General features: G+C 69.2%; 56 protein-coding genes (1 of these 56 cut by a window edge). 13 read left to right on the top strand and 43 right to left on the bottom strand.

Annotation, left to right across the window (positions count from 1 at the left end):
- The 8 genes from NQ152_RS07130 to NQ152_RS17250 form a co-directional block, all read left to right on the top strand.
- A protein-coding gene (locus NQ152_RS07130) for a wax ester/triacylglycerol synthase family O-acyltransferase (RefSeq protein WP_257523496.1) crosses the window boundary here: on the top strand, window positions 1-1,188 show its 3' portion. It extends 153 nt beyond the left edge of the window; 1,188 of the gene's 1,341 nt are visible here — the last part of the coding sequence; the start codon falls outside the window, past its left edge; the stop codon is at window positions 1,186-1,188.
- Entirely contained in the window at window positions 1,185-2,171 is a 987-nt protein-coding gene (locus NQ152_RS07125; RefSeq protein ID WP_257523495.1) for a glycosyltransferase family 2 protein, read from the top strand. Before NQ152_RS07130 ends, NQ152_RS07125 begins: the two co-directional genes overlap by 4 nt.
- Before the next feature lie 119 nt (window positions 2,172-2,290).
- Complete coding sequence (locus NQ152_RS07120) at window positions 2,291-3,106, top strand: response regulator transcription factor (protein ID WP_257523494.1); 816 nt, start codon at window positions 2,291-2,293, stop codon at window positions 3,104-3,106.
- 152 nt (window positions 3,107-3,258) lie between these two features.
- Complete coding sequence (locus NQ152_RS07115; RefSeq protein ID WP_308209117.1) at window positions 3,259-3,717, top strand: response regulator; 459 nt, start codon at window positions 3,259-3,261, stop codon at window positions 3,715-3,717.
- Between the two features lie 2 nt (window positions 3,718-3,719).
- Entirely contained in the window at window positions 3,720-5,345 is a 1,626-nt protein-coding gene (locus NQ152_RS07110; protein ID WP_257523493.1) for a PAS domain-containing sensor histidine kinase, read from the top strand.
- A complete protein-coding gene (locus NQ152_RS07105; protein WP_257523492.1) occupies window positions 5,342-6,466 on the top strand; it encodes a hypothetical protein in 1,125 nt (374 codons plus the stop codon). The genes NQ152_RS07110 and NQ152_RS07105 overlap by 4 nt, the downstream gene beginning before the upstream one ends.
- Before the next feature lie 44 nt (window positions 6,467-6,510).
- Entirely contained in the window at window positions 6,511-8,304 is a 1,794-nt protein-coding gene (locus NQ152_RS07100; RefSeq protein ID WP_257523491.1) for a DUF4012 domain-containing protein, read from the top strand.
- Window positions 8,305-8,421: 117 nt separating this feature from the next.
- On the top strand, window positions 8,422-9,237 hold the full coding sequence (locus NQ152_RS17250) for a response regulator transcription factor (RefSeq protein ID WP_257501524.1): 816 nt from the start codon (window positions 8,422-8,424) through the stop codon (window positions 9,235-9,237).
- 19 nt (window positions 9,238-9,256) lie between these two features.
- Here NQ152_RS17250 and NQ152_RS07090 read toward each other — a convergent pair whose 3' ends face one another.
- Both NQ152_RS07090 and NQ152_RS07085 read right to left on the bottom strand, forming a co-directional pair.
- Entirely contained in the window at window positions 9,257-10,816 is a 1,560-nt protein-coding gene (locus NQ152_RS07090; protein WP_257523490.1) for a chitinase, read from the bottom strand.
- The gene (locus tag NQ152_RS07085; protein WP_308209116.1) at window positions 10,813-13,131 is read right to left on the bottom strand and encodes a glycosyltransferase family 2 protein; all 2,319 of its coding nucleotides are present in this window, start codon (window positions 13,129-13,131) and stop codon (window positions 10,813-10,815) included. The genes NQ152_RS07090 and NQ152_RS07085 overlap by 4 nt, the downstream gene beginning before the upstream one ends.
- A gap of 256 nt (window positions 13,132-13,387) precedes the next feature.
- On the opposite strand from NQ152_RS07085, the gene NQ152_RS07080 reads away from it, so the two are divergent.
- The 3 genes from NQ152_RS07080 (at window position 13,388) to NQ152_RS07070 (ending at window position 16,940) form a co-directional block, all read left to right on the top strand.
- The gene (locus tag NQ152_RS07080) at window positions 13,388-15,040 is read left to right on the top strand and encodes a sensor histidine kinase (RefSeq protein ID WP_257523489.1); all 1,653 of its coding nucleotides are present in this window, start codon (window positions 13,388-13,390) and stop codon (window positions 15,038-15,040) included.
- Window positions 15,037-16,206 carry a hypothetical protein gene (locus tag NQ152_RS07075; RefSeq protein ID WP_257523488.1) on the top strand — a complete coding sequence of 390 codons (1,170 nt, stop codon included), beginning with the start codon at window positions 15,037-15,039 and terminating at the stop codon, window positions 16,204-16,206. The genes NQ152_RS07080 and NQ152_RS07075 overlap by 4 nt, the downstream gene beginning before the upstream one ends.
- A 182-nt stretch (window positions 16,207-16,388) precedes the next feature.
- Window positions 16,389-16,940: a cell wall protein gene (locus NQ152_RS07070; RefSeq protein ID WP_257501520.1), complete on the top strand. Its 552-nt coding sequence runs from the start codon at window positions 16,389-16,391 to the stop codon at window positions 16,938-16,940.
- A 96-nt stretch (window positions 16,941-17,036) separates the two neighbouring features.
- On the opposite strand, the gene NQ152_RS07065 is transcribed toward NQ152_RS07070, so the two are convergent.
- Complete coding sequence (locus NQ152_RS07065) at window positions 17,037-17,729, bottom strand: endonuclease/exonuclease/phosphatase family protein (RefSeq protein ID WP_257501519.1); 693 nt, start codon at window positions 17,727-17,729, stop codon at window positions 17,037-17,039.
- 718 nt (window positions 17,730-18,447) lie between these two features.
- Between NQ152_RS07065 and NQ152_RS07060 the strand changes: the two genes are divergently transcribed.
- The gene (locus tag NQ152_RS07060) at window positions 18,448-18,759 is read left to right on the top strand and encodes a hypothetical protein (RefSeq protein ID WP_257523487.1); all 312 of its coding nucleotides are present in this window, start codon (window positions 18,448-18,450) and stop codon (window positions 18,757-18,759) included.
- Here NQ152_RS07060 and NQ152_RS07055 read toward each other — a convergent pair.
- The 3 genes from NQ152_RS07055 to NQ152_RS07045 form a co-directional block, all read right to left on the bottom strand.
- Window positions 18,740-19,579 (bottom strand): universal stress protein, encoded by an 840-nt coding sequence (locus tag NQ152_RS07055; RefSeq protein WP_257523486.1) that lies wholly within the window; start codon window positions 19,577-19,579, stop codon window positions 18,740-18,742. The genes NQ152_RS07060 and NQ152_RS07055 overlap by 20 nt on opposite strands.
- A gap of 176 nt (window positions 19,580-19,755) precedes the next feature.
- On the bottom strand, window positions 19,756-20,787 hold the full coding sequence (locus NQ152_RS07050; RefSeq protein ID WP_257523485.1) for a tRNA pseudouridine(38-40) synthase TruA: 1,032 nt from the start codon (window positions 20,785-20,787) through the stop codon (window positions 19,756-19,758).
- A gap of 325 nt (window positions 20,788-21,112) precedes the next feature.
- Window positions 21,113-21,949 (bottom strand): VanZ family protein, encoded by an 837-nt coding sequence (locus NQ152_RS07045; RefSeq protein ID WP_257523484.1) that lies wholly within the window; start codon window positions 21,947-21,949, stop codon window positions 21,113-21,115.
- Window positions 21,950-22,279: 330 nt separating this feature from the next.
- Here NQ152_RS07045 and NQ152_RS07040 point away from each other — a divergent pair, with 330 nt between their 5' ends.
- Window positions 22,280-24,247, top strand: coding sequence for an acyltransferase family protein (locus NQ152_RS07040; protein WP_257523483.1), 1,968 nt, complete (start codon window positions 22,280-22,282; stop codon window positions 24,245-24,247).
- 60 nt (window positions 24,248-24,307) lie between these two features.
- Here NQ152_RS07040 and NQ152_RS07035 read toward each other — a convergent pair whose 3' ends face one another.
- From NQ152_RS07035 to fusA, 37 genes are all read right to left on the bottom strand, one after another.
- Window positions 24,308-25,336 carry a GNAT family N-acetyltransferase gene (locus NQ152_RS07035; protein ID WP_257523482.1) on the bottom strand — a complete coding sequence of 343 codons (1,029 nt, stop codon included), beginning with the start codon at window positions 25,334-25,336 and terminating at the stop codon, window positions 24,308-24,310.
- Window positions 25,337-25,524: 188 nt separating this feature from the next.
- Window positions 25,525-26,409 (bottom strand): endonuclease domain-containing protein, encoded by an 885-nt coding sequence (locus NQ152_RS17245; protein ID WP_257523481.1) that lies wholly within the window; start codon window positions 26,407-26,409, stop codon window positions 25,525-25,527.
- A gap of 382 nt (window positions 26,410-26,791) precedes the next feature.
- Window positions 26,792-27,355, bottom strand: coding sequence for a 50S ribosomal protein L17 (gene rplQ / locus NQ152_RS07025; protein WP_257523480.1), 564 nt, complete (start codon window positions 27,353-27,355; stop codon window positions 26,792-26,794).
- 40 nt (window positions 27,356-27,395) lie between these two features.
- Complete coding sequence (locus NQ152_RS07020) at window positions 27,396-28,385, bottom strand: DNA-directed RNA polymerase subunit alpha (RefSeq protein WP_257501510.1); 990 nt, start codon at window positions 28,383-28,385, stop codon at window positions 27,396-27,398.
- 182 nt (window positions 28,386-28,567) lie between these two features.
- Window positions 28,568-28,966: a 30S ribosomal protein S11 gene (gene rpsK / locus NQ152_RS07015; RefSeq protein ID WP_257501509.1), complete on the bottom strand. Its 399-nt coding sequence runs from the start codon at window positions 28,964-28,966 to the stop codon at window positions 28,568-28,570.
- 37 nt (window positions 28,967-29,003) lie between these two features.
- The gene (gene rpsM, locus NQ152_RS07010) at window positions 29,004-29,378 is read right to left on the bottom strand and encodes a 30S ribosomal protein S13 (protein WP_257523479.1); all 375 of its coding nucleotides are present in this window, start codon (window positions 29,376-29,378) and stop codon (window positions 29,004-29,006) included.
- 264 nt (window positions 29,379-29,642) lie between these two features.
- Window positions 29,643-29,759 (bottom strand): 50S ribosomal protein L36, encoded by a 117-nt coding sequence (gene rpmJ / locus NQ152_RS07005; protein ID WP_056224002.1) that lies wholly within the window; start codon window positions 29,757-29,759, stop codon window positions 29,643-29,645.
- A gap of 79 nt (window positions 29,760-29,838) precedes the next feature.
- On the bottom strand, window positions 29,839-30,060 hold the full coding sequence (gene infA / locus NQ152_RS07000; RefSeq protein WP_017201569.1) for a translation initiation factor IF-1: 222 nt from the start codon (window positions 30,058-30,060) through the stop codon (window positions 29,839-29,841).
- A gap of 148 nt (window positions 30,061-30,208) precedes the next feature.
- Complete coding sequence (locus NQ152_RS06995) at window positions 30,209-30,901, bottom strand: DsbA family protein (RefSeq protein ID WP_257501507.1); 693 nt, start codon at window positions 30,899-30,901, stop codon at window positions 30,209-30,211.
- An 8-nt stretch (window positions 30,902-30,909) separates the two neighbouring features.
- On the bottom strand, window positions 30,910-31,743 hold the full coding sequence (gene map / locus NQ152_RS06990; protein ID WP_257501673.1) for a type I methionyl aminopeptidase: 834 nt from the start codon (window positions 31,741-31,743) through the stop codon (window positions 30,910-30,912).
- 24 nt (window positions 31,744-31,767) lie between these two features.
- Window positions 31,768-32,394 carry an adenylate kinase gene (locus NQ152_RS06985; RefSeq protein WP_257501506.1) on the bottom strand — a complete coding sequence of 209 codons (627 nt, stop codon included), beginning with the start codon at window positions 32,392-32,394 and terminating at the stop codon, window positions 31,768-31,770.
- Window positions 32,391-33,713, bottom strand: coding sequence for a preprotein translocase subunit SecY (secY, locus tag NQ152_RS06980; protein ID WP_257501505.1), 1,323 nt, complete (start codon window positions 33,711-33,713; stop codon window positions 32,391-32,393). The genes NQ152_RS06985 and secY overlap by 4 nt, the downstream gene beginning before the upstream one ends.
- 142 nt (window positions 33,714-33,855) lie before the next feature.
- A complete protein-coding gene (gene rplO / locus NQ152_RS06975) occupies window positions 33,856-34,521 on the bottom strand; it encodes a 50S ribosomal protein L15 (RefSeq protein ID WP_257523478.1) in 666 nt (221 codons plus the stop codon).
- Window positions 34,521-34,706 carry a 50S ribosomal protein L30 gene (rpmD, locus tag NQ152_RS06970; RefSeq protein ID WP_039402995.1) on the bottom strand — a complete coding sequence of 62 codons (186 nt, stop codon included), beginning with the start codon at window positions 34,704-34,706 and terminating at the stop codon, window positions 34,521-34,523. Before rpmD ends, rplO begins: the two co-directional genes overlap by 1 nt.
- Window positions 34,706-35,425 carry a 30S ribosomal protein S5 gene (rpsE, locus tag NQ152_RS06965; RefSeq protein WP_374113573.1) on the bottom strand — a complete coding sequence of 240 codons (720 nt, stop codon included), beginning with the start codon at window positions 35,423-35,425 and terminating at the stop codon, window positions 34,706-34,708. The genes rpmD and rpsE overlap by 1 nt, the downstream gene beginning before the upstream one ends.
- The gene (gene rplR / locus NQ152_RS06960; RefSeq protein WP_257501501.1) at window positions 35,422-35,781 is read right to left on the bottom strand and encodes a 50S ribosomal protein L18; all 360 of its coding nucleotides are present in this window, start codon (window positions 35,779-35,781) and stop codon (window positions 35,422-35,424) included. Before rplR ends, rpsE begins: the two co-directional genes overlap by 4 nt.
- Before the next feature lie 2 nt (window positions 35,782-35,783).
- Window positions 35,784-36,320 (bottom strand): 50S ribosomal protein L6, encoded by a 537-nt coding sequence (gene rplF, locus NQ152_RS06955; protein WP_257501500.1) that lies wholly within the window; start codon window positions 36,318-36,320, stop codon window positions 35,784-35,786.
- Window positions 36,321-36,326: 6 nt separating this feature from the next.
- A complete protein-coding gene (gene rpsH / locus NQ152_RS06950; protein WP_257501499.1) occupies window positions 36,327-36,725 on the bottom strand; it encodes a 30S ribosomal protein S8 in 399 nt (132 codons plus the stop codon).
- 124 nt (window positions 36,726-36,849) lie between these two features.
- A complete protein-coding gene (rplE, locus tag NQ152_RS06945) occupies window positions 36,850-37,440 on the bottom strand; it encodes a 50S ribosomal protein L5 (protein WP_257501498.1) in 591 nt (196 codons plus the stop codon).
- The gene (gene rplX / locus NQ152_RS06940) at window positions 37,440-37,799 is read right to left on the bottom strand and encodes a 50S ribosomal protein L24 (RefSeq protein ID WP_257501497.1); all 360 of its coding nucleotides are present in this window, start codon (window positions 37,797-37,799) and stop codon (window positions 37,440-37,442) included. The genes rplE and rplX overlap by 1 nt, the downstream gene beginning before the upstream one ends.
- A gap of 2 nt (window positions 37,800-37,801) precedes the next feature.
- Complete coding sequence (rplN, locus tag NQ152_RS06935; RefSeq protein ID WP_257501496.1) at window positions 37,802-38,170, bottom strand: 50S ribosomal protein L14; 369 nt, start codon at window positions 38,168-38,170, stop codon at window positions 37,802-37,804.
- Between the two features lie 33 nt (window positions 38,171-38,203).
- A complete protein-coding gene (gene rpsQ, locus NQ152_RS06930; protein ID WP_257501503.1) occupies window positions 38,204-38,521 on the bottom strand; it encodes a 30S ribosomal protein S17 in 318 nt (105 codons plus the stop codon).
- Between the two features lie 83 nt (window positions 38,522-38,604).
- Window positions 38,605-38,919: a 50S ribosomal protein L29 gene (gene rpmC, locus NQ152_RS06925; protein ID WP_257501495.1), complete on the bottom strand. Its 315-nt coding sequence runs from the start codon at window positions 38,917-38,919 to the stop codon at window positions 38,605-38,607.
- Window positions 38,919-39,338: a 50S ribosomal protein L16 gene (rplP, locus tag NQ152_RS06920; protein ID WP_257501494.1), complete on the bottom strand. Its 420-nt coding sequence runs from the start codon at window positions 39,336-39,338 to the stop codon at window positions 38,919-38,921. Before rplP ends, rpmC begins: the two co-directional genes overlap by 1 nt.
- On the bottom strand, window positions 39,338-40,099 hold the full coding sequence (gene rpsC / locus NQ152_RS06915) for a 30S ribosomal protein S3 (protein ID WP_257501493.1): 762 nt from the start codon (window positions 40,097-40,099) through the stop codon (window positions 39,338-39,340). Before rpsC ends, rplP begins: the two co-directional genes overlap by 1 nt.
- Window positions 40,099-40,500 (bottom strand): 50S ribosomal protein L22, encoded by a 402-nt coding sequence (rplV, locus tag NQ152_RS06910; RefSeq protein ID WP_257501492.1) that lies wholly within the window; start codon window positions 40,498-40,500, stop codon window positions 40,099-40,101. Before rplV ends, rpsC begins: the two co-directional genes overlap by 1 nt.
- A 20-nt stretch (window positions 40,501-40,520) precedes the next feature.
- Complete coding sequence (rpsS, locus tag NQ152_RS06905) at window positions 40,521-40,802, bottom strand: 30S ribosomal protein S19 (RefSeq protein WP_257501491.1); 282 nt, start codon at window positions 40,800-40,802, stop codon at window positions 40,521-40,523.
- Window positions 40,803-40,814: 12 nt separating this feature from the next.
- Entirely contained in the window at window positions 40,815-41,654 is an 840-nt protein-coding gene (gene rplB / locus NQ152_RS06900; protein ID WP_257501490.1) for a 50S ribosomal protein L2, read from the bottom strand.
- 25 nt (window positions 41,655-41,679) lie between these two features.
- Window positions 41,680-41,991, bottom strand: a complete 312-nt coding sequence (gene rplW / locus NQ152_RS06895) for a 50S ribosomal protein L23 (protein WP_257501489.1) — start codon at window positions 41,989-41,991, stop codon at window positions 41,680-41,682.
- Window positions 41,988-42,650 (bottom strand): 50S ribosomal protein L4, encoded by a 663-nt coding sequence (gene rplD / locus NQ152_RS06890; RefSeq protein ID WP_257523477.1) that lies wholly within the window; start codon window positions 42,648-42,650, stop codon window positions 41,988-41,990. Before rplD ends, rplW begins: the two co-directional genes overlap by 4 nt.
- A 4-nt stretch (window positions 42,651-42,654) precedes the next feature.
- The gene (gene rplC / locus NQ152_RS06885) at window positions 42,655-43,311 is read right to left on the bottom strand and encodes a 50S ribosomal protein L3 (RefSeq protein WP_257501487.1); all 657 of its coding nucleotides are present in this window, start codon (window positions 43,309-43,311) and stop codon (window positions 42,655-42,657) included.
- An 8-nt stretch (window positions 43,312-43,319) separates the two neighbouring features.
- Window positions 43,320-43,628 (bottom strand): 30S ribosomal protein S10, encoded by a 309-nt coding sequence (gene rpsJ, locus NQ152_RS06880; RefSeq protein ID WP_116648288.1) that lies wholly within the window; start codon window positions 43,626-43,628, stop codon window positions 43,320-43,322.
- 557 nt (window positions 43,629-44,185) lie between these two features.
- On the bottom strand, window positions 44,186-45,127 hold the full coding sequence (locus NQ152_RS06875) for a hypothetical protein (RefSeq protein ID WP_257523476.1): 942 nt from the start codon (window positions 45,125-45,127) through the stop codon (window positions 44,186-44,188).
- A gap of 250 nt (window positions 45,128-45,377) precedes the next feature.
- Window positions 45,378-45,596, bottom strand: a complete 219-nt coding sequence (locus NQ152_RS06870) for an Rv0909 family putative TA system antitoxin (protein ID WP_257523475.1) — start codon at window positions 45,594-45,596, stop codon at window positions 45,378-45,380.
- A 57-nt stretch (window positions 45,597-45,653) separates the two neighbouring features.
- Window positions 45,654-53,528 carry a SpaA isopeptide-forming pilin-related protein gene (locus NQ152_RS06865; protein WP_257523474.1) on the bottom strand — a complete coding sequence of 2,625 codons (7,875 nt, stop codon included), beginning with the start codon at window positions 53,526-53,528 and terminating at the stop codon, window positions 45,654-45,656.
- A 286-nt stretch (window positions 53,529-53,814) separates the two neighbouring features.
- Entirely contained in the window at window positions 53,815-55,008 is a 1,194-nt protein-coding gene (gene tuf / locus NQ152_RS06860; RefSeq protein WP_257501483.1) for an elongation factor Tu, read from the bottom strand.
- A 206-nt stretch (window positions 55,009-55,214) separates the two neighbouring features.
- Window positions 55,215-57,329, bottom strand: coding sequence for an elongation factor G (gene fusA / locus NQ152_RS06855; RefSeq protein ID WP_257501482.1), 2,115 nt, complete (start codon window positions 57,327-57,329; stop codon window positions 55,215-55,217).
- Window positions 57,330-57,454: the final 125 nt, after the last annotated feature.

The raw sequence follows: 57,454 nt of genomic DNA, 5'->3' as shown, positions 1-57,454 counted from the left end.
ATCATCGACGGCGCCCCGCTGCGGCGCGAGGACGGCACGCTGGACCGCGCGAAGATCCTCGCCTACATCGACGCCACCATGGCCAGTCACGCCGACTTCCGCATCCGGCTGCAGCGCTCCGCGCTCGGGCTCACGCCGCCGGCCTGGGTTCCGGACGAGGACTTCGACCTGGCCCGCCACGTGCTCTTCACCGAGGACACCGCCGACGCGGCGACCGCCGACCTGCGCCGGCTGTCCGGCGCGTACGACGGGCTGATGTCGCTGACGCACCCGCTCTGGCGCACGCGCGTCACCGAGCTCAGCGACGGCACCGTCGCCCTCGGCACCGTCATGCACCACGCCAGCCTGGACGGGCTCTCGGGCATGAAGACCTTCTCGGCGATCTGCCAGAAGACCGCCGACCAGCCCCTGCCTACCCCCGTCGACCCGTGGTCGGGAGTGCGCGCCGCGACGGCGTGGGAGCTGCCGCTGCTGGCACTGCGGCAGTGGTGGCAGCGCCAGCCGTCGGCCGCCGCCGCCTGGCGGTCCTACCGGTCCAAGCCGTTCCTGCGGCGGGTGCGGCGCGTCGCGGCGCGCGTCCTGCTGCCGGTGCGCTTCGGCAGAGGCGGTGAGGCCGCGCGCGCGCGCCTGCTCCCCCCGATCCACTCCGCCTATCGCCGGATGGATGCCGGTCTCGTCGGTCGCCGAGCCCGCGAGCTGGGCGGCAGCCTGAGCGACCTGCAGGTCGCCGCGATCATCGGCGCGTGGCGCGGTCCGCAGCGCATCGTCCGGCTCCGCTTCCCGGTCTCGTACCACTCCACGGATGCGCCGAACGTGCGCAATCACGTGCGCGACATGGAGGTCGCCGGCGATGCGGATGCCCCGCTCACCGAGACGATCGTGCGGGTGAACGAGCAGGTCGCCGCGCGCGAGAGCGCGTTGGACGGAGCACCGGTGGAGGGCTATCCGATCGGATACAGCACCCTGCTGCCGTGGGTCTCGCGCCCGCGGTACTTCTGCGGCGGAGAGGTCCGCGCGCTGATCCCCTTCCCCGCCAGCCTCGGCACCGACCAGCTCGCCGCCGCCGGCATCATGTACAACGGCTCGCTGTTCATCGGTGCCAACATGCCGGCCGCGCACGACGTGGAGGCCACCGTGGGGCGGATGTTCGAGCTGATGACCGGCGCGCCCGACCCCGGTCGTCCGTGACCGCCCCGCCGGGCGCGCCCACGATCTCCGTCGTCATCCCCTCCTATCAGCGCCTGGAGCGGATCCCCGCGCTGGTCAGCGCCTACCTCGAGCAGGGCGCCGACCAGGTCGTGGTCGTGCTGGACGGACCGCACCCGCAGTGGGTGGAGCACCTGTCCGCGACCGCAGCAGACGAACGGGTCCTGGTCACGGAGCTGCCACAGAACGTCGGTCTCGCGCTGGCGCGGATCGCGGGCCTGCGGGTCGCCACCGGCGAGATCGTCCTGGCGGTCGATGACGATGTGGTGCCGCTCGAGGGCTTCGTCACCCGGCACCGGGAGTTCCACGGCTCCGGCGGCGACCGCGTGCTGATGGGCTACATGCCGGTCGCGGTGCCGCCGCGTCGCGGACGCGATGACGCGCCGACATTCGTCTACGCGCGGGACTACGAGAAGCAGGCCGCCGCGTGGCGCAGCGGAGACTCCGCCACGATCCTCGGCTCGCTGTGGGGCGGCACCCTGAGCATCCCACGTGGTCTCTACGCGCGTGCCGAGGAGCTGAAGCCGTCGGTGCGCATCGAATACAACGAGGACCTCGATCTCGGCCTGCGCCTGCAGCGACTCGGGGCGACGGCATCCTTCGATCAGCATGCACAGGCGGCGCACCATCATCAGCGCGGGTGGGAGTCCTACCTGCGCGAGTGCACACTGCGCGGCGCGGCGATCGCCGACCTGGAGGCACGGTGGGGAACCCGCCCGGCGCAGCTGACTCCGATGATCGTGATCCCGCCCGGGTACAGCCGTCCGCTCGGCTGGGTGCAGCGGCGGATCGCCGGCCGCGACCGGGCCGGTCTGCTGGAGCACGCCCTCACCCTCGCCTACCGCGCCGCCGGCGCGGCCGGGCGCTGGAGCATCCAGGACGGGATCACGCGGATGGTGCGCCGCGCGCTCGCGATGCGCGGCTACCGGCTCGCGGGTGAGCAGCGCGACGCCGAGGGTCGCTGAAGGACAGCGCCCGCGGGGCGCCGCATCATATCCGCGCGTCGGCAAAAGGGTCGGAACCGCTCATCGGGACGTAGGCTGACGCTGAGGAAAAGTCCATCCAGGTGCGGAGGGGTACGGCCATGAGCGCTTCGCCCGCCGCGTCGAGCCCGCACGGCGATGACGCCGCGGGCATGCTGCACTCGCGGACCGCGAAGACGGCCGTCGTCATCGAGGACGATCCCATCGTCCGGGAGCTCCTGCTCGAGGTGTTCGAGTCCGCGGGTTTCGCCGCCATCGGCACCGACAACGGGGGCGACGGCGTCGCACTCGTGGCGGAGCACCGTCCCCAGGTCACCACCGTCGATGTCAGCATGCCCGGAATCGACGGGTTCGAGACGGTCCGACGGGTACGGGCTCTCAGCGACACGTTCATCCTGCTCGTCACGGCCAGCACCGACGAGTCCGACGTCGTCCTCGGCCTGAGCATCGGCGCGGACGACTACGTCACCAAGCCCTTCCGGCCGCGGGAATTCCGCGCGCGGGTGGAGGCGATGCTGCGCCGGCCCCGCCTGGTGGATCGCAGCGAGCAGACCGCGTCGTCTGTCAGCGCGGCAGAACTGCTCGCGCACGTCCTGAACCATCGCGATCTGTCCCTGGACACCAGCACGCGCGTGGTCTGCCGCGGAGACCGCGAACTCCTGCTGACGCGCACCGAGTTCGATCTGCTGCAGACGCTGCTGGAATCCGAGCGCCGGCCGCGCTCGAAGGAGGATCTCGCGCGCGTCGCCCGAGGCGACCACCACGGCGCGGAGTACGTCACCGACCTTGACAAGCGCGCCATCGAGGTGCACATCACGAACCTGCGTCGCAAGCTGGGCGACTCGGTCACGCAGCCCAACTACATCGAGACCGTGCGCGGGATCGGCTACCGCCTCACCGAGCCCGCGCAGGTGTGACGCTTCGGATCGGTCGCGTCGCCGTCGGGGCGCGCTGACTTCGGCTCCTCCCTCGGTTGTATGCCATGATGCTGAACAAGCCGATCTCCGGGTCATCCGGTCTGCAGCATGTGGACCGGGGCGCGGCAGTGAACACTTGGCGGAGGACGCTTGTGGTTGACCAGATCGCGACACCCGCCACCGCGGTCGTCATCGAAGACGACCCGCAGGTGCAGACGCTGCTCGTCGAAGTACTCGAGTCGGCCGGCTTCACCGTCGTGGCCGTCGACAACGGCGAAGACGGCGTGCTCGCCGTGCGCACGCATCACCCCATGATCACGACGGTCGATGTCAATCTCCCGGGGATCGACGGCTTCGAGACCGTGCGGCGCATCCGCGATCACAGCGACACCTTCGTGATGATCGCCTCGGCGCTCGCCGACGAAGCGGACGCGGTGCTGGGACTGTCCGCCGGCGCGGACGACTACATCACCAAACCCTTCCGGGTGCGCGAGCTGCGCGCCCGGATCGAAGCGGTCATGCGTCGGGCGCGCAGCACTCAGGCCGGCTCCGGCGGCCTGGCCGGTGTCGACAACCGGACCACGGCCGAGTCCCCGCAGCAGGCGAGCTGAGCGTGCGGGCGCCCGGACTCCCGCGCTCCGACGCCCGCACGAGATCGATCTGGCTGTGGCAGGTCGCCCTCGCCGCCAGCGTCGTCCTGGTCACCATCGTCGTCGTGGCGGTGCCGTCGATCATGTTCGCCGACACCGCCTACTGGGCGGGGGTGCTGCTGATCGTCGCCACCACGATCGCCGCGCTCTTCACGCCGTGGACCCGGATCGGCACGCGATGGGTCGTGCTGGTCCCGTTCATGGACATCGTCGGCATCGGCCTCTTGGCGCTGAACTCCGAGCTGCGCCTGGGCTACCTCTGGGTGTTCCCGATCGCGTGGATCGCGACCTTCTACCGGCTGAAATGGCTGATCGGCGCACTGGCGGCAGTGACCGCGCTGCTGATCCTGGACAGCGTGGCCACCGCCGGAGGCCCGCTCAACACTCTGCGCCTGGTCATCGTGCTGCTGTGCCTGTCGTTCATCGGGATGACCTTCCACGTCGCCGCGCAGCAGACCGGGGCCTTCCGCCGCCTGCTGAGTCGACAGGCATCCCGGCTGGGACTTGCGCTGGAGCGGGTGGAGATGCAGCGGCAACGCGCCACCGAGACCCTCGACGGGCTGGACATCGCGGTCGCCCGGATCAGCGACCACGGCGAGATGGTCGCCGCCAACCGCGCCTACGCCGAGTTGTACGGCCTCGACCCCGACGACCTCACTCGGCCGGGCAGAGCGGTCGAATACACCACGCTGCGCGGCGAGCCGCTCGACGCCGAGTCGCGACCGCTCGCGCGTGCGGCGCGCGGGGAGCGGATCGACGAGGAACGGGTGTGGCTGTTCGACGTGGAGGGACGCTGGCGTGCGCTGGATGTCAGCACGCGCGCCCTCTCCGGCGCGAACGACGAGGGCCCCAGCACCCTGCTCGTGCTGCGCGACATGACCGCGCTGCTCGAAGCCAAGCGAGAGCGGGAGAGTCTCGCCTTGACCGTCTCGCACGAGCTGCGCAATCCGATCACTGCGGTGCTCGGCCACACCGACCTGCTGCTGGAGCGCACCGACCTTCCGGCCGACGCCAGACGCAACCTCGCCGAGATCGAAGCGGCGAGCGAGCGGGTCCTGCGACTGGCCTCGACGGTGCTGCAGAAGCGGCCCGGCGCCCAGGAACGCGCAGATGCGCACGCGGAGTTCGACGCGGCGGCGGTGGTCGAAGCCTCCGTGACCTCGTTCCGGCCCACAGCGACCGCGCGCGGGGTCGAGCTGAGCGCACCGGACACGAACCCCCTGCCCCTCGTCGGCGACGCGTTCCGCCTGCGGCAGGCGATCGACAATGTCGTCGGCAATGCCGTCAAATACACGCCGGCATCCGGAACCGTACTGGTGCGCACCTCCCGCAGCGCGGACGCGGTCCGCATCGAAGTCGCCGACACCGGCGTCGGCATGTCTCGGGAGGATGTGGACACCATGTTCGAGCCCTACCACCGGTCGGCGACCGCCCGGGCCAGCAGCGTCCCCGGCACCGGCCTCGGCATGGGCATCGCCCGGCAGATCGTCGAAGCGCACAGCGGCACGATCTCCGTGCAGAGCGGCCTGGGCCGAGGGACGACGGTGGCGATCAGCATCCCGCTGCCGGGCAGGGCGGCGGAGCTGTGATCGGCATCACGCACGTCGCGCTGACGACCCTGTGCACACTGCTGATGGTCGGACTGGGCTTCCTGGCGCGCCCGGGCAAAGCCACGGCGCTGTGGTCGACCGCCTTCATCGCGGCGATGCTCACCGCCTACGGCACCGTCATCGCCGCCGAGCTGGGCTCCGAAATGCTCGGGCTCGCCGCGTTCGGGATGATGCTGTCGGCACCCGCGTTCATCTGGGCGGGGCTGCGCGCCGATCGCGGCGTCGGCTCCCGGTGGTGGACCGGCGTTCTGGTCGCCGTCTGCTCCACGCTCGCGCTCGGCATCAGCGCCGGGCAGCCGAGCTACCCGGCCGTGTTCTGCATCGCCTACGCGGCGGCTGCCGTGTTCGCCGCCCTGACGATCACCGAGCTCCTGCGTCGACCCGAGAAGGGGCGCGGGGTGACCGTGCCACTCCTGGTCATGTCGGTGGTCTACCTCGTGGTCGCCGCCCTGCGTCTGGCATCGATCACCGTGGCCCCCGGACTCGGCGACCTTGCGATCCTGCGCGAGGCCAACCTGCTCGGCATGCTCGTCTACCTCGTCTGCGCCATCGTCACACTCCTCTTCCTGGCGCGCGAGGACAGCATCCATTCCCAGACCGGCGTCTGGTTCACTTCCGCGGGATTCTCCGACATCGCAGCGCAGCGACTCCAGCGCGCCGAACGCGCCCGGGAGGGCGAGTGGGTGCTCGTGGAAGCACGTCTGGACGATGCGGAAGACCTGCGTACCGCTGCCGGGACCACGACCTTCCGCGAGTTCGCGCGGTGGTTCGAAGAGCGGGTGCGCTCATCCTTCCCGGCCGACGCGGACGTGGCGGCCCTCGCCGACGACCGGGTGGTGGTCCTGATCGCACGCCCGACCGAGACCGTGCGACAGCTCATCCGGCGACTGCTCGAGGCGCGGGATGCCGCGGACATCGCGCAGGACCTCGCCGTGAACCTGTCCGCGAGCGTCGGGTGGGCGACGGTGAGCGACTTCGGCTACGACCTCGAGGTCTTGCAGCACGCCGCGAGCACTGCCGCCCAGCGCGCCGTCGCCACGGGAGGCGATCGCGCCGAGCGAGCCGTCCCGGCAGCCGCCGCCCTCGACGCTCCGGGCTAGCGGCCGTCGCGGGCGCGCCGCGAGCGCCGCCTAGGCTGTATCGGGTGACCGCCTCCCCCACACCCCGCCTCCCGCGCGCCGCTCGCCTGGGGGTGCCGATCGCGCTCGGCGTGCTGCTGGTGGCAGCGGTGGTCATGATGGGCTGGGTCGGCGTGCGGGGCGCACTGGCATACGGCCACCTCACCGACGCGCAGGGCACCGCCCGCGCGATCACCGCGCAGGCCGGTGACCCCACCGCCGCCGCCGCGCAGATCCCGGTGCTGGCCGAGGACACCGCGGCCGCGCATGCGCTCACCTCCGACCCGGTGTGGCGGATCGCCGAAGGGCTGCCGTGGCTCGGACCGCAGCTGCGCGCGGTCTCGACTGTTGCGGCATCCGTCGACGACGTCGCCCAGAACGCCCTGACCCCCCTCACCGAGGTCGCCGGCACGTTCTCGGTCGACGCGCTCCGCCCCGCCGGCGGCGCCGTGGACCTGTCCAGTTTCGTGGCGATCCAGGACGCCGCGCAGACGGCGAACGACGGGCTCACGCGCGCCGCGGCATCCGTCGAGGAGATCGACCGCACACCGCTCGTCGCACCGCTGCGCGAGGCCGTCGACGAGGTCGCGGATCTGTTCGCCCGGACCCGTGTCGCCACCGACGCGGTCACCCGCGCAGCGACCCTCCTGCCGCCGATGCTGGGCGCGGACGGAGCGCGCAACTACCTCGTGGTGTTCCAGAACAACGCGGAATGGCGCTCGCTCGGCGGAATCGTCGGGGCGATGGCGATGGTGCACACCGACGGCGGTGCCATGAGTCTGGCCGCGCAAGGCTCATCCGGCGACTTCCCCCGCTACCCCGAAACCGTCCTGCCCCTGGGCGATGAGGTGACCGCGATCTACGGCGCGCTGCCCGGACGGTTCATCCAGAACGTCACCCAGGTGCCGGAGTTCTCGATCACCGCGCAGCTTGCGCGCGAGATGTGGGCGCGCGAGTTCGGCACTCAGGTCGACGGGGTGATCTCGCTCGACCCGGTCGCGCTGTCCTACCTGCTGACCGCCACCGGGCCGGTGACACTGCCCACCGGCGATGTGCTCACCACGGACAACGCGGTGCCGCTGCTGCTGAACGAGGTCTACCAGCGCTACCCGCGCCCCGCCGACCAGGACGCGTTCTTCGCGGCCGCCGCGGCGAGCGTCTTCGACGCGCTCGCGCAGGGCAGTGCCGACCCGGCGGCGCTCGTCGGTGCGCTGGCGCAGGCCGGCGACGAGCGGCGGCTGCTGCTGTGGAGCGCGCACGAGGAGGAGCAGCGACTGATCGGCGACACCACCCTCGCCGGCGGCCTGCCCACCACCGACCGCGAGGCCAGCCGCTTCGGCATGTTCCTCAACGACGGCACCGGCTCGAAGATGGACTACTACGTCACGGCCGACACGCAGCTGGCCTGGGACTCGTGCACCATCGGCGGCGGTGATCTCGCCACCGGCGAGGCCACCCTGTCTGTCACCGTCACCAACAACGCGCCCGCGGATGCCGCCACCTCCCTGCCCGCGTACATCACCGGTGGGGGTGGGTTCGGGGTCCCCCCCGGCATCGCCCGGACCATCGGCTACCTGTACCTGCCCACCGGTTTCGACCTGATCGAGTCGACCATCACCGGCGACGGCGGGTTCGGCGGCGGGTTCCACGACGGCCGCCGGGTGCTGAGGTTCGCCGTCGACCTGGCTCCGGGACAGACCGCGACCGCCACCGCGACGGTGCGCTCGGCCGAGCCGGGGGCGCCGGTCCTCGAGCTGATCTCCACGCCGCGTGTGCAGGCGCAGGGCGGAGACGTTGCCGCCCGGTGCGGGGATGCCTAGACTACCGAGAAGGGCATCGTCGCTGCGTCTCGCGAGCTGCGGGTGCCCCTTTTTCAGGTTGCCTGCGCCGCTCGCCGACCCCGCCCACCTCACTGACCCGTTCGAAGCGAGAACACTGTGACTGAAGAGCGCCAACAGACCGCGGTCATCATCGAGGACGATCCCGAGATCCGCGAGCTGGTCGTCGAGGTCTTCGAATCGGCCGGACTGCGCACCATCGCCGTGGACAACGGCATCGACGGCGTCGAGGCGGTGCGAACGCATGACCCCTCGGTGACGACGCTCGATATCAACATGAACGGAATCGACGGCCTGGAGACGGCGCGCCGCATCCGCAGCATCAGCACCACCTTCATCATCATGCTCTCCGGCCTGGGCGAAGAGACCGACATCGTCCTGGGCCTGGGCGCCGGCGCCGACGAGTACGTCGTGAAGCCATTCCGGCCGCGCGAACTGCGCGCGCGGATCGAGGCCGCCCTGCGCCGGCCCCGGATCGAGAGCGCCGCGCTGCGCCCACCGGCACCCGACGCGCACCTGAACCCGCCGCAGTCGGTCACGCCCGAGCCGTTGTCGCAGTCCCCCGCCACGAGCTCGTTCCCGGGCGAGGCCGACCTCTGGGTCGCCCACCGCGACCTCCGACTGAACGCCGCCACCCGCACCGCGCTCATCGCCGACGCCGAGGTCGAGCTGACCCGGACGGAGTTCGATCTGCTCGTCACCCTGATCGAATCGAAGCGGCGGGTGCGCAGCAAGTCCGATCTGACCCTCGTGCTGCGCGGCGAAGAGGCTGCCACGTCCTACTACGTCGGAGAAGCGGACAAGCGGGCGGTCGAAGCGCACATGGCCAATCTCCGCCGCAAGCTCGGCGACAACGCCGCCGACCCTCGCTACATCGAGACGGTGCGCGGCGTCGGGTACCGGCTGACGCCGTAATCGGCCCTCCCCGGCCCGGTCACGGAATCACCTCGGTCTCGGCCTCGGCCTCCACCAGCTCCCAGGGGGAGCGGTCGTGGTCGGTGATCCCCAGCGACGGGTCCTCGCCCTGCGTCCACCACTTCGCGACGAACGCCGTGCCCTTGTAGAGCACGCGGTCCCCGGCGACGTAGATCCCCGTCGCGGACCACTCCGGGTACGTGCCCGGTGCGGCGGTGGGCAGCGAGAACGGCTCGTCGTCGCGCAGCACCGGGCCCACCAGCGTCCACGCGGTCGCAGTGCCGTCCAAGGTGGGATCATCCGGTTCGGCACCGCCCCTGGTCCACCACTTCGCGGCGTAGACGTTGCCGTGCCACACGACGCGCACGGCGGTGGAGTAGGCGAGGTTCTTGGACCAGACCGGGTACGGGCTGGTGTCCGGATCGTCCTTGACGACCGGGGCCGGCCGCTGCGTCTGAGCCGGGGTGGATGTCGGACGCCCGTCGAACCCGGCCGACAGCAGCGCGGCGAAGGTGCGGTCGCCTTGATCCACACCGCTGCACGAATCCGAGACGATCTCGGTGTTCGGGTAGTTCGCGCCACAGGTGCGGTCGCGGTTCACCGACCACATCGACATGCGGTCGAGGGAGTTCTCGGCGGCGAAGTCGTTCAGCTCCTCCGCGTCGTCGAGCGTGAAGACCTCCCCCGCGACATCGTTCTGTCCGATCATGGGCGTGGCCCCCAGCACCGACCACGCACCCGCGCGGGGCAGGCTGATCTCATGCCGGCGATAGAGCGCGCTGAGCTGCGTGTGGGTGGCCTTCAGAGCCGAGATCGCGGCATCCGCCATCGAGGCTCCCTCCAGATCGATGCCGTAGTCCATGGTCATGACGTTGACCCCGCCGAGCTCGACACCCGCCGTGAGCATCTGGTCCACCGATGCCAGCCCGGCGTCGGTGAGGCCGTGCGTGGCGACGGGCAGCGTGAGCCAGACGATGAGATCCTCGCCCTTCTTGCGGCGCTTCTCCTGCAGCTGGGCCACGGCCTCGGCACGCCGGACGCCGGCCACCGTGTCGGCCAGGTTCTCGCCCTCCACGTCCAGATCGATCATCTCGATGTCGTAGCGGTCGATGACCGCCTCGTAGGCGTCGGCCAGGTCGTCGACGGTGCGACACGCGCCGGCGAGCTCGGTGTTCAAGGCGCCCCCGAAGGACACCGCCACCTCGGCGTCCTTCTGGCGCATGCGCGCGACGCGACGGTCCAGATCCAGGGCCGTGGCGGCCTCTTCCAGCCCGTAGTAGGTGCCCCACGACGGCACGCACGAGTCCTCGGCCTCGGCCACGATGAAGGCGAGCACCACGTTCGAGGGCGCACCGGATGCCGACGTGGGCATCTCGGAGACCGGTGCCGCCGTCACGTCGAAGTAGCCGCCGAACCAGCGCGGCGCGGCCTTCACCGTCGATTCCGCGCTGGCCTGTCCGTTGGCGAACATCGGGACGGCGATGCCGGCGCCCACGACGGCCAGCACCGCGATCACCGCTGCGCTGACGCGCCACGGCGACAGTCTCTGACCCGCGTGACGACCTGTTGACCGCGTCATACCCGTACCTTCGTCTTCTTCGGCGTGGTTGATTCGCGACCGGGCGGCGTCGCGCCCGGCGCCGCGTGTCCTTCGTGCAGTGCGGTGCGCCAGTCCAGGACCGCGTCGTCGTCGCCGGAGGCGTCCGCGCGACTGCGGTCGGCGTCGATCCACATCCAATCGGTGATCCCGATCCAGACGTCCACGATCGAGTTCCGTATGCCGATGTACGCCAGGATCGCCCAGGAGGCCAGCACCGCGTTGATCGTCGAGAACGCCAGCGTCCCCCACGCGCCGTCGAGGAAGCTGCGCCACGCGACCAGGACCGAGAAGCCGACGATCACGTAGGGCGCGACGACGTACAGCAGCTGCGTCGCGGTGCGCTCCTTCACCTTCGGCGTGCGCGCGAACGGGATCTTCATACCCGTCAGGCCCTGCTGGATCGACTTGAAGACGCCGGCCAGGTTGACCGGCAGCATGATCAGGTTGAACCCGTAGATGCGCAGCACGTCGGTGCGCTTGTAACCGGTGTAGTGCAGGTCGCTGGCCATCGCGAGGAAATACGGCAGCGCACCCACCAGCACCAGCGGGCTCACGAGCCGGCTGTCGTACGGATAGGCGAGCAGGAAGAGCAGCCCGAAGCTGGCCCAGGCGATCGAGGCCATGTAGTTGACGCGCAGCATGACCTCGCCCAGCGCCAGCGGCTTGAGCATCTGGCGGCGCTCGCGCATCTGCTTCCACAGCTTGGGGAGGATGAGCAGGCCGCCGTTCGCCCACCGGCGCCGCTGCACGACGAGCGAGCCGAAGTCGGGGGGCGTGGCGCTGTAGCTGAGCCGCTCGGGGTAGTTGATCAGAGTCCAGCCGTGCTCACCGAGATCGACACTGGACTCGGTGTCCTCGATGACGGTGCGGTCCTGCACGTATCGGCGGACCTCGAACCCGTCGACCATGTCGATCTCGAGGATGTCATCGAGCGCTTCCATGCGGATGACCGCGTTCGCGCCGACCCAGAAGGTCGCGTTGTGCGCGGTCATGCCCTGATGCAGGATGTGCTGCACGTCGGTGGTGGCGCCCGCGAGCCGCTCGATGCGCGTCGGCGCCTCGCGGAACGACGAGTACGGGGTCTGCGTCACGGCCACGCGGGCGTTCTGCGGCTGCTCGAGGAAGTGCACGAGGCGCAGGCAGTAGTCGCGCAGCAGCACCGAGTCGGCATCCAGGGTCAGGACGAACTCCGAGTACGGCACGTCCAGATCCGCCGGCTGGGCACCGGTGACGGGGCGCAGCAGCAGCCCGTCCGGCGTCTGCTCCTCGTGGAAGCGCCCGCCGAGAAGGCCGATGTAGGAGTTCAGGTTCATCGCCTTGTTCGCCTCGTGCGACAGCGACACGTATCGCTTGCGCTCGAACCAGGCGACCTCGACGGTGAAGATCCAGACCAACCGGCGGAACAGCTCGTGCACGCGGGCGGGCGGGATCATCTCGGACGCGTCGATCGCCGCGCCCACCGCGGTCGCGGTCGTCTCCAGGTCATCGGCCAGGCCGAGCAGCACCTGCTCGACGAAGAAGTCGTCGACGTGGTCTTCGCGCGGCTGCGCGGCGGCCATCTCGCGAAGCCACTCCACCGCCCACAGGTACTCCTCGAACAGGCGCACCATCGAGTGCTCGGTCAGACCCTCGGCGAGCAGCGACTCGTGTTCGCAGGCGATCAGGGCGAGGCTGAATCGCTCCGCCGGCGCGTCCATCGCCGCCATGATCTCCGCTGCGATCCCGCGGGTCTCGTTCAGCCGGTCGAGGTCGGCGGGGTCGCTCGGGTTGGGGTTGTCGTCGACCAGCAGCACGACACGCAGCGAGGGGTACTCCTGCAGGGCCGCGGACCAGAGCGTCTTGCGGACGATCGCGGGCTCTTCGGCATAGGACGGCACCAGTACGGTCAGCGTCTCGTGCGGGCTGGAGAAATGCCGGTCCAGCTCGGCGCGCGGCGCGCGCCGGTGCTCGCGGAACCGCTGGTAGGCGCCCTGGCGGGCGACCAGATACATCAGCGCCGAGAAGGTCAGGAACGTGACGACCAGAAGATACGACACCGCCTCGATGACCCGCCACGCCGTGTCGAACGCCCCGGCCATCAGGAGCGTGACGACGACGGTGAGGACGTAGAGCGCCCAGACGGCGATCGTCACCCAGATCGCGACACGGCCCCAGATCAGCTTCGCGTTGGACGGGCGGTCGTGGACGGCCGGCAGGGACGCCTGGGAACGCTCGGTTCCCCATTGCCTCTTGCGCCGCATGGACGGAGCCTCGCGCTCGGCTGCCTGCACCTCGATCATGGCGATCGGACTCACTTCCCCCGCTGAAACTGACCCGGCAGACCGTCTCGGCCGCTCGTTACCGACACTAGGGCGCCGCGGTCCCGCATCCGTATCGGCAGGGCGGATCTTCATGCGTTCGCAGAAATATTGAGGTGGGATGCCGAGATCTTCAGCCAACCTTGCGCCCGCCCGCCCGCGCGCGCGTTCGCCGACGTCGTGATGCGGTATCACGTGCGACTCCGCGATGCCAGCCACCACTCCCGGGACCGCCCCGGATAGACTCGCGAATGTGACCACCGGGGGTAGACGTCGGGCGCTCCCGATGGGGGCGCCCGACGTCCGCACGCGCTCGATCTGGATGACGCAGTTGGTCCTGGCCGCCAGTGTCGTCGTGATCGGTCTGCTCGTCCTCGCCCTGCAGCCGCAGCTGTTCGCGGTGTGGACGTTCACCGCCGGCCTCACCGCGATCATCCTGTTCACGCTGGCCACATTGATCGTGCCCTGGTCTCGCCTGCCGAAGGTCGCTGTGCTGACCATCCCCTTCTTGGACGCGCTCGCGATCGGATTCATCGGCATCACCACCGAACAGGCATTCAGCTTTCTGTGGGTGTTCCCGGTGATGTGGGTGTCGATGAACTTCCGCGCCGAGACGATCGGGGCGATGCTCGGCGTGATCGGCGCCATCCTGCTGATCGACGCGACGGCGCCATGGGGAACCGGACCGACGCTGACGATCTTCATCGTCATGCTGTCGCTGACCTTCATCGGCATCACCACCCACCTGGCGATCCGCCGGACGCGCTCACTGCGGCGGCTGCTGATCCGCCAGGCCGGGCGCCTGAACGCGACGGCCGACCGCCGCAAGGACCAGGAGCGCAGCGCCCGCGAGATCCTGAACGGCGTCGACACCGGGATCGCACGGATCTCAAAGGCCGGTGCCGTGCTCGCCGTGAACGACTCCTACACCCGGCTGTACGCGCTCGATCCGCTGGACCCCAGTCTTCCGGCGCGGTCGGTCGAGTACACCGGCCTTCGCGAGATGCCCATCCCCGCGATGGACCGTCCGTTCGCGCGGGCCGCGCGGGGTGAGACCTTCTCCGACGTCCGCGTCTGGCTGTTCACCCCGAAGGGCGAATGGCACGCGCTGTCGGTCAGCACCAAGCGAGTGCAGGCTTCCGCGCGCGAGGAGCCCAGCCACCTCCTCGTCGTCAACGACATCACGGACATCACCCATGCCGAACGCGAGCGCGCGAGGCTGGCGGCGATCGCGTCGCACGAGCTCAAGCATCCGCTGACCGTCCTGATCGGAAACGCCGAACTCGCCCTCGAGAGCGATGACCTGACCCCCAAGACGCGACGGCGCATCGAAACCATGCTGGGGGCGAGCAATCGGATGGTGGAGATGACGGCGAGCATGCTCACCTCTTCGCGGACCACAGGCAATTACACCCACGACGAGATCGACCTGTCCGAGATCGTCGCCGACTCCGTCGCCTCGTTCAGCCCGACCGCACGCGCACACAACGTCACGATCGACACTCCGGTCGCCAACCAGCTGCTCATCGTCGGCGATGCCTTCCGGCTTCGGCAGGTCATCGACAACCTGCTCAGCAACGCGATCAAGTACACGCCCTCGGGCGGACGCATCCAGATCCGGACCCGGCGCGACGGGACGACCGCCGAGTTCGTCGTGGCCGACACCGGCATCGGGGTGTCCGCGGAGGAGCTGCCGAAGCTGTTCGACCCGTACTACCGGGCGCCGGCCGCGAAGGAGACGGCGACCGGAACCGGCCTGGGGCTGGGCATCACCCACGAGATCGTCACCTCGCACAACGGGACGCTCTCGATCGAGAGCGAGACCGGCGTCGGCACGACCGTGACGGTGCGGCTGCCCACCTCCGCGGCGATCGCGTCCCGAGCCGGCGCAGGGGAGACAGCGTGATCGACATCGACGCCGCATCGGGGTGGTCCTTCCAGCTCGCGCACGCCGCGCTCGCCACACTGGCGACGCTGCTCACCGTCGGCGTCGCGTTCCTGAGCAGACCGGGCAAGGCGACGCTGTACTGGTCGTGCGCCTTCACTCTCGCCATGGTCGCCACCTTCGGTGTGGCCGCAAGCGAGGCCAACGGCTCCGAGCTCATCCGGCGCATCTGCCTGGGCGCGCTGATGGGGGGCTCGGCACTGCTGTGGTCGGGCTTCCGCGCCTATTGGGCGGTGCGCCCGTTCGTCTGGGTGGGACCCGTCGTCGGCGTGCTGTCGGCGATCGCACTCGTCGCCACCGGCGACGGCGGGGGATTCAGCATCGCCTACCGCGTGGTGTTCCTGGTCGCGTCGGCCTTCGCGATCCTGCTGTTCGTGGATTGGCTGCGCTTCGGCGATCGCGGCAACCGCCTGCTGCAGCCCCTCATGGTGATCTCGGTCGCGTTCGGTGTGGTGGGGATCGGGAACGCGGTCGCCGGCCTGATCTATCCGCCGACCACCGGGGACGATCTCATCGTCGTGCGCTCGATCTCATCGATCGGCCTGCTTCTGTACGTGGCATCCGCGCTCGTGGCCATCCTCGGCCTGTCATGGCGAGAGAGAAGCCTGCGCAGCCCGGCCGCCGCACCGTGTGACTGGGAGGCGTTCGAGCTCGGGGCGAGCGACCGCCTCGCCAGCGCGCAGCGCACCGCTGAACAGTGCTCGATCGTGTACCTGCGGATGGACGACGCCGCTGAAATCCGGCAGGCGGCAGGCACCGTGGCGCAGCTGGAGAGTGCGAAAAGCCTCACCCGGCTGATCCGGTCCGCATTTCCGCCCGACTGCAGCGTGTGCCCGGACGCGACCGGCACCTTCGTGCTGATCCCCCACCCGGACGCCGCCGTGCGCGCACTCCTGAGTTCGTGCCTCGAGCAGGTCGGTCAGCTCGAAGTACCCGGCCAGCTGCCCGTTCACCCCTCGGCGAGTGCGGGATGGGCGGCGACCTCCACGCTCGGGTACGACCTGAATACGCTGATCCTGATGAGCCGCGAGGCGGCGATCCTGGCCAGCCAGAACGGCGGCGACCGCTGGGAGCGGATGAGTGCGGCCGTGGTCCGGCGGCTGCTCATGGGCGAGGGCGTCGCGTAGCTTCGGCGCTCTGCGATGGTCCGGCTACCGGATCGACGCGCGGTCAGCGACCACGATGCTTGCCGATACCTGCGCCGGCCCCTAGTCTGGAGAGACTGGCACCGCAGCTTCTGCTGCCGGTGCCTCCGTCTTGATGCCGACCTCCGCACTCGATGCCGCCCCCCGCACCGCGAGAGAGATCCATGAAGCACCCCGTTCGCACCCTCCTGACGGCCTCGGCCTTCGCAGCCTTGGTTGCTCTGGCGCTGCCCTCCGCGGCATCCGCCAATGCGATCTACCCTCCGTCGGGGTCGTGCACCGTCTCGCCCGCCACGGCTTCTGCCGGTGAGACGCTGCGGTTCCAGTGCGCGGCCGAGACGTTCTCGCCGGACGAGCCGGTCACGATCACGGTCACGGGTGAGAACGGCTCGGGAGCCTCGATCGGCATGATCAAGTTCGCCATCAGCACCGCCAGCGGTACCGCGCGGTCCACGGAGATCGGCTCGCTTCCCGCGGTGCCGATCACGCTGCCCTCGAACGCGAGCGGTACGTACATCATCGCCGCCGTCTCGCCGACCTCCGCCGGCAGCACCGCCGCCGCGACAGTCAGCAACGCCAGCGGCGGACTGCCCACCACCGGCATGGACAGCGCGTCGCTGACCGGTCTGTGGATCGGCGGAGGCGCGCTCGTGCTCGCCGGCGCCGCCCTGGGTGTGACGGCGATGGTGCGCCGCTCGCGCAACAACGCGGACTGAGCGACCTCGCGTCGGGTTGCTGCCGGTCCGGGTGCTGCGCCGCGGTCGGGGTCAGGCGGCGTTCGCCGTCGGGTCCGGCGGCGTTCGCGGTCCGGGTCAGGCGGCGTTCGCCGCGGACTGGCTGGTGATGTGCGCGGTCACCAGGATCGGCAGGTGGTCGCTGAGGCCCTGCGGCAGTGTCCGGACGCGGTCGATCGTGAACCCGACGGAGGTTGCGAAGTCATAGTGTCCGCGGAAGAACCGGTAGCGGGTGTACGTGCGCGCGTCGCTGAGGTTCAGCTCGTACCCGTGCTCGCGGATCTTCTGCCCCAGGTTCTCCTTGAACACCGGATAGTTGTAGTCCCCCACCATCAGCACTGGAATGCCCTCGCCCAACTGCTGCAGCTCGGTCAGCGCGGTGCGGATCTGGTGGCGACGGAGTGAGTTCAGCGCGGTGAGCGGCGCGGCGTGGAAGGATCCGACGATCACGTCGCGGTTCTGGTCGATGTCGTGCAGCCGGACGCCCAGCATCCGCTCTTCTGCGGGCTTGAGAACGCGGTCGTGCATGGACTTCTTCAGAGCCATGGAGCGGACATCCACGAGGCGGAACGTGTTCTCGCGATAGTAGACGGCCAGGCCGAGGCGGTTGCGCGAGGTGGCGTTGGCCAGGCGGAGCCCGCCGATCGTGTCGGGCATGCTGGTGGTGTCGCACTCCTGGAGGCAGAGCACGTCCGCGCTGTGACGGGAGACGAGTGCCGCGAGCTCGCCCGCGGCGCGATGCTTGCGCAAGTTGTAGGAGATCACCTTCATAGCGATCCCAGCCTATGACGCCCCGCTTTCCCGGGCATGCACCCTTGACAATGACATGCCGAGTTCCCAGCCCTCGCCCGGATTCGCCGTCGCTGGCCCCGCCCCGCCGAGAGTGCACGTCGCCGCCCGCGGGGGTGCGCGTTGTTGCCCGCGAGAGTGCACGTCGCTGCCCGTGAGAGTGCACGTCACCACTGCCCAGAGTGCGCGTTGCTGCCCGCGAGAGTGCGTGTCCCCGGCGCTCGCGGTGCGGCTTCCGGCCCCCAAGAGTGCACGCCTGCAGCAGGTGCGCCTCCGTGTGCAACCCGGTCGGGCGCTCTGCGTCCCCCAACACGTACCCTCGGCAGCAGGGGGAAGCACCCTCCGCAACGACGACATGCACTCGCGCGGGCGGCGACATGCACTCTCGGCAGCAGGGACATGCACTCTCGGCAGCGGGGACATGCACTCTCGCGGGCGGGGACATGCACCCTCGGCGGCGGGGATGGGCCTGCGATGTACGAAAACCTGCGCGCGGCCACTCCTGCATGGGGACAGGACCGAGGACGGGGACACCGCATGACCACGAGAATGATGCACCCGAAGCGCGCCGCGCGCGTGCGCCTGCGGCGGCTCGATACCGCCAGCACCGCCAGCCCGGCATCCCCCCGACGACTCCGGGGGCTCCCTCGCCGAGGCGGTCCGGATCGCCCGTCAGGCGCGGATCGCGGCCGAGCGCGCGTTGCGCCGAAGCGAGATCGAACGCGATCGCGCCGGACGCGCGCTCGAGCTGACCCTCCCGCCGCGGATCGATGAGACCGAACGTACCCGGCTGCGCGCCGTCCACTCGGATGCCGCCGCCGCCGTCCGCGGGGCACGGGCAGCGGTCGATCGGGCGCGCGCCGTCGAGGATGCCGCGACCGCGATCCGCGACAACGCCGACGACGACGGGAGCCGGCTGAGCCAGGACCTCGCACGGAGTCTGCTGCGGTTCCTCGAGTCCCGGCGCGCCGCCGACTCGACCTCCGCCCCGCTCAGCGCACGATCGACGTGATCGTCGCCAGCCGAGCCAGCACCTCTTCGCTGATCGAACCGAGCAGGAGGCGCGCGACGGCGCCACGACCGTGCGAGCCCAGCACCGCGAGTCGCGCGGATCCGGCCATTCGGTTCAGGATCTCGGACGGGTACCCTTCCTCGACGTGCTTGACGATCTCCAGATCCGGATAGTCCTGCCGCAGTCCGGCAACCGACAGCGCGAGCGCCTCCTCGGCCAGCGACTGCATGTTGCGCAGATACTCCTCGGGATACACCCCCGGGTTGTGCGGAGTGACGACCGGCGTCCACACGGTGACGACGGTGAGCGGCTCGCGCATCCGGTCGGCCTCAGCCGCGGCGAAGGCGATCGCCCGCTCCGACACATCCGACCCGTCCGCGCCGACCAGCACACCCGACCGCCCGGACACGTCCAGATCCGGAACCACGACCACCGGGCAGCGCGCCCCGGACACGATCCGCACACCATGGGCACCGCGCGCGGGCCCGGGGTCCGGACCGCGGTAGTCGCTGCCGATCACCAGAAGGGCGGCATCCGCTGCGGCATCGATCAGACGCTTGACCGGGTTGCCCCGCTCGACCCGCACGGTCGCGACGACGCCGCGCTCCTCGATCCGCCGCACCTCGTCCTCGAGGCGCTGACGGCTCGTTTCCATGGCCTCCTCGATAACCGCGCGCTCTCCCACCGCGCCGACCGCACCGCCGACCACGGAAATGAGCTCGACGCTCTGCCGCCGATCGGCCGCCCGCTGCACGGCCCAGTCCAGGGCGCGGCGCGACACCGGCGCATCGGTGATTCCTACGACAATCCTGTTGGTCACGTTGTCCCCCTCTTCCTCCAACCTACGCCGGAAGGGCGCGCCGGCGGGCGGGGGCGACCGGCTCGGCGCGCTTCGGAGGACGATCGGATGCCGCGGCCGCGCTCGCCGGCCACCTCCGCCCGCCGGACCGGCCCCGGCTCACTGCCGCTGCGAAACAGGCCGGCAAACGCTCGCGTTCACTCGAGGTCGCGCCGGGCTCGAGTCTGCTCGGCACGCCGGGCGAGGAGTTCATCGGAGGGGTAGCCGACCTCGGTGAGGGTCAGTCCGCGCGCGGCGATCACGGTGAAGTCGCTCGTGCGCAGGCCTTCGTCTCGGATGTCCCGCACGTCATCGACATCCAGCCGGCCCTGACCCACCGCCACACACGCGCCGACGAGCGCGCGGACCATGCTGTGGCAGAACGCGTCCGCTTTCACGTTCGCGACCAGGACGCCCTCGGCATCCCGTCGCCAGTCGAACTCGAGCAGGGTTCGGATGGTCGTGGCCATCTCGCGGGGTTTGCAGTACGCCGCGAAGTCGTGCAGGCCGATCAGCGATCGCGCCGCGGCATCCATCGCCTGCTCGTCCAGCGCCGCCCGCACGGTGGTGGTGCGGTGACGCTCGAGGGGGTCGTAGCCCGTGACGGTGTCGGAGATCCGATAGGAGTAGCGCCGCCACACCGCCGAGAAACGGGCGTCGAAGCCTTCGGGCGCGACGGATGAGTGATGCACCGCGACGTCGGAGTACGACCCGACGACGCCGCGCACGCGCGCCGCGAGTCGGGCGGCCGCCGCGGCGAGGCCCGGATCGGGCGCGGAAGCGGGGACGGTCAGATCGGACGGCAGGGTGGCAGCGGTCGGATCGGGCGCGGAAGCGGGGACCGTCAGGTCGGGCGGCAGGGTGGCAGCGGTCGGATCGGGCGCGGAAGCGGGGACGGTGGCATCGGGAGCTGCGGTGGGCGCCCCGGGATGGCGGTCGGCCGCCCCGGCGACGCCGACTCGGCTCCGCCGCAGCCGCGCCACCTGGTTCGCGGCGAGGTCGACGTGGGCGACCTGTCCCGTGGCGTGGACTCCGGCATCGGTCCGACCCGCGACGACGAGCGACGCGGTGCCGCCGAGGATGCGCTCCAGCGCGCCCTCGACCGTCCCCTGCACCGTGCGGAGATCGGGCTGGCGCGCCCAGCCGCGAAAGTGCGTCCCGTCGTAGGCGATGTCGAGACGGATGCGCACCCGCTCAGTGTAGTTGCGGCCCGCGGTGGGTCCCTGCGGCGCTGTGCGGGGGCGCAGGCCGTCCGCGGGGGCGCATGCCCTCTTTCCCGCGCCGATCCCCAGAGCCCGGCACTCGTGTCCCGGTAGGCAGAGCTCCCTCGCCCGTGTCCCGATAAGGCAGAGCTCCCTCGCCCGTGTCCCGCTAAGGCAGTGCCCCTCACCCGTGTCCCGAAAGTTGTTGCCCAGCGGCCTTCCAAGCAACAACCAGTGGGACACGAAACGGGAGGGAGGGCATGGGAGGGAGGGCCGGAGTCGGGGAGGAGAGCACCCCGGAATCGACGACCGGCTATCGCGGGACGTCGCTGGGCAGCGGCGGCTTCGGCGGAATGCCCACGGACGGGATGCCGACGACCCCCGCCGACTCCGATGCAGCAGCGCTCGGCCCGACGCCCCCCGCCGACTCCGATGCAGCAGCAATCGTGCCGACGCCCCTCGCCGACTCCGATGCAGCAGCAGTCGCACCGACACCCGCCCTCGACTCGGACGCCCCGGCCGCCGACGCAGCAGCGGTCCCGACCGACGGGATGCCGTCGCCCTGGCCCCGCTGCGATGCGGCGAGCGCCGCGCTCCCCGACGGCCGCGGAGGCCGCGGGGGCACGAGCGGCAGCGGCGGGACGTGTGGGGGGACGAAGCCCAGGGTGGCCCAGGCATCCGTCGCGCTGTCGGTTTGCGGCATCCGAGCGGCCGGACGACGCGGGGGAAGCGCCCGGCGGTATTCGACGAACGCGACGATCAGCATCCCGATGCACGCACCGGCGGTGTTGGCGATGATGTCGAGGGTGCTCGGCGTGCGCTTGTCCAGGAGCAGCCCCTGAGCGCACTCGATCGCGACGGTGACGACGATCGCGATCGGGAGGATCAGGTAGCGGCGGCGCAGGATGAGCATGAGGAGCACGCCGAGCGGGACGAACAGCAGGATGTTCGCGGAGAACTCGATGCGCGCGTAGGTCAGAGCCGGGAGCACCCGGGTGATCGTGCGCAGCAGCGGACCGGCGCCGCCGTCGACCGGGACCGGCCAGAGCGCGATGAGCGCGAGGGTGACGGCGTACACCGCGAGCACGAGACGCGCGCGGGCGCGGCGGGTGGCGGGCAGCTTCCGGGGGGATGATTCAGCGGTGGTCATGCGGGCCTTTCAGTCGGACGCCGCAACGCTGATGCGTGGGCCAGAGCTTACCGGACCCGGCTGGGCGCAGTGGAGCGGAGCTGACCACCGGTGCCTCCGGCTTCGCCCGGCTGCCGGTGGCACCGGCATCGCCCGGCCTGCCGGAGGCACCGGCATCGCCCGGCCTGCCCGAGGACAGTGCCTGCGCCGCAGGCCCGGGCCTGCCGAAGGCTCTGGCAACCCCCGACCTGCCGAGGACAACGACTCCGCGGACGCGCCGACCGCAGCGCGCGGCGGCCCGGCGGTGTCCCACCCGCCTTTTAGACTGAGGGCTGCCATCCCTGGAAGTTGATGACCTCGCACACCCTCCCTCGCTCCCCCGCCCGATACGCAGGCCTCGACGGCATGCGCGCCATCGCGGTGACCCTCGTCGTCATCTACCATCTGTTCCCCGCGTCGGTGGTGCAGGGCGGCTTCATCGGCGTCGATGTGTTCTTCGTGATCAGCGGCTTCCTGATCACGACGCTCCTGCTGCGCGAGCACACCGCCACCGGACGCATCGGATTGCGCGGGTTCTGGCAGCGCCGGGCGCGGCGCCTGATTCCGGCGCTGGCGGCCGTCGTCACGGTGTGCGCCACCGGGGCCTGGCTCGTCGGCGGCGATGTCCTGGTGCGCCTCGGCGAGCAGGTGCTGGGCGCGGCGACCTTCAGCTACAACTGGGTCTCCATCGCCGAGGGGACCGGATACTTCTCGGCCGCGACGCCCGAGCTGTTCCGCAACTTCTGGTCCCTCGCCGTCGAGGAGCAGTTCTACCTGCTGTGGCCGCTGCTGCTTCCGCTGTTCCTGCTGCTGCCCCGGGCGTGGGGGCGTGCGGCGGCCGTGCTGGCCCTGGCCGCGGCATCCGCTGTCTGGATGGGGGTCATGGTGTCCTCGGGAACGGACGTGACCCGCGCGTACTTCGGCACCGACACGCACGCGTTCGGCATCCTGCTGGGCATCGCGCTGGCGTTCCTGCTCGAGCGGATGCTGGCACGGGCGCGCCAGGCCGACTCGACCCCCGCTGCGACCGGCTCCCGCCGAGTGCGGATCGCGACCGGACTGACCGGCGGCGTAGCCCTGGCCGGACTCGTCGCCCTCGCGCTGCTGCCTCCGACGTTCACCGCCGTGACGTTTCCGGGCACGATCGCCGCTGCCAGCATCCTGAGCGGGATCGCCATCGTCGCAGGAGTGTGGCCGGGCTCGACCTTCGGGCCCGTGATCGACGGGCAGCCGCTGCGCTGGATCGGCGACCGTTCGTACGGCATCTACCTGTGGCACTGGCCGCTGCTCGTGCTGCTGGTCGCCGGCATCCAGCGCACCAGCCCGGACGCCGGCGTCCCGGAATGGATCGGCGGCGTCGCGCTCGGTCTGACCCTGGCCACCGCCGAGCTGTCGTACCGCGTTCTGGAGACGCCGGTGCGGCGGTACGGGTTCCGGGGGTCGCTCGCGCGAATCAGCGCCCGCCTGCTCGGATCGCCCGCAGCGCGCGTACGCGCCATCGCGAGCGTCGCGGCGACCGTGCTGCTGGTCGGCGGAACATCCGCCGCGATCGCCGCCGCGCCGGACGTGTCCTCCGCGCAGTCCGCGGTCCAGGCCGGTCGCGAGGCCCTCGATGCCGCCGTGAACCCGGCGCCCGCCGCGTCCGCTGTGCCTGCGCAGCCGCAGGCGCCGCCTGCCGCGACCTCCGGGCAACGCGTGCTGCCGACGCCCTCCCCCACCCCGGTCGCCGGCGACGAGATCACCGCGGTCGGCGACTCGGTGATGCTGGCCTCCGCTGCCGGGCTGCTCGAGCGGTTCCCGGGGATCACCGTGGACGCCGCGGTGTCGCGGTCCACGTGGGCGGGTCCCGGCATCCTGCAGGCGCTGTCCGACAGCGGACAGCTGCGCTCGTACGTGGTCGTCGCACTCGGCACCAACGGACCGCTGAACGCGGAGGCGATGGAGCAGATGGCGCAGATCGTCGGTCCCGACCGCACGCTCGTGCTCGTGAACGCGTTCGCGCCGCGCGACTGGATCCCCGGCGTCAACGCGGACCTCGCCGTCTTCGCCGCCTCCCACCCCGGCGTGTTCGTCGCGGACTGGTCGGCCGCGATCGCCGGTCACACCGACCTGCTCGCCGGTGACCAGATCCACCCGGGGGATGCCGGCGCCCGGGTCTTCGCCGACACCGTCGCCACCGCGGTCGCCCAGGCCGAGCAGGCGCGCGCCGATGCCGCGTACCAGGTCGAGATGCGCGCATACCGGCGGCTGCATCACAGTGAGGTGCGGGTGCCGGAGTAGCCCGGATCCTCGCGCGGCCCGCGGTCCGCGCCGCGGCGGCCCGAGAGACCCGGCCCCGCGCTAGAAGCGCCGGACCAGCGCCGCCTGCCGCTGCGTCGGCCGGAAGCCGAGGCGTTCGTACAGCCGATGCGCGCCGGTCTTGCTCGCGGTGTCCACGTCCAGCACGGCCTGCTCGAGCCCGGCGGACTTCGCCGCCTCGAGCGTCCGCGCGATCACCGCCGGCGCCAGCCCGCAGCCCCGGTAGTCCCGCACGACCCCGATGAGGTCGATGTAGGTGTTCGGGGCGCCGAGCGCCGCCCAGTCCTCCTCGTTCACCGACGCCAGGCAGAACGCCACCACCCGTCCCTCGGCGAGGGCGAGCGTGGACAGGTCCGGACGCAGGAACGGCCCGCCCACGAACTGCTCCCACCGCTCCGGCGTGCTGGGCAGGCTTCCCCAGTGGTCGCGGAAGGCATCGTTGCGAGCCGCGAGCACATCCGCGGAGCGACCGGCCGTGTACGGAACCAGCTCGATACCCTCAGCGGCAGCAGGCGCATCGACCTGCGCCGACAGGTCGCGCTGCATGGACGTGAACCACCGCTCGGTGCGCAGGCCGAGCCGCTCGCCCAGGGTCACAGCATCCGTGTTGCCCTCATCGACGTACTGGAAGATCGCCGCCTCCGCAGTGGACCCCGTGCTGGCAAGGATCTCGCTCGCCCGCGCGTAGAGCCACCCGATGAGCTGCGTGCCGATCCCCCGCCTGCGCCAGTCCGGGTGCACCGTGCCCTGCAGGTACGCGTGCAGCTCGGCATCCTGCGTGGGATGCACCATCGCCCACCCCATGGCCACCACCGCGCCGTCGGGCGCGATGGCCAGCAGCGTGTCCCGGGCGACATCGACGTGCGATAGCTCGAAGATGTCGGCGATGTCCTCGCGCGGGGTCACCCACGTGGGGTGGTCCAGCCGATCGGATGCCACCAACGCCGCATGCACCGCATCGATGTCCTCGACGGTGGCGGGTCGGAACACGACGTCCGGATGCTGCGGCAGAGCGGGCGGTCCGGCATCCAACTGCTCGGACAGGGGTCGACGGGTTGCTGACTCACTCACGCCCGCAAGCGTACTCGGCGGCGCGGGCGTCTTCGATCCGGCCGGAGGCGCGCGGGGCCACAACTCCTGCAAATGTCGCTGCGCGTGTGCATCCCGCGCAGGCGCGCAAGCCCTGGCGCGCAGCGCGCCGCTGAGTCTGCAGGAGTTATGCGCCGCCGATGGTCGCACTGCCCGCCGCGGGAGGCGGCTCAGCGGTATGACCAGGCCGATCGTGCGGCGAGAAGGCCGCGGATTGCGGATGCGACGCGGTCGGGATGGTGCAGCAGGTCCTCGGCAAGTACGCGGAGCGTGACATAGCCCTGCTCCGCCGAGGCGAGATCCCGCCGCCGGTCGTCGCGCTGCTTCACCCATCCCTCGTGATGGGCCTTGCTGTCGCACTCGAGGATCAGGAAGCCGTCGACCACAAAGTCCACGCGCCCTACGCCGGGTATCCAGACCTGAGGCTCGAACGAGATCGGCAGCTCCCGGAGTATCAGCCGCTGCAAGGTCTCTGGACCGGACTCCGCCCTCCCGTCGACCTGTTCCAGAAGGGCGATGCAGCGCGCGGGCAGCCCGGAGAACGCCTCTCGCACCTGCGGCATGGTCATGACCTGCGCGTGCAGCAGGCTGTCGATCGTCGCGATGACTTCGCGCGTGGGCAAGCATCGCGCCATCTCGCGCACGGCATCGTGCAGAGACACCATGTGCGCGGGCGAAGAGGGGTCGGTGGCGTCCGACCAGTGCAGCCGGATTTCCGACGCCTGCCCCCTCATCCAGCGCGTCCGACTGTCGTCGGGCATGCGCAATCGGGACATGGCACGAGGCACCTGCACGTGCGTGCGGTGCGCGGCGAACACGAAGACCTCGGGTGCGGCCAGCACGATGGCGCTGATGCAGGTGAGCCGTCCCCCGATCCGCACGGCTCTCGCAACCGCGCGGTTCGCGTCGGCGACGACGTAGTGATCGCGTCGCAGTCTGATCAGCGTGCCGTCGCGAACCGCGCGGGTGATCTGCTTCGGCCGGTAGCCGAGCTGGAGCAGATCCAGGCGAGAGAACACCGTCGTCCGCAGGACGTCCATCGCAGCCGCTTCCACAGCAGCAGAGTGGAGTCCGCCGCGGTCCCGCGGGGGTTCCGTGCCGACACCTGTGGTGAACTCCCGCTCAGGCGGGACTGGGGAGGCGTGGTTCGGCGCACACGCCACCAGGCCTCCGGGCTGCGCGGCGCACAGCTCCTGCACACCCCGCTCCGCGGCGGCGGCCCGTTCCGGAGCTTCCGCGTCCGCCGCCCCCGCGGACACCCAAAGTGCAGGAGTTATGCGCCCACGCCCGCGACCTGCCGGCGCCGGCACCGGCGCCCGCGCCCGCGCCCTGCCGGCGCCGCCACCCGCGACGCAGCGCGAACCACACCCGCCCCCCGCAACGCAGCGAGACCCGCGTGCCGGCAGGCACGCGGGTCTCGCTGGCAGAGCTGAGGTGCTAGGCCTTCTCGGCAGCCTCGGCGGTGACCGCGGCTTCTTCGGCGGCTTCGTCGTCCGCGGCGATCTCGACCGCGGCTTCGGCGGCCTCGTCGGCCTCGGTGACGGTCCCGTCAGCCTCGACCTCGTCGGCGGGAGCCGATTCGGCAGCGGGCGCGGCAGCTGCGGCGGCAGCGGCCTTCTTCGCGCTCTTCGGCTTCGGGTTCACCGGCTCGAGGACGAGCTCGATGACCGCCATGGGGGCGTTGTCGCCCTTGCGGTTTCCGACCTTCGTGATGCGGGTGTAGCCACCCTCACGGTCGGCGACCAGCGGCGCGATCTCGGTGAACAGGACGTGCACGACTTCCTTGTCACCGATGATCGACAGCACGCGACGACGCGCGTGCAGGTCGCCGCGCTTGGCGAACGTGACCAGTCGCTCGGCGAGGGGACGCAGGCGCTTGGCCTTGGTCTCGGTCGTCTTGATCGACTTGTGCGTGAACAGGGCCGCGGCGAGGTTCGCCAGCATGAGGCGCTCGTGTGCGGGTCCGCCTCCGAGGCGGGGTCCCTTCGTGGGCTTAGGCATTCTTCATTACTCCAGGATCAGAATTCGGGGGAACCGGGACTCAGACGGTTTCGTCGTCGTAGCCGCCGTAGAAGTGTGCACCGTCGAACCCGGGGACCGAGTCCTTCAGCGACAGACCGAGCGAGACGAGCTTGTCGCGCACCTCGTCGACCGACTTCTGACCGAAGTTGCGGATGTTCATCAGCTGCGTCTCCGACAGGGCGACCAGTTCGCTGACCGTGTTGATGCCTTCACGCTTGAGGCAGTTGTACGACCGGACGGACAGGTCGAGGTCCTCGATCGGCATCGACAGCTCGTTGGACAGGACGGTCTCGACCGGCGCGGGGCCGATCTCGATGCCCTCGGCCTCGACGTTCAGCTCGCGCGCCAGGCCGAACAGCTCGGTCAGGGTGCGACCGGCCGAAGCGACGGCGTCACGCGGTGCCATCGAGTTCTTCGTCTCGACGTCCAGCACGAGCTTGTCGAAGTCGGTGCGCTCGCCGGCACGGGTGGCCTCGACGCGGTAGCTGACCTTGAGCACGGGCGAGTAGATCGAGTCGATGGGGATCTGGCCCGACTCGGCGTACTCGTTGCGGTTCTGGGTGGCCGAGACGTAGCCGCGGCCACGCTCGATCGTCAGCTCGAGCTCGAACTTCGCCGTGTCGTTCAGGGTGGCGATGACCAGCTCGGGGTTGTGCACCTCGACGCCGGCCGGAGCCGAGATGTCAGCGGCAGTGACCTCGCCGGCACCCGTCTTGCGCAGGTACGCGGTGATGGGCTCGTCGCGCTCGCTCGAGACGACGAGCTGCTTGATGTTCAGGATGATCTCGGTGACGTCTTCCTTCACGCCGGGGATCGTGCTGAACTCGTGCTGGACGCCGTCCAGACGGATGCTGGTGACAGCTGCGCCGGGGATCGAAGAGAGCAGGCTGCGACGCAGCGCGTTGCCGATCGTGTAACCGAAACCGGGTTCCAGGGGTTCGATGATGAACCGGCTGCGGAACTCCCCGATCTTCTCCTCGGTCAGTGTCGGACGCTGTGCAATAAGCACTATGTGTTCCTTTCGGCTAAGTGCCCGCTATTTGACACTTGCAGTGATGAGTTGTGTTGAGTTTTTCTCGAGGATGCCGTGAACCACGTGCCGCGGCATCCGTGACCTGATACGGCCGCTGCGCGGCCTGCTCGACAACCGTCTGGGGCTGTGGAGCAGACCGCGCGCGGCGCGAAGGGGTCTCAGACGCGGCGGCGCTTGGGCGGGCGGCAGCCGTTGTGCGCCTGCGGCGTCACATCGTTGATCGAACCCACCTCGAGGCCGGCGGCCTGAAGCGAACGGATGGCGGTCTCGCGGCCGGAGCCGGGACCCTTCACGAAGACGTCGACCTTCTTGACGCCGTGCTCCTGCGCCTGGCGGGCGGCCGATTCGGCGGCCATGCCAGCGGCATACGGAGTCGACTTGCGCGAGCCCTTGAAGCCCACGCCGCCCGAGGACGCCCAGCTGATGACAGCGCCGGACGGGTCGGTGATCGAGACGATCGTGTTGTTGAACGTCGACTTGATGTGGGCGTGGCCCAGTGCGATGTTCTTCTTTTCCTTGCGACGCGGCTTGCGCGCGGCGGTCTTAGGTGCAGCCATGTGCGATTCTCCTGAATCCTGATGCGCAGGCGGCGGCCTAGCGCGCCTTCTTCTTGCCGGCGACGGTGCGCTTGGGGCCCTTGCGGGTACGTGCGTTGGTCTTGGTCCGCTGACCGTGGACGGGCAGGCCACGACGGTGGCGGATGCCCTGGTACGAGCCGATCTCGACCTTGCGGCGGATGTCGGCGGCGACCTCGCGACGGAGGTCACCCTCCACCTTGTAGTTGCCCTCGATGTGGTCGCGCAGCTGGATCAGCTGCTCGTCCGTGAGGTCCTTGACGCGGACGTCAGGGCTGATCTCGGTCGCTGCGAGGATGTCCTTCGACCGGTTGGGGCCTACGCCGTAGATGTAGGTGAGGGCGATCACCACGCGCTTGTCGCGCGGGATGTCAACGCCGGCAAGACGTGCCATGCGGTTCTCCTGGAGTGTGATGGAGGTGTGGAGCAGAATCGGTGCCCGGGCCTCCAGCCCGAGGTGTCCCCTCCGAGGAGGTTCTGAATCTGCTTGTGGTCCTCCCCCGGTCATCGGGTAGCGGCGCGGCCGCGTAGCGAGACGGAGGAGAAGTCTTTATGGAGTTGTGTCTGTGGCCGAGATCTCGATACGCGCGCTGCGCGCGCTACTGGATCTTGACCCGAGTCGCATCAACGCCGTTTCACGGCGGTGATCCGACTCGACTCAACCCTGGCGCTGCTTGTGGCGCGGGTTGGACTTGCAGATGACCATGACGACGCCGTGACGGCGGATCACCTTGCAGTGATCGCAGATGGGCTTGACGCTGGGATTGACCTTCATGTTTTTTCCTGTTCGCTGTCTTCGTACCGTCGCGCGCGGCGCGGGGCGCCGGCGTTCGGGCCGTTACTTCTCGACCGGTCTAGCGGTAGCGGTAGACGATACGGCCGCGGGTCAGGTCGTAGGGGCTGAGCTCCACGACCACGCGGTCCTCCGGAATGATGCGGATGTAGTTCTGCCGCATCTTGCCCGAAATCGTGGCGAGCACCTTGTGTCCGTTGCTCAACTCAACGCGGAACATCGCATTGGGAAGCGCCTCGGAGATCACGCCCTCGATCTCGATGACACCGTCTTTCTTCGCCATACACTCGCTAACGCCTGGCAGACTGGTCGGTCTGCGTTTGGGTGGGATTTGGTGTCGAGACACGCCGATGAAGGCGCAACGCACCAAGGGTCAATCATACGTGATAAAAGGACCTATCGGCAACTTGGGGCACCGGATGCCGCGGGGCTCACTCGAACAGTGTGCCCAGCTGAGCCGGGTCGGGCAGAGTCGAGTTCGCGATGACCGCGCCGTTGATCGCAATGGTGGGCGTGCCGACGCCGGCCGCGCCCGGGGCGACCGGGGTCTTCTCGGTCATCGCCGCGACGTAGGTCGCGAACTCGCCCTCGGTCACGCAGGCGTCGATCCCGGATGCGCCCACCCCGGAGGCGACCTCCAGGATCTGCGCGTCGGTGAGCCCGGGCGTCCCCTCGGCCGGCTGGTTCGCGAACATCGCCTGCATGAACGGCACCGACAGCTCCGGCTGGGTCAGCGCGACGCAGTACATCGCGTTCGCCGCCCGCGTCGAGTACTGGGTGCCCTGCGACTGGCGGTCCAGGATGGAGATCGGGTGGATGTTGAGGGTGATCGTGCCGTCCGCGACCAGTCCCTGGATCGCCTCACCGTAGAGCTGCTCGAACTGGTTGCAGACCGGGCACATGAAGTCGATGTAGGTGTCCATCGTCTGCTCTCCGCTGCCGACGGCGATGGCGCCGGTCTCGGCGTCCACGCTGGGCGCCTGCGGGGTGACGGTGGGGCCGGCATCCGGGGCGGAGCTGTTGTTCAGCTGGACGACGATCACCGCGACGACGACCAGGACCACCACGACGACCGCGGTCACCCCGATTGCGAACCAGTTCATCTTGCGCGCGGGAGCAGCCATTGCGTGTCCTATCCGATCTCGCGGGGAGTCACCCCGAACGGCGCCAGCCCGGCGGCACCGCCGTCGGGTGCCGTCAGCACCCAGATGCCTCCATCATGCACTGCGACGCTATGTTCCCAGTGGGAACCGGCTGTGCCGTCCAGAGTCGAGACGGTCCAGTCGTCGTCCTCGACGAAGGTCGCCTGATCGCCGATGACGACCATCGGCTCGATCGCGACCGCCAGGCCGGGTCTCACCTCGGGGCCGGGGTCGGCGACACGGTAGTTGAACACGGACGGCGCCTCATGCATCTTGCGGCCGATCCCGTGCCCGACGTACTCGCGCAGGATGCCGTAGCCGTGGCCGGACGCGTCGATGTAATCCTGCACCGCGCCGCCGACCTCGCCGAGGTGGCGTGCGGTGGCCAGCGCGGCGATGCCGGCCCACAGGGAGCCCTCGGTCACGCGGGAGAGCTCTTCGCGCTCCGCGACCAGCTCCGGACGTGTCGGGTCCGGCACGACGAACGTGATGGCCGAGTCGCCGTTCCAGCCCCGGTACTCGGCACCCGCGTCGATCGAGACGATGTCACCGGGCTCGAGGGCACGCGCGGACGGGATGCCGTGCACCACCTGCTCGTTGATCGACGCGCAGATCGTGTGCCGATAGCCGCGCACCATCTGGAAGTTGGATTTCGCACCGCGCGCGGTGATGACCGCGGATGCCGCGGCATCCAGTTCCAGCGTGGTCACCCCGGGGGCCACCAGCGCCCGGATGGCCTCCAGCGCGGCCGCGGTGATCAGGCCGGGCTCGATCATCGCCTGCAGCTGAGCGGTCGATTTGTAGATCGAGCGGCGGCCGGGCAGAGACGGGGTCACGGGAGACGCACGTCAGGCCGCGGCGGTCCGGATCAGTCCGCGCTGCTCGAGCGCGGCGATGATCCGGGCGCTGATCTCATCGAGCGAGCCGACGCCGTCGATCCGGTCGACGATGCCCCGCTCGCGGTAGACCTCGAGGATGGGTGCGGTCTCGCGCTCGTAGATGGCCAGGCGGTTGGCGATCACCTGCTCGGTGTCGTCGTCGCGTCCCTGCTCCTGCGCGCGCAGGGTGAGCCGCTCGATGCTCTCCGCGCGGGGCACGGCGAGCTCGATGACGGCGTCGAGCTCTTCACCGCGACCGCCGAGGAACTCGTCCAGGTCGCCGACCTGGCCGATGTTGCGCGGGTAGCCGTCCAACAGGAACCCGTGCGCCGCGTCGGCCTGGGAGAGCCGGTCGCGCACCACGGCGGTGGTCAGCTCGTCCGGCACGAGGTTTCCCGCCTGGATGATCTCGGTGACCTGCGTGCCCAGCTCCGACCCGCTCGCGATCGCGGCGCGGAACATGTCGCCGGTCGAGATGGCCGGGATGCCGAACGCCTGCGCGATGCGCACACCCTGGGTCCCCTTGCCGGAGCCCTGGGGTCCGACGATCAGGAGGCGTGCGCCTCCGGGCTGCTGAGCCGATCCGGCCGCGGTCATCGGAGGAGCCCTTCGTAGTGGCGCTGCTGCAGCTGGGCGTCGATCTGCTTGACCGTCTCCAGGCCCACGCCGACGATGATCAGGATCGAGGCGCCGCCGAACGGGAAGTTCTGGTTGGCGCCGACCGCCGCGAGGGCGATCAGGGGCAGCAGGGCGATGAAGCCGAGGTACAGCGAGCCGGGGAGCGTGATGCGGGTCAGCACGTAGTCCAGGTACTCGGCGGTCGGACGACCGGCACGGATGCCGGGGATGAAGCCGCCGTACTTCTTCATGTTGTCGGCGACCTCGACCGGGTTGAACGTGATCGCGACGTAGAAGTAGGTGAAGCCGACGATGAGCAGGAAGTACACGAGCATGTACAGCGGGCTGTCACCGGTGGTGAGGTACTGCGCGATCCACGCCACCCACGCGGGGGCCTCCTGGCCCGCCTGCGGCTGGTTGAACTGCGCGATCAGCGCAGGAATGTACAGCAGCGACGAGGCGAAGATGACGGGCACGACGCCGGCCATGTTCACCTTGATCGGGATGTACGTGTTCGTTCCGCCGTAGGTGCGCCGGCCCACCATGCGCTTGGCGTACTGCACCGGGATGCGGCGCTGGGATTGTTCGACGAACACCACCAGCGCGACGACCAGGATGCCGACGGCCAGGACGAGCAGGAACACCTCGAAGCCGCGCGACTGGGCGATGCCCCACATCGACGCGGGGAAGGCCGCGGCGATCGAGACGAAGATCAGCAGCGACATGCCGTTGCCGATGCCCCGCTCGGTGACGAGCTCGGCGAACCACATGATCAGGCCGGTGCCGGCGGTCATCGTGATGATCATCAGCAACTGCGCCCACCACACGTCGTTGGTGAGGAGCTGCTCGCACTCGGGAACGCCGGTGGAGCCGAACAGCTGCCCGCTGCGGGCGACCGTGACCAGCGTCGTGGACTGCAGCAGCGCCAGGGCGATGGTCAGGTAGCGCGTGTACTGGGTCAGACGGGACTGACCGGCCGCGCCCTCCTTGTAGAGGGTCTCGAAGTGCGGGATCACCACGCGCAGCAGCTGCACGATGATCGTCGCCGTGATGTACGGCATGACGCCGAGAGCGAAGATCGACAGCTGCAGCAGCGCGCCACCCGAGAACAGGTTGACCAGCGACAGCAGGCCCTCGGTGCCCGCACTCTGGCGGAGGCAGGACTGCACGTTCGGGAAGTCCACGAACGGCGCCGGGATGTGCGCGCCGAAGCGATAGATGGCGATGATCGCCAGGGTGAATGCGATCTTCCGACGAAGGTCGGGTGTACGGAAGACCCGCGCTATGGCGCTGAACAAGAGGATGCCTCCAGAGGGGATGCCGACACGCGACAGGGCGCATCAACTCCCAGGGTAACGCAGTGGGGGGGGGGGGGGGCGCCCCCCCCCCCCCCCCCCGCCCCCCCCGCCGCCCCCCCCCCCCCCCCCCCACCGGGTATGACTACTTGACGGATCCGCCCGCCGCGACGATCTTCTGCTCCGCAGAGCCGGAGACCTTGTCGACGGAAACGTTCAGCTTCACGTCGATGTCGCCGGCGCCGAGCACCTTGACCTTCTCGTTCTTGCGAACCGCGCCCTTGGCGACGAGGTCGCTGATGGTGACGTCGCCACCCGAGGGGTAGAGCTCGGCCAGCTTCTCGAGGTTGACCACCTGGTACTCCACGCGGAACGGGTTCTTGAACCCGCGCAGCTTGGGAGTGCGCATGTGGAGGGGCATCTGCCCACCCTCGAAGCCGACCCGGACGCTGTTGCGCGCCCTGGTGCCCTTGGTGCCGCGACCGGCGGTCTTGCCCTTGGAGCCCTCACCGCGACCCACGCGGGTCTTGGCGGTGTTGGCTCCGGGGACCGGACGCAGGTGGTGCACCTTGAGCACACCGGGGCGGGATGCCGCAGCATCCGCCTTCGGCTTGCTCTTGGGCGCGGCCTTCGCCTTGGGCGCGGCCTTCTCAGCCGTGTCCGCCTTGTCGGAGGCGGCCGACTTCGCGGGCGCCTTCTTCTCGGCAGCGGGCTTGTCGGCCTTGGCTGCCGCAGCCTTCTTGGGAGCAGTCGCCTTGGTGGCTTTCGCCTCCGCCTCGACGGCGTCCTTCTTCTCAGCCTTGTCAGCCATTAATCGATCTCCTCAACCTTCACGAGGTGAGCGACGGTCTTGACGTAACCGCGCGTCTGCGCGTCGTCGGGACGGACGACGGAGTCGCCGATCCGCTTCAGACCGAGGCTGCGCAGCGTGTCACGCTGGTTCTGCTTCTCGCTCACCTTGGACTTTGTCTGCGTGACCTTCAGCCGGGCGGCCATCATGCACCTACCTTCGCTGCGGCGGCGGCGTCTGCCTCCGCGCGGACGAGACGGGCGGGGGCGACCTGGTCGAACTCGAGTCCGCGACGCGCGGCGACCGCGCGGGGCTCTTCGAGCATCTTCAGGGCCGCGACGGTCGCGTGCACGATGTTGATCGTGTTCGACGAACCGAGCGACTTCGACAGGACGTCGTGGATGCCGGCGCACTCGAGCACGGCACGCACGGGACCACCGGCGATGACACCGGTACCGGCCGCGGCGGGACGCAGCAGCACCACACCGGCGGCAGCCTCACCCTGGACGGGGTGCGGGATGGTCAGGCCGACGCGGGGAACGCGGAAGAAGTTGCGCTTGGCCTCTTCGACACCCTTCGAGATCGCGAGGGGAACCTCGCGAGCCTTCCCGTAGCCGACGCCGACGACGCCGTTTCCGTCGCCCACGACCACCAGAGCCGTGAAGCTGAACCGACGACCGCCCTTGACGACCTTCGAGACGCGGTTGATGGTGACGACGCGCTCCAGGAACTGGCTCTTGTCGGCATCCCGCGACCCGCGGTCACGCTGGTTGGCGTTGCGCTCGCGGCCGCCACGGCGGGGCTCGCGCTCACGCTCGGGGGCAGCAGCGACAGCCTCGGCCGCCGCAGGTGCGTCGGTCGCGGCGGCAGCAGGCGCCGTCTGATCGGCAGAAACTGCCACTTCGGTCTCCTTGTTATCACTCACAGGTTCAGTCCCCCTTCACGGGCGCCATCGGCGATCGCCGCGACACGGCCCGCGTAGCGGTTGCCACCGCGGTCGAACACGACATCCTCGACGCCGGCGGCCTTCGCGCGCTCGGCGAGGAGCTCGCCGACCTTGCGAGCCTTGGCGGTCTTGTCACCATCGAACGCACGCAGGTCCGCTTCGAGGGTGGATGCCGAGGCCACGGTGTGACCCTTGGCATCGTCGACGACCTGCACGAACACGTGGCGTGCCGAACGGGTCACGACCATGCGCGGGCGCGCCTCGGTGCCGACGACCTTCTTGCGAAGGCGGGCGTGACGACGCGCGCGCGCGTCGGACTTCGTCTTAACAGCCATGGTTACTTACCACTCTTTCCGGCCTTGCGCCGCACAACTTCGCCGGCGTAGCGCACACCCTTGCCCTTGTAGGGCTCGGGCTTGCGGATCTTGCGGATGTTCGCAGCCGCCTCGCCGACGGCCTGCTTGTCGATGCCGCTCACGGTGACCTTGTTGTTGCCCTCGACCGTGAACGTGATCCCGGCGGGGGGTTCCACGAGCACGGGGTGCGAGAAGCCGAGCGCGAACTCGATCGAGCCGCCCTTCTGCGCAACGCGGTAACCGGTACCGACCACCTCGAGGCCCTTGGTGTAGCCCTGGGTCACCCCGATGATGTTGTTGTTGATCAGCGTGCGGGTCAGGCCGTGCAGCGAACGCGACTCGCGCTCGTCGTCGGGACGGGTGACCAGCACCTGACCCTCCTCGACCTTGACCTCGATGGGGGACGCGACGGCAAGCGCGAGCTCGCCCTTCGGCCCCTTGACTGCGACATTCCGGCCGTCGACCGTGATGGTCACTTCGGCGGGGATGTCGATCGGCAGACGTCCAATACGCGACATGTCAGATCACCACACGTAGGCGAGGACTTCCCCACCCACGCCCTTCTGCTCAGCCTGACGGTCGGTGAGAAGACCGGAGGAGGTGGACAGGATCGCGACGCCGAGGCCACCGAGAACCGTGGGGATCTCGGTCGAGCGCGCGTAGACACGCAGGCCGGGCTTGGAGACGCGCTTGATGCCGGCGATCGACCGCTCGCGGTTCGGGCCGTACTTGAGCGTCAGCGTGAGGGTCTGTCCGACGCGAGCGTCTTCGACGCTCCACTCGGCGATGTAGCCCTCGCGCTTGAGGATCTCCGCGATGTGGGTCTTGAGCTTGGAGCTCGGCAGCGACACGGAGTCGTGGTGCGCCGAGTTCGCGTTGCGCAGACGGGTCAGCATGTCTGCGACCGGGTCTGTCATTGTCATGTGTTTGTTTCCTTCGTTCACCAGGTTTCGTACGCCGTTACGCGGCGGCCGACCTGTGGTGTCTCGACGCGCCCGCTGTGCGGGCTACTCCACGACCGGGGCCGTCGAGCTCGAGGTGGATGGGTTATGCCTGTGCGTCCTCGGTGCGGAACGGGAAGCCCAGTCCGCGCAGAAGCTCGCGACCCTCGGCATCCGATTTCGCGGTGGTGACGACGGTGATGTCGAAGCCGCGCACGCGATCGATCTTGTCCTGGTCGATCTCGTGGAAGACCGACTGCTCCTGCAGACCGAACGTGTAGTTGCCGGTGCCGTCGAACTGCTTCGGCGACAGGCCGCGGAAGTCGCGGATGCGGGGCAGCGCGAGCGACACGAGACGGTCCAGGAACTCCCAGGCGCGGTCTCCGCGCAGGGTGACGTGAGCGCCGATGGCCTGACCCTCGCGCAGCTTGAACTGTGCGATGGACTTGCGGGCCTTGGTCACCACGGGCTTCTGACCGGTGATCTTGGTCAAATCGTCGACGGCGCCATCGATCACCTTGCTGTCGCGAGCTGCCTCGCCGACACCGGTGTTCACGACGACCTTGACGATCCGGGGGATCTGGTTGACGTTGACGTAGCCGAATTCCTTCTGCAGGGAAGGCGCGATCTCGCTGCGGTACTTCTGCTTCAGGCGCGGCTGGATCTTGCCAGCCGGCGCGGCAGTGTTGGTGCTCATCAGAGGTCCTTGCCTGACTTCTTCGCGTAGCGCACCCGGACGGTGCGCTTCACGCCATCCTTCGTCTGCTCCTCGACACGGTGGCCGACACGGGTCGGCTTCTTGGTCGAGGGGTCGACGACGGCGACGTTGGAGATGTGGATGGGCGCCTCGAAGGTCTCGATGCCGCCCGTCTTGGTCCCGCGCTGGGTCTGGCCCACGCGGGTGTGCTTGGTGACGTAGTTCACGCCCTGGACGATGATGCGGTTCTGCTCGGCCAGGACCTCGAGGACCTTGCCCTGCTTGCCGCGGTCTCCGCCACGCTCGGGCTTGGCGCCCGTGATGACCTGAACCAGGTCACCCTTCTTGATCTTCGCCATGACTAAATGACCTCCGGGGCCAGCGAGACGATCTTCATGAACTTCTTGTCACGAAGTTCGCGGCCGACCGGTCCGAAGATACGGGTGCCGCGGGGCTCCCCGTCGTTCTTCAGGATGACGGCGGCGTTCTCGTCGAACTTGATGTACGAGCCGTCGGGACGGCGCGTTTCCTTCTTGGTGCGGACGATGACGGCCTTGACCACATCGCCCTTCTTGACGTTGCCGCCGGGGATCGCGTCCTTGACCGTTGCGACGATGGTGTCACCCAGTCCGGCGTAGCGGCGCTTCGAGCCGCCGAGCACACGGATGGTGAGCAGCTCTTTCGCGCCGGTGTTGTCGGCGACCTTGATGCGGGATTCCTGCTGAATCACTTGTTACTCCTTGGGTTCCAAGCAGGCCGAGGCCTACTTGGCCTTCTCGAGGATCTCGACCAGGCGCCAGCGCTTCGTGGCGCTGAGCGGACGGGTCTCGTTGATGACGACCAAGTCGCCGATGCCGGCGGCGTTCGCCTCGTCGTGGGCCTTGACCTTCGAGGTGCGACGGATGATCTTGCCGTAGAGCGGGTGCTTGACGCGGTCCTCGACCTCCACGACGATCGTCTTGTCCATCTTGTCGCTGACGACGTAACCGCGGCGGGCCTTGCGGTAGCCACGGGCTTCGGAGTCGCGAACGTCGCGCTCGGAGGACTCGTGACCCTTGACCTGCGCTTCGGCAGGCTCCACGGGCGCCGCGACCTCTGCCGCGGCAGCGGTCTTCTTGGGCGCGGCCTTCTTGGGGGCCGCGGGGGTTTTCGTGGGCTCAGCCATTACTCGGCCTCTTCCTTCACGGCCGCGTCGGCGGAGTCCGCCTTCTTGGCCTTCGTCTTCTTAGCCTTCGTCGCCGCCTCCACGGGAGCGGGAGTGGCACGGATGCCGAGCTCGCGCTCACGGATGACGGTGTAAAGCCGCGCAATGTCGCGCTTGACCGCACGGATGCGGCCGTGGCTGTCGAGCTGGCCGGTGGCCGACTGGAAGCGCAGGTTGAACAGCTCTTCCTTGGCCTTGCGCAGCTCCTCGACGAGGCGCTGGTCTTCGTACGTGTCGAGCTCGCTCGGAGCGAGCTGCTTGGTGCCGATCGCCATTACGCGTCGCCCTCCTCGCGCTTGATGATGCGTGCCTTCAGGGGCAGCTTGTGAATGGCACGGGTCAGTGCCTCGCGAGCGAGTTCCTCGCTCACACCGGCGACCTCGAAGAGGACGCGACCCGGCTTGACGTTCGCGACCCACCACTCGGGCGAACCCTTACCGGAACCCATGCGGGTTTCGGCCGGCTTCTTGGTGAGCGGACGGTCGGGGTAGATGTTGATCCACACCTTTCCGCCGCGCTTGATGTGACGCGTCATGGCGATACGAGCGGACTCGATCTGACGGTTGGTCACGTAAGCGGGCGTGATGGCCTGGATGCCGTACTCACCGAAGGACACCTTGGTGCCACCGGTCGCCTGACCGGAGCGGCCCGGGTGGTGCTGCTTGCGGAACTTGACCTTGCGGGGGATAAGCATCAGGCTGACGCTCCTTCTGCGACGGGGGCATCGTTGCGCGGGGCACGCCGACGGTCGCCGCCACGGTCGTCCCGACCACGGGGCGCCTTGGGTGCGTTGGCCTGCTCGCGAGCGAGTTCCTTGTTGGTGAGGTCGCCCTTGTAGATCCAGACCTTCACGCCGATGCGGCCGAAGGTGGTCTTGGCCTCGTAGAAGCCGTAGTCGATGTTCGCGCGCAGCGTGTGCAGGGGCACACGACCCTCGCGGTAGAACTCCGAACGGCTCATCTCGGCGCCGCCGAGGCGGCCGGAGACCTGGATGCGGACACCCTTGGCACCGGCACGCTGAGCACCCTGCAGGCCCTTGCGCATCGCGCGGCGGAACGCCACGCGAGCGGAGAGCTGCTCGGCGATGCCCTGCGCGACCAGCTGAGCGTCAGCCTCGGGGTTCTTGACCTCGAGGATGTTCAGCTGGATCTGCTTGCCGGTGAGCTTCTCGAGGTCGGTGCGGATGCGCTCGGCCTCGGCGCCGCGGCGGCCGATCACGATGCCCGGGCGGGCGGTGTGGATGTCGACGCGAACGCGATCACGCGTGCGCTCGATCTCGATGCTGCTGACGCCGGCCCGATCGAGGTTCGACTGCAGCAGCTTGCGGATCTTGATGTCCTCGGCCACGTAGTCGGCGTAGCGCTGTCCAGGCTTCGTCGAGTCGGAGAACCAGCGCGACACGTGGTCGGTGGTGATGCCGAGGCGGAAGCCGTACGGGTTTACCTTCTGGCCCATTACTTGCTCGCCTTCTTGGTCTTAGCCGGAGCAGCAGCCGTGTCGGCGACCTCCGGGGTAGAGAGCACGACCGTGATGTGGCTCGTGCGCTTCTTGATCTGGAACGCGCGACCCTGGGCGCGGGGCCGGAAACGCTTGAGCGTCGTCCCCTCGTCCACGTACGCGTTGGCCACGTACAGGTCCTGCTCGTCCAGGTATTCGGCATCCTTGTCGGCCTTGACCCGAGCGTTCGCGATCGCGGCTGCTACCAGCTTGGCGATCGGCTCGCTCGCGCTCTGCGGCGCGAACTTCAGGATGGCAAGTGCCTCCTGGGCCTGCTTGCCCTTGATGAGGGCGACGACACGACGAGCCTTCTGAGGGGTCACGCGGATGTGTCGCACACGTGCGATTGACTCCACCATTTCTCTACCTCCTCAGTCGCCTAGCGGCGACGGCCTTTCTTGTCGTCCTTCTCGTGCCCGCGGAAGGTGCGGGTGGGCGCGAATTCGCCCAGCTTGTGGCCGACCATGGTCTCGGTCACGAACACAGGGATGTGCTTGCGACCGTCGTGGACGGCAATCGTGTGGCCGAGCATGGCCGGCACGATCATCGACCGGCGTGACCAGGTCTTGATGACGTTCTTGGTTCCCGCTTCGTTCTGGACGACGACCTTGCGAAGCAGGTGCTCGTCGACGAAGGGGCCCTTCTTAAGACTGCGTGGCATCTTCCTCTACTCCTACTTGCGCTTCTTGCCGGCGTTGCGACGACGGACGATGTACTTGTCGCTTTCCTTGTTGGCGTGACGTGTGCGGCCCTCTTTCTGGCCCCACGGAGTCACGGGGTGACGTCCACCGGACGTCTTACCCTCACCACCACCATGCGGGTGGTCGACCGGGTTCATTGCCACACCGCGGACGGTCGGGCGGATGCCCTTCCAGCGGTTGCGGCCGGCCTTGCCCCAGTTGATGTTCGACTGCTCGGCGTTGCCGACCTCGCCGATGGTCGCGCGGCAGCGCGCATCGACGTTGCGGATCTCGCCGGAGGGCAGACGCAGCTGGGCGTACGGGCCGTCCTTGGCGACCAGACGCACTCCGACGCCGGCCGAGCGTGCCATCTTCGCGCCGCCGCCGGGGCGGAGCTCGATGGCGTGGATGACCGTACCGGTCGGGATGTTGCGCAGCGGCAGGTTGTTGCCGGGCTTGATGTCCGCGGACGGACCCGACTCGACCACGTCGCCCTGCGACAGCTTGTTCGGCGCGATGATGTACCGCTTCTCGCCGTCCGCGTAGTGCAGCAGCGCGATGCGGGCGGTGCGGTTCGGGTCGTACTCGATGTGAGCGACCTTCGCGTCGATGCCGTCCTTGTCGTTGCGACGGAAGTCGATCACGCGGTACTGGCGCTTGTGGCCACCGCCGATGTGGCGGGTGGTGATGCGGCCCTGGTTGTTGCGGCCACCGGTCTTGGACAGCGGGCGGAGGAGGGACTTCTCGGGCGTCGATCGGGTGATCTCAGCGAAGTCCGCCACCGACGAGCCGCGGCGACCGGGGGTCGTGGGCTTGTACTTGCGAATTGCCATGGTTATGTGTCCTTCGTCCCGACCGTCAGCCGACTGCCGTGAAGATGTCGATGGTTCCCGACTTGAGCGTGACGATCGCGCGCTTGGTGTCCTTGCGCTTGCCGGCGCCGAAGCGGGTGCGGCGGACCTTGCCGACGCGGTTGATCGTGTTCACCGCGGCGACCTTGACGCCGAAGATCTTCTCGATGGCGAGCTTGATCTCCGTCTTGGTCGCACGGGGGTCCACGAGGAACGTGTACTTGCCCTCGTCGATGAGCCCGTAGCTCTTCTCCGACACGACCGGCTTGAGGATGATGTCGCGCGGGTCCTTGTTCAGGGACGTCTGCAGGTCGGTCATGCCGAGACCTCCTCGGTCGCGGGAGCCTTCGCCGCGATGAACGCGTCGTAGGCAGCCTTGGTGAAGACGATGTCGTCGGAGACGAGCACGTCGTAGGCGTTGAGCTGGTCGACCGGCAGCACGTGGACGTACGCGAGGTTGCGGACGCTCTTGACGGTGATCTCGTCGTTGCGGTCGATCACGACGAGGACGCGCTTGGTCTGCGCGACCTCGGCCAGGTACGCGGCAGCGGCCTTGGTCGAGGGCGCGCCCTCGATGCCGAAGGACTCGATGACGTGCAGACGCTCCCCGCGGGCACGATCGCTGAGCGCACCCAGGAGGGCGGCGGCGATCATCTTCTTGGGGGTGCGCTGCGAGTAGTCGCGCGGCTTGGGTCCGTGGACGACGCCACCACCGGTCATGTGCGGCGCGCGGATCGAGCCCTGACGGGCGTTACCGGTGCCCTTCTGCTTGAACGGCTTGCGACCGGCACCGGAGACCTCACCGCGACGCTTGGTCGAGTGGGTGCCCTGGCGAGCCGCCGCACGCTGTGCGACGACGACCTGGTGGATCAGCGGGATGTTGGTCTTGACGTCGAAGAGCGCGGCGGGCAGCTCGACCGAGCCGGCCTTCTTGCCGTCGGCGCTTCGCACGTCGAGCGCGAGATTCTGGTCAGCCATGGTCTCAGCCCTTCACTGCGTTGCGGACGTAGACGATGCGGCCGCGCGCGCCGGGGACGGCGCCCTTGACGAGCAGCAGACCCTTCTCGGCGTCGACGGCGTGCACCGTGAGGTTCAGGACGGTCACGCGCTCGCCACCCATACGGCCGGCCATGCGCATGCCCTTGAAGACGCGGCTCGGGGTCGACGATGCGCCGATCGAGCCGGGCTTGCGGTGGTTGCGGTGCGAACCGTGCGATGCCGAGACGCCCTTGAAGTTGTGACGCTTCATGACACCGGCGAAGCCCTTGCCCTTGCTGGTGCCGACGACGTCGACCAGCTGGCCGGCCTCGAACGTGCCGTCAGCGGTGATCTCCTGTCCGAGCGTGTAGTCGCCGGCGTCGGCGGTACGCACCTCGGTCAGGTGACGGCGCGGCGTGACGCCGGCAGCCTCGAAGTGGGCGGTCTGCGGCTGGTTGACCTTGCGCGGGTCGATCTGGCCGTAGGCGATCTGGATCGCGTTGTAGCCGTCACGCTCGGGGGTGCGAACCTGGGTGACCACGTTCGGGGCGAGCTCGATGACGGTGACGGGAATGAGCTTGCCATTCTCGTTCCACACCTGGGTCATGCCGAGCTTGGTGCCCAGCATCCCCTTGGAAATCTTTGAGTTGATGTCTGCCATGGCGAGTCCTAGAGCTTGATCTCGATGTTGACGTCAGCCGGCAGGTCAAGGCGCATCAGCGAGTCGACGGCCTTGGGCGTCGGGTCGATGATGTCGATCAGACGCTTGTGGGTGCGCATCTCGAAGTGCTCGCGGCTGTCCTTGTACTTGTGCGGCGACCGGATGACCGCGATGACGTTCTTCTCGGTCGGAAGGGGCACGGGGCCCACGACGGTCGCGCCAGCACGGGTCACGGTGTCGACGATCTTGCGGGCCGACGAATCGAGGCCGGCGTGGTCGTACGACTTCAGGCGAATGCGGATCTTCTGTCCCGCCATTGTCTGCTCTCTCTCTTTCCGCGTCTTACGTTCCCGGGATCCGGGCCGCATTGGACGCACGGGGACGTGGGATGGGTCATCCCTCGTCCTTGGCACTTCGCTCACCGCGTTTCCGCGGTAAGGCTGCACCACTGTTCTGCTGTCAAACCGGAGGCTTTCGTCCCCGGCTCCCCCACCGGCGCTGCGCACGCGAGGCACGCCCCGTTGCCGGGATGCTGGTGTTGGAAGTGTTGCTCTGCTGCCTGCGGCCTAGGACCCTGCGCGTGTGCGCCGCCTATGCACTGCCCTGGCAGTGATCCGGGGCACGCGAACGGCCGCCGGAATGTGGAACCTCACTATTCTACGTGCAGCCCGGGCGTGTCGCAAACTCGGGCGTGTCGCGCGGTGTGTCGCGCTCCCGCGCGCCGCCGAGAGTGCCTGTCGCGGCTGCCGAGAGTGCCTGTTGCGGCTGCCGAGAGTGCCTGTTGCGGCTGCCGAGAGTGCCTGCCGCTGCTGCCGAGAGTGCATGCCCGCCGGCCGAGAGTGCATGCCCCCGCTCGCGAGAGTGCACCTCCCCGCTACGGACGGTACCCGCGTGGCCAGCCCTGTTCGGTGAGGGCGGATAGGAACGCCGCGCAATCGTCGAGCTGCGGCATCCCCCAGTTCATGCCGGTCCACCCGGTCGCGTTCTCGATCGCCGCGCGTCGCGCAAGCTGGTCGCGCACGACCTGCGCGGGAGTGCGACCGCGGGTGAACTCCGGGTTCACCAGCTTGACCGCGCCGTCGAACTCCCCGAACCGGCGCAGACGCGGCCACGCGAAGTCGAGGTACGCCCAGCCGAGGTCGGTCATGACCTGGCGCTGCAAGTCGGGCGCCGGCATCCCGAGCTCCCACATGCGGTAGCGGCTGACGCTCTCGCCCGGCAGCTGCGCCCGTCCGTCGGCAAGTTCGGCCAGCAGCCGCGCGCGCCGGATGCCGCGCGCTCCGGGATTCGCGAAGATGCGGCGCCACACCAGGGCGCGGAAGCCATCGCTCGCAGCCGCATCGATCGTGTGCGCAGCGTCGTCCCAGGCGACGCGACGCAGCGCCGCATCGAACGCGGCGAGCCCGCCCTCGGGAGGGAGCGTGCGGATGACGTCGTACACGGTGCGGTCCAGGACCGTGACCAGGAGGCCGTCGAGCATCACGACGTCATCGTCGGGCAGCGGGATGCTGTGACGCACGACGTCCCCGCGGGACTTGGGCGGGTTCTCGCCGGGCTCGATGACGTGCGCGCGGGTGTCGCGGCTGCCGAAGACGGGGACGTGCCAGAGCGCCGCGGCCGTGAGGTGCGAGTACACCGGTGGCCGCCGCGCACTGGCCGCCACCGCGTGCGCGCGCAGCCGCTGGCGGCCGTCCACGTGCTGCGCCGCCCATTCCTCGGCGTTCACATGGATGCCGCGGCGCAGCCGCGTGAATCCCAGAATTGGCGCGGGGTCGCGCTGCGTCGACCTGACGAGAGCGTCGTCGAAGGATTCCATCCGTCCAGGGTGAATGCGACGGTCTCCGAACGGTGTCGGCGCGGGGCCATCGCGGCATAGCCTGCGGATCGCGGCGGCTGGGGAGGAATGGACGCCCGGCCGGGGACCATGCACCCTCGGCAGCGCGGACACGCACCCTCGGCAGCGGGGACACGCACCCACGGCAGCGGGGACACGCACCCACGGCAGCGGGGACACGCGCCCTCGCCAGCGGGGACATGCACCCTCGGCGGCGGGGCCCTCAGGGCGGCTACCTGTCGTTGCCGACGGGTTTGTCGACTTTCTCGCGGACGCTGTCGACGTGCGTGTCGACGCTGTCCGGGGCGACCTTCTTGACGAAGCCCGCCGCGGCGTTCAGCGCGTTGTCGCTGATCTCCTCCGACTTGTCGGACTTGAGCGCCGCTTCGATCTTGTCCTTGTTCCCCTCGAGGAACTTCTTGCCCTGGTTCACCACGTCGTCGATACCCACGTGCCACTCCGTCGCCGCCCGGCTGGGCGCTCTTGCACCATCCACAAGTCCACGGGCTCAGGCCCGCGAGCGACGCCGCCTGACCAGCAGGATCAGCAGCCCGCTCAGCAGCGCCGCGGCACCGAGCCCGGCCAGTTCGGTCGGCAGGGCTGCCCCAGTGGCCGGCAGCCCGGGGCGGTGCGCGGGAGCCGGGGGCGGTGTCACGGGCGGCACGGCGCAGCCGGTGTCGGACGAGACGCCGCCCGGGTGCGTGACGGTCGCCGTGTTGAAGAACCCGCCGCCCTCATCGGTGCACACGAGCGCGCTGGGCGGCAGCGGACTCTGCGCGGACGCGGCATCCACCCGATAGGTGTACGTGTCCACGGCCCCGGCCCCGATCTCCACGTCGGCGACGTTGGGGGATCCGACCCAGCCCTGCGCGATGATCGTGAACGCGGTGTCGAACTCTGGTGCGTCCGTGAGGGTGTAGGTCGTCGGCACCAGCCCGGTGTTGGTGACGGTCACCACGTACTCGATGCGCCACCGCCCCGCGCCGAGCTCGGTCACGGTGCCGTCGGACTTCTCGATCTCCACCGGCGCCACGACCAGTTCGCTGCACTCCTCATCAGTCGCCTCGAACGCCCCGTTGTCGACGCGCACCAGGTTCCACACGCCACCGCCCTCTTCGGGCGAGTCGCTGCAGATCAGGTCGTCAGGGTCGGCGCCGGCGACGCTGACCTGGCCGGTGACGATGTACGTGTGGGTGGCTCCGTCGGGTAGCAGGCCGGTCGCCGCCTCGGGCTGCTCCGCGCCGTCCCAGCCCGCCGTGAGCGTGCCGGTGCCGGCGCCGGCGGGTTCCACCGCGGGGCCTTCCACGCTCCACGGCGCCAGCAGCGTCACGCCGGTCGGCAACGGCTGCGGCCGGTCCTCCAGGGTGTAGGCGACCGTGACACCGCTGCTGTTGGACACGGCGACCTCGTACGACACGATCCAGGCACCGCCGCCGAGCGGGGTCGGCGACTGCGCCGTCTTGGTCACCGAGGGTCCGCCGGGCTCGGCGCAGCCGTCGTCGGCGTCGCTGCCGCCGGGGAAGACCACTTCCACGGTGTTGAAGAAGGCGCCGCCTTCGCCGGGCTCGCACACCAGCGACGGATCGCCGGCCTCCGGGTCGATGGATGCGACGATGCGGTAGGTGTACTCGGCCGTGCCGCCTGCCGCCAGAGGACTGTTCGGCACGGGCGCCGCACCGACCCACGTTCCGGAGACGAGGTCGATGCCGCTGCCCAGGTCGGGGACGTCGGTGAGGGTGTACACGGTCGCCACGGTGGCGCTGGTGTTGGCCACGGTCACGACGTAGTCGATCTGCCAGTCGCCGTCGGGCAGCTGCTGCGCGGATCCGTCGGTCTTGTCCACGGTGACGCCGGCGAGCTGCACCGTCACGCAGCCCTCGGCATTCACCACGATGTCGCCGGAGGTGACGCCCGCCGTGTTGATGATGCCGCCGCCCGCCGCGCACTCACCGGGTGCCACGGCCTCGACCGTCGGGATCAGCACCCCGCTCACGGTGTATGACAGGGATGCCGCGGGCTGCAGCGCCCCCGTCCAGATGTCCGCGGTCTCGCCCGGCTCTGCGGTGGTCGCGGTCGGGGCGGGCGCGTCCCCGACGGCCGCGATCGTCCACGCTCCCCCGTCGAGCACCCAGCCCTCGGGCACGTCCGGCAGGGTGTCGGTCAGCGCCGCCTGCAGCGCCACGGTGCCCGGGTTGCTCACGGTGAGTGTGTAGGACACGTTCCACGAGGCGTCGGGGTTCTGCGTTGCCGGGTCCGCACCGGTCTTCACCAGCGCGGGGAAGGCGGGTTCGGCGCAGTCGAACACGGTCTGGTCGTCCTCATCGGTCGCCGACAGCGTCGCGCCGTTGAGGAACCCGCCCGCGGTGGGCACGCCCGGTGCGGTGTCGCACCGCCACGTCTCGCCGTCCTGCGTGCCGTCGGCGATGGAGGCCGTCACGGTCACGGTGTAGGTGTGCGTCGCGGGCGCCGCCGGATCACCTGATGTCGGCAGGGACGCCCCGGTGGCCAACGTGGCAGTGCCGGCGGGGAGGGTGAAGGTGCCGGATGTGCCATCCGGGCCCGTCCAGCTCGCCGCGGTCGGGGTGATCCCGTCGCCATACTGCAGGAGGTCGGAGAGGCTGTAGATGAATGTCGAGGTGTCGGAGTTGTTCGTCACCACGATGTCGTACGCGATGCTCCACGTGCCGTCGGCGTTCTGCACCGGCGAGCCCGCCGAGACCTGCTTGTCGATGGTGCCTTCGGCACGAATCGCCGTGTTCGTGATCTCGCAGGTGACATCGCCGCCGAGCTCGAGCCGGACCACGCCCTCCGCGACGAGCGGGTAGGTGGCGCCGGTGGCGGTGTCCGCGCAGGCCCAGTCGCCGGCTGTGTAGCCGGACGGACCGAAGGTCTCGGACAGGGTGTAGTCGACGTCTGCGGCGGCCGGCCCGAACAGCACGGCCCTGGTCGCACTCGTCCGCGTCCCGGTTCCGGACAGTCGCGGATCGGTCTCACCCGCCACAGCATTGAGCGTCCACAGGTCCGCGGTGGCGGTGCCGACGCCGTCCCGATTGTCGACGTTCTTCACGAGCCGCAGGATGGGGGCGATCGACGCGTTGGTGAACGTGCAGGTGACGGCTTGACCGTTGGCGACGGTCACGGTGGGCGCCTCGAGGGTGACGTCGCCGGTGCTGCAGGACAGGTCCGTCCATTCGTAGTTCGCCAGCTGGTCCACCTCGGCCAGCGTGTAGCTGCCGGCCGGGACGTCCTGGGTCTGCGCGTGGTCGAAGACGATGGCGTCGCCGGTCTGCGGCTGCGCGGTGAGCCGTTGGTTCCAGTCGGTGGGCACGGCGCTGCCACCCAGGGTGTTGTCGACCTCCTTGAGGAGGGTGAGCGACCCGGGCAGGTCGGTGTTGCCGAACGTGCACGTGACGTCCTCGGCGAGGCCGAGGGTGAGCGTCGGCGCATCGGGCGAGACGGTGGCGCCGTTGTCGCAGGTGAGCGTGGTCCACTCGTAGCCGCCGGGGCCGCCGGATTCGGCGAGCGTGTACTCGACGCCCGCGCGGACGGTCACCCCGGTGACGGCGGGGGTTCCGGTGACGCCGCTGAGGTCGGGACCGCCCGGTGTCGCCGCGGACAGGGTCCACTCGGTCGGCTCCGCGGTGCCGCCGCTCGCGTTGGTGACCGTCTTGACCAGGGTCAGCGTGGGCGCGACGTCCTCGTTGGTGAAGGTGCAGACCACCGCGCCGCCGTTGGGCACCGTGACGGTGGGTACGGACAGGGTGGTGTCGCCGGTGCCGCAGGACAGGGCCGTCCACTCGTAGCCCTCGGGCCCGCCGACCTCATCCAGGGTGTATTCGCCGGCGGACACCTGCTGCGAGACGTCGTGGTCGAACGGGATCGCCGCGCCGCCGGCGGGCTGGGCGGTCAGAGCCTGGTTCCAGTCGGTCGGCTCGGCCGTACCGCCCGCGTCGTTGAGGACCTGCTTGAGCAGGGTGAGGGTGCCGGGCACATCGCTGTTGACGAAGGTGCAGGTGACATCCTCGTCCAGGGCCAGGGTGAGCGTCGGGTCCGCCACTGAAGCTGCCGAGCCGTTGTCGCACGAGAGGGACTCCCAGTCGTATCCGGCCGGACCGTCGCCCTCGCTGAGGGTGTATTCGGTGTTCGCCGGGACGGTGACCGAGGTGACGGCATCCGACCCCGTCGCACCGGACAGGTCCGGGCCTCCGGGAGTGGTCGCCGCGAGCGTCCAGTCGGTCGGAGCCGCGGCGCCGCCGGCGTCATTGACGACGGACTTCACGAGCGTGAGCGTGGGGGCGGTGTCGTCGTTGACGAAGGTGCAGGTGACGTTCTCGCCGTTGGGCACCGTCACCGTCGGCTCGTCCAGAGACGTCTCGTCCGTCGTGCAGGAGAGGTCCGTCCCGGTGTAGCCGGGGACCTGGTCGATCTCGGCGAGCGTGTAGGTGCCCCCGGGCACCGCGATGGTCTCGTTGTGGTCGAAGGCCAGGGTCTCGCCGGCGCTCGGCTGGGCCGTGAGGCCCTGGTCCCAGTCCTCGGAAGCGGCGGTACCGCCGTCGTCGTTGACCACCTGCTTGACCATGGTCAGACTGCCGGCCAGATCTGTGTTGCCGAAGGTGCAGGTGACGTCCTCAGCCAGGCCCAGGGTCAGGCTCGGATTCTCCGGCGAGATGTCCGCGCCGTTGTCGCAGGACAGCAGGACCCAGTCGTACCCGGAGGGTCCGCCCGTCTCGGCGAGGGTGTAGGTCGCTCCCGCCGTCACGGCGACGCCCGTGACGGCAGGCGTGCCGGTGACTCCGGAGAGGTTCGGTCCGACGGCCGAGGTGGCAGAGAGCGTCCAGTCCGTTGGCTCTGCGGTGCCGCCCCGCTCGTTGGTGACGGTCTTGACGAGCGTGAGAGTGGGCGCGACGTCGTTGTTGACGAACGTGCACGTGACGACCTCCCCCACCGCGAGCGTGAGTGTGGGGCTCGAGGGAGATGCGCTCGCGCCGTTGTCGCACGTGAGCGACTCCCAGGTGTACCCGCCGGGTCCGGTCTCGGCGAGCGTGTATGCGACGCCGCCGGTCACGGCCACGTCGGTCACCTCGGGTGTGCCGGTGACGCCGGACAGACCAGGCTCACCGGGGCTCGTCGCCGAGAGCGTCCACTCTCCGGCATCGGCGGTGCCGCCGTTATCCCTGGTCACCGTCTTGACGAGCGTCAACCGGGGTGCCACGTCGACGTTGACGAAGCGGTACGTACTGGTCCCCAACGCAGGCACGCTGACAGCAGGATCCACCGACACCCACGCGCCGTCCACCAGTTGTTCGAGCGCGAACGGGCGGTATCCCGGCCCACCGCCGGCCTCCGTGAGGGTGTAGGTCTGATCTGGCCTCACCGAGAATGTGTTGGCGGTGGTCGCACTCGGCGCCCCCGTGACGGTGGTCGGGATGAGCCCGAACTCGGTTTGCCCGGGATCGGCGGTCAGTTCCCACTCGTCGGCGTCGAGGGTTCCGCCCTCGTCGTTGACCACTTGCTTGAGCAGCGCGATCGTGGCCGTCTGGTTGGTCGCCGTACAGGTGACCTGCTGGCCCAGCGACAGTGTCACCCCGCCGTCGCTGCCGTCGTAATCGCTTCCCGCCGCAACGCAGTCCCAGCTGCCGGTGGCCCCCTCGATCAGCGTTGCGCCCTCCTCGACGGTCTGCACGTAGGTGCCGGGGCCGGTCTCGGTGAGCAGGTACCGCACGCCGGGTGTCACCGGGGCGGACGTCCCGCTGACACCGGTCGGGCCGGGCAGACCCGTGCCCCCGATCGGTGATGCGGTGAGTGTGAACTCGTCGGGAGTCGCGTCGCCGTTGGCGACCGACTTGACCAGGGTCAGGGTGCTCACGCAGGTGACGGTGTTGGTGACGGTCACGACGTTGGGGTCATCGGCGGTGATCTCGTACTCACCCGCACCGGTGGAGGTGTTTGCGCAGCCGGATGGAAGGTCGGTCACCTCTTCGGTGATCGCGACGGTGTCGCCGACGGTGTACTGCGGGTAGGTGGTGCCGAAGTTTCTGGGATCCCCGTCGAGGAACAGATCAGCGGTGCCCACCGGCTGCGCCCCGTCGTCGTAGGGCACGCCGTCGACGATCCACTGCTTGTCCACACGCAGCGAGACCGTCGGATCCGGCGCCTGGTTGTAGACGGTGCACGTGACGACACCGCCCTGTTGCGCGGTGGTCGTGAAGCCGAGCGCTCCGCTGTCGGTGACCGGCACCGCGGCGCCGGTGTTGTCCTGACACGAGGCGTTGGCATCCCCCTGAGGAACCAGCTCGTATCCTTCCTGCAGCGTCTCAGTGACGGTCACGGGCGCAGTGCCGCCCACCTCGATCCCCCGGGCAGCGAAGCTGACCGCGCCGGTGTCGTTCGTCTGAGCGGATGCCGGGTCGATGGTGACGCCCGGTGCGTCGGTGGTCGCGTCGAAGTTCCACCCGGCGGACGGGGCCGCGTCGGCGATCTCGCCCTCGGCCGGAATCACCAGCTTGGTGACGTTGACCGTTCCGGCGCATTCGCCGAGTGCGCGCTGGACCAGGAATTCCTGGAGTTGCTGATAATCCTCGACCAGGAAGTAGTCCTGGCCGGAAGTTGGACCGGAGATCGCCTGAAGATTCTGCACTTCTCCGGCTGAGGCAGGCCCGATGCCAACCCCGACCACGGTCGTGCCCCGTTCGATCTTGAGCGTGTTGGCCGAGAAGACGGCGTTCTCCATCTCGACGAAGCGCGTGCGGTTGCCGGGTCCGGCGGGAGCGTCTCCGCTGCCGGTTCCGGGAGGACCGTAGTAGGTCGGGCTGCCGTCGGTGAGCACCAGCAGTACGTCGAGCGTGTCAGCGCCGCTGGCCTGTGAGACCTGCCACAGCCCTTGATCCCAGTTCGTGCCCTGCTCCCACCCGCCGGTGTTGACCACCGTCAGCGCGGTCACCTTGTCGCGCACGGTCGCGGCGCCGGCGGGGGTGGACACAGGGGTGAGGGCCAGGTTGGTGTTCGCGGCACCGACCGCCGGCGCGCTGCCCGCGAATGTCCATACGCCGATGGAGGACGGCGTCCCCTCCAGGACGTCGACGAACCCGGCGGCCGCATTGCGCAGGTCCTGCTGCGAACTCGCCAGGGAGTTGGACAGGTCCACCAGCAGCCCCACGCGCAATCCGCACGTCTGCGCCAGCGACGGGTTGATCGCGGCGTTCGCCCACTGGCTGCCGCGCGCCTGGAGGTTCGTGCTGCCGCCTGTCTGCTGCGGGTAGTTCACCGTCTCGCCCGCGGGGACCACGGCCGTGCGCAGGCGATAGGGCTGCGCAGACACATTGGTTGACGTTCCCACGTCGAAGCTCTCGATGATGCGGTACCCCGGCGCCGGGGCCGTCTCGATGACCCAGTACTGCGCGCCGGAGGGCACCGGGACATCGCACTGGCCGCTCGCGTCGGTCACGCAGGTGCCGACGAGGTTCGCCGGCGCTGTGTCGGGCGCCGTGTCGGTGCCGCCGCTGTACACGGAGAACGTCGCCCCGGCGAGGGGACCGACGCTCTGCGGGCCGGTGCGCTCGCCGCCCTTGCTCAGGGTGAGGGTGCCGGGGGCCGTATATGTGTGCGTGAAGGTGCACGAGGCCACCAGGGAGGAGTTCGTGGTGCCGATGTACCGCAGAAGCGCCGTTGCGGCGGTGAACTCCAGACGCGTCCCCCCGCTGGTGTCGTTGAGGACGCAGCTGACGGTCGTGGTGTAGTCATCGGTGACTCCGGGCGTGCCGGTCGCTTCGAGCGTGTAGGTGCCGGGCTTGGGAACGCGGCGCGACTGACCGCTGGCGAAGTCGTACCAGTCGTCGGAACCGACGACGGTGGCTCGCAGCGCCCAGTCGCTGGGCGTCGCCGGTCCGCCCTGCACCACGTTGGTGATGCTCAGGGTGCCGCAGGGTCCGTTTCCGCCCACGCAGTCCTGGACGTTCGCGAAGGGCGTGATGATGCCGGGATCCTCAGTGGCGGCATCGGTGTCGTCCGTGGGCGCCTCGGGATCGACCGGGGCTTCGGGTGTGACCGGCTCGGCGGGATCGACCGAGGCGGTGGGTTCCGGAACCGGATCCTGCGGCTGCGGTGTGTCCACCGCAGGATCCGGCGGTGCGGGGGGATCGGCCGGCGGTGCGGCCGGATCGGTGGTCGGCGCCACGTCGGGGGCCGGCGCGCCGGGCTCAGCGGCGGCGTCGCTGGGCGGCGCGGCGGGCGCCGTGGCCCCAGCCGCCGGCGGAAGGGGTGCGGCACCGGCGGTGGCGGTTCCCGAGAACATCAGCCCCACGACCAGCAGCGCGGTGAGTCCCGCGGACGATCCCCGCCGGGCTGCCTCCAAGCGCCCGGCGGGAAACCTGCCCGGCCGTGTCATGACGTCACTTCACTTGCGCGTGCGCAGCTCATATCCACACCTTCGTCACGTACGATCCACGTCCGGACACCGCCCGAACCGTGCGTTCGTCCGCAGGTGTGGTCCCTCCCCGGACCCTGCAGCGTGCGCTGTGCTCAAGCTATTTCGCGGTACGGGCAGCGAGAAGGGCCCTAGGTCCCGTGAGTCGGGGTCACCGTCGCGCTCTCTCGCGCTCCGTCTGCACCACCGTGGAGACGCACGAAACCCCCCGGATTGCTCCGGGGGGTTTCGTGACGTGCGACGAAGGTTACTTCAGGATCTTCGTGACCGTGCCGGCGCCGACGGTGCGGCCACCCTCACGGATCGCGTAGCCGAGGCCCTCTTCCATGGCGATGGGCTGAATCAGCTCGACCGTCATGTCGGTGGTGTCGCCGGGCATGACCATCTCGGTGCCCTCGGGCAGCGTGATGACGCCGGTGACGTCGGTGGTGCGGAAGTAGAACTGCGGGCGGTAGTTCGTGAAGAACGGGTTGTGACGGCCGCCCTCCTCCTTGGACAGGATGTACGCCGTGCCCTCGAAGTTGGTGTGCGGGGTGACCGAACCGGGCTTGACGACGACCTGGCCGCGCTCGACATCGTCGCGCTTGGTGCCACGAAGAAGCAGACCACAGTTCTCGCCGGCCCACGCCTCGTCGAGCTGCTTGTGGAACATCTCGATACCGGTGACGATCGTCTTCTGCGTCGGGCGCAGACCCACGATCTCGACCTCGGAGTTGATCGCGAGCGTGCCGCGCTCGGCGCGACCCGTCACAACCGTGCCACGGCCGGTGATGGTGAAGACGTCCTCGATGGGCATCAGGAACGGCTTGTCCTTGTCACGCACCGGGTCGGGGATGGAGGCGTCGACGGCTTCCATGAGCTCGACGATCTTCTCGGTCCACTCGGGGTCACCCTCGAGGGCCTTCAGACCCGAAACGCGGACCACGGGGGCGTTGTCGCCGTCGAAGTCCTGGCTCGAGAGCAGCTCGCGGACCTCGAGCTCGACGAGCTCAAGGATCTCTTCGTCATCGACCATGTCGGACTTGTTCAGAGCGACGAGCAGGTACGGCACGCCGACCTGCTTGGCCAGCAGCACGTGCTCGCGGGTCTGCGCCATCGGGCCGTCGGTCGCCGCGACCACGAGGATCGCGCCGTCCATCTGAGCGGCACCGGTGATCATGTTCTTGATGTAGTCAGCGTGACCCGGGGCGTCGACGTGCGCGTAGTGGCGCTTCGGCGTCTCGTACTCGACGTGCGAGATGTTGATCGTGATGCCGCGCTGACGCTCCTCGGGAGCAGAGTCAATGGACGCGAAGTCACGCTGCACGTTGGTGGCCGACGGGTACTTGTCGGCGAGCACCTTCGAGATCGCTGCGGTGAGCGTGGTCTTGCCGTGGTCGACGTGACCGATCGTTCCGATGTTCACGTGCGGCTTGGTCCGCTCGAACTTGGCCTTAGCCACTAGGTCCTCCTCAGGACGGTCATGTAGAGGGTCCGGGCGCTGGTTTGCGACCGGTGCTCTACGGGGATTGCTTCCTACATTAGTAGAGACGTAGGGGGTGAAACTGTGTATCTCGCTACAGCGGCGACGCCGCGAATCGAGACACGTTGATCGATATGCAGTTGTGGTGCGGATGCCGGGAACGTGCGTCCCCGGCATCCTGAGGGCTATTCGCCCTTGTTCTTCTGGACGATCTCTTCGGCGACGGCCTTGGGGACCTCGGCGTAGCTGTCGAACTCCATCGAGTAGACCGCGCGACCCGAGGTCTTCGAGCGCAGGTCACCGATGTAGCCGAACATCTCGGACAGCGGCACCAGAGCCCGGACGACCTTGACGCCCTGAGCGTCCTCCATCGACTGGATCTGACCGCGACGCGAGTTCAGGTCGCCGATGACGTCGCCCATGTACTCCTCGGGGGTACGCACCTCGACACCCATGATGGGCTCGAGGATCACGGGGTGCGCCTTGCGGGCAGCCTCCTTGAAGCCCATCGATCCGGCGATCTTGAACGCCATCTCGGACGAGTCGACGTCGTGCGCCGCGCCGTCGAGCAGGATCGCCTTGACACCGACCATCGGGTAGCCCGCGAGGACTCCGACGTTCATGGCGTCCTGGAAGCCCTGGTTGATCGAGGGGATGTACTCGCGCGGGATGCGCCCACCGGTGACCTTGTTGTCGAACTCGTAGGTCTCCTCGGCAGCCAGATCGAGCGGCTCGAGCGCGAACTGGATCTTCGCGAACTGGCCGGATCCACCGGTCTGCTTCTTGTGGGTGTAGTCGTGACGCTCGACGGCCTTCTTGATCGTCTCGCGGTATGCGACCTGGGGCTTGCCGACGTTCGCCTCGACGCGGAATTCGCGCTTCATGCGGTCGACCAGGATGTCCAGGTGCAGCTCGCCCATGCCCTTGATGACGGTCTGACCGGTGTCGGAGTTCTGCTCGACGCGGAACGTCGGGTCCTCCTCCGCGAGCTTCTGGATCGCGAGACCCAGCTTCTCCTGGTCGGCCTTGGTCTTGGGCTCGATCGCGACCTCGATGACCGGCTCGGGGAACGTCATCGACTCCAGCACGACCTGGTGCTGCGAATCGGAGAGCGTGTCGCCCGTGGTGGTGTCCTTCAGACCGATGACGGCGTAGATGTGCCCGGCGGTGACGGAGTCGACCGGGTTCTCCTTGTTCGCGTACATCTGGAAGATCTTCCCGATGCGCTCCTTCTTGGACTTCGTCGAGTTGACGATCTGTCCACCCGAGTCCAGGTGACCGGAGTACACGCGGATGTAGGTGAGACGCCCGAAGAAGGGGTGCGTCACGATCTTGAACGCGAGAGCCGTGAAGGGCTCGTCGCGGTCGGCGTGGCGCTCGATGACGATCTCTTCGTTCTTGGGGTCGTGCGCCTCGATGGCGGGCACGTCCAGCGGCGACGGGAGGTAGTCCACGACCGCGTCGAGCATCGGCTGCACGCCGCGGTTCTTGAACGCCGAGCCGCAGAGCACGGGGTAGATCTCGGAGTTGACGGTCAGCTTGCGGATTGCAGCCTTGATCTCGGGAACTGTGAGCGGTTCGCCACCGAAGTGCTTCTCGAGAAGCTCTTCGTCGGTCTCGGCGACCGTCTCGAGCAGCTCTTCGCGATACTTGGCGACGATCTCGGCCATGTCGGCCGGGATCTCGCGGACGTCGTACTTGGCACCCATGGTGACATCGCCCTTGGCGTCGCCGGCCCAGACCAGCGCACGCATCTCGACCAGGTCCACGACGCCGATGAAGTCGTTCTCAGCGCCGATCGGCAGCTGGATGACCAGCGGGCGGGCCTTGAGCTTGTTGACGATGGTGTCGACCGTGAAGTAGAAGTCGGCGCCCAGCTTGTCCATCTTGTTGACGAAGCAGATGCGCGGCACGTCGTACTTGTCGGCCTGACGCCACACCGTCTCGGACTGGGGCTCGACGCCCTCCTTGCCGTCGAAGACGGCGACGGCGCCGTCGAGGACGCGGAGCGAGCGCTCCACCTCGACGGTGAAGTCGACGTGACCGGGCGTGTCGATGATGTTGATCTGGTTCTTGTCCCAGAAGCAGGTGACGGCGGCGGAGGTGATCGTGATGCCACGCTCCTGCTCCTGCTCCATCCAGTCGGTCGTCGAGGCGCCGTCGTGGGTCTCGCCGATCTTGTGGTTGGTTCCCGTGTAGAACAGGATGCGCTCGGTCGTCGTCGTCTTGCCGGCATCGATGTGCGCCATGATGCCGATGTTGCGGACCTTCGTCAGGTCGGTGAGCACGTCTTGTGCCACGGGTGATTCCTTACTTGTGGTGTGTGAATGTCGCGAGGTGTCGGGGGGGGGGGGGGGGGCCCCCCCCCCCCCCCCCCCCGGGGGGGCCCCCGGGGGTGGGCCGAGCGGGCGGGGTAGCCGCGCCC

It is taken from the genome of Microbacterium sp. zg.B48, from assembly GCF_024623505.1.
Lineage (GTDB): Bacteria > Actinomycetota > Actinomycetes > Actinomycetales > Microbacteriaceae > Microbacterium.
Note: the sequence above shows the minus strand (reverse complement) of the source record. Positions and strands in the feature narration are given on the sequence as shown.

What these genes read in the sequence shown, in the direction of transcription:
- NQ152_RS07120 (WP_257523494.1), top strand. Translation starts at nt 2,291, where the DNA reads ATGAGCGCTTCGCCCGCCGCGTCGAGCCCGCACGGCGATGACGCCGCG.
- NQ152_RS07090 (WP_257523490.1), bottom strand. Translation starts at nt 10,816, where the DNA reads ATGACGCGGTCAACAGGTCGTCACGCGGGTCAGAGACTGTCGCCGTGG.
- NQ152_RS07070 (WP_257501520.1), top strand. Translation starts at nt 16,389, where the DNA reads ATGAAGCACCCCGTTCGCACCCTCCTGACGGCCTCGGCCTTCGCAGCC.
- NQ152_RS07065 (WP_257501519.1), bottom strand. Translation starts at nt 17,729, where the DNA reads ATGAAGGTGATCTCCTACAACTTGCGCAAGCATCGCGCCGCGGGCGAG.
- NQ152_RS07045 (WP_257523484.1), bottom strand. Translation starts at nt 21,949, where the DNA reads ATGACCACCGCTGAATCATCCCCCCGGAAGCTGCCCGCCACCCGCCGC.
- NQ152_RS07040 (WP_257523483.1), top strand. Translation starts at nt 22,280, where the DNA reads ATGACCTCGCACACCCTCCCTCGCTCCCCCGCCCGATACGCAGGCCTC.
- rplQ (WP_257523480.1), bottom strand. Translation starts at nt 27,355, where the DNA reads ATGCCTAAGCCCACGAAGGGACCCCGCCTCGGAGGCGGACCCGCACAC.
- rpsK (WP_257501509.1), bottom strand. Translation starts at nt 28,966, where the DNA reads ATGGCTGCACCTAAGACCGCCGCGCGCAAGCCGCGTCGCAAGGAAAAG.
- rpsM (WP_257523479.1), bottom strand. Translation starts at nt 29,378, where the DNA reads ATGGCACGTCTTGCCGGCGTTGACATCCCGCGCGACAAGCGCGTGGTG.
- rpmJ (WP_056224002.1), bottom strand. Translation starts at nt 29,759, where the DNA reads ATGAAGGTCAATCCCAGCGTCAAGCCCATCTGCGATCACTGCAAGGTG.
- infA (WP_017201569.1), bottom strand. Translation starts at nt 30,060, where the DNA reads ATGGCGAAGAAAGACGGTGTCATCGAGATCGAGGGCGTGATCTCCGAG.
- NQ152_RS06995 (WP_257501507.1), bottom strand. Translation starts at nt 30,901, where the DNA reads ATGGCTGCTCCCGCGCGCAAGATGAACTGGTTCGCAATCGGGGTGACC.
- NQ152_RS06985 (WP_257501506.1), bottom strand. Translation starts at nt 32,394, where the DNA reads ATGACCGCGGCCGGATCGGCTCAGCAGCCCGGAGGCGCACGCCTCCTG.
- rplO (WP_257523478.1), bottom strand. Translation starts at nt 34,521, where the DNA reads ATGGCTGACAAGGCTGAGAAGAAGGACGCCGTCGAGGCGGAGGCGAAA.
- rpmD (WP_039402995.1), bottom strand. Translation starts at nt 34,706, where the DNA reads ATGGCCGCCCGGCTGAAGGTCACGCAGACAAAGTCCAAGGTGAGCGAG.
- rplR (WP_257501501.1), bottom strand. Translation starts at nt 35,781, where the DNA reads ATGGCTGTTAAGACGAAGTCCGACGCGCGCGCGCGTCGTCACGCCCGC.
- rplF (WP_257501500.1), bottom strand. Translation starts at nt 36,320, where the DNA reads ATGTCGCGTATTGGACGTCTGCCGATCGACATCCCCGCCGAAGTGACC.
- rpsH (WP_257501499.1), bottom strand. Translation starts at nt 36,725, where the DNA reads ATGACAATGACAGACCCGGTCGCAGACATGCTGACCCGTCTGCGCAAC.
- rplE (WP_257501498.1), bottom strand. Translation starts at nt 37,440, where the DNA reads ATGAGCACCAACACTGCCGCGCCGGCTGGCAAGATCCAGCCGCGCCTG.
- rplX (WP_257501497.1), bottom strand. Translation starts at nt 37,799, where the DNA reads ATGGCGAAGATCAAGAAGGGTGACCTGGTTCAGGTCATCACGGGCGCC.
- rpmC (WP_257501495.1), bottom strand. Translation starts at nt 38,919, where the DNA reads ATGGCGATCGGCACCAAGCAGCTCGCTCCGAGCGAGCTCGACACGTAC.
- rplP (WP_257501494.1), bottom strand. Translation starts at nt 39,338, where the DNA reads ATGCTTATCCCCCGCAAGGTCAAGTTCCGCAAGCAGCACCACCCGGGC.
- rpsC (WP_257501493.1), bottom strand. Translation starts at nt 40,099, where the DNA reads ATGGGCCAGAAGGTAAACCCGTACGGCTTCCGCCTCGGCATCACCACC.
- rplV (WP_257501492.1), bottom strand. Translation starts at nt 40,500, where the DNA reads ATGGTGGAGTCAATCGCACGTGTGCGACACATCCGCGTGACCCCTCAG.
- rpsS (WP_257501491.1), bottom strand. Translation starts at nt 40,802, where the DNA reads ATGCCACGCAGTCTTAAGAAGGGCCCCTTCGTCGACGAGCACCTGCTT.
- rplB (WP_257501490.1), bottom strand. Translation starts at nt 41,654, where the DNA reads ATGGCAATTCGCAAGTACAAGCCCACGACCCCCGGTCGCCGCGGCTCG.
- rplW (WP_257501489.1), bottom strand. Translation starts at nt 41,991, where the DNA reads ATGACCGACCTGCAGACGTCCCTGAACAAGGACCCGCGCGACATCATC.
- rplD (WP_257523477.1), bottom strand. Translation starts at nt 42,650, where the DNA reads ATGGCTGACCAGAATCTCGCGCTCGACGTGCGAAGCGCCGACGGCAAG.
- rplC (WP_257501487.1), bottom strand. Translation starts at nt 43,311, where the DNA reads ATGGCAGACATCAACTCAAAGATTTCCAAGGGGATGCTGGGCACCAAG.
- rpsJ (WP_116648288.1), bottom strand. Translation starts at nt 43,628, where the DNA reads ATGGCGGGACAGAAGATCCGCATTCGCCTGAAGTCGTACGACCACGCC.
- NQ152_RS06875 (WP_257523476.1), bottom strand. Translation starts at nt 45,127, where the DNA reads ATGGAATCCTTCGACGACGCTCTCGTCAGGTCGACGCAGCGCGACCCC.
- NQ152_RS06865 (WP_257523474.1), bottom strand. Translation starts at nt 53,528, where the DNA reads ATGACACGGCCGGGCAGGTTTCCCGCCGGGCGCTTGGAGGCAGCCCGG.